The organism is Allobranchiibius sp. CTAmp26, assembly GCF_017565405.1.
Classification (GTDB): domain Bacteria; phylum Actinomycetota; class Actinomycetes; order Actinomycetales; family Dermatophilaceae; genus Allobranchiibius.
Window position 1 is genome coordinate 1 of sequence record NZ_JAGEKR010000006.1, and the last position, 57,671, is coordinate 57,671.

At 70.2% G+C, this 57,671-nt stretch carries 51 protein-coding genes and 1 rRNA gene (1 of these 52 running past the window's edge); 47 read left to right on the forward strand and 5 right to left on the reverse strand.

What is annotated here, in order from left to right; translation table 11 throughout:
* The first annotated feature begins 168 nt into the window (after positions 1–168).
* The 4 genes from rrf (at position 169) to J4030_RS03900 (ending at position 3,259) form a co-directional block, all read left to right on the forward strand.
* A 5S ribosomal RNA gene (rrf, locus tag J4030_RS03885) occupies positions 169–286 on the forward strand.
* A 178-nt stretch (positions 287–464) separates the two neighbouring features.
* Positions 465–1,661, forward strand: coding sequence for a hypothetical protein (locus J4030_RS17820; protein ID WP_243762839.1), 1,197 nt, complete (start codon positions 465–467; stop codon positions 1,659–1,661).
* 170 nt (positions 1,662–1,831) lie between these two features.
* A complete protein-coding gene (locus tag J4030_RS03895) occupies positions 1,832–2,212 on the forward strand; it encodes a single-stranded DNA-binding protein (RefSeq protein ID WP_208047903.1) in 381 nt (126 codons plus the stop codon).
* 9 nt (positions 2,213–2,221) lie between these two features.
* Positions 2,222–3,259, forward strand: coding sequence for an HAD-IIA family hydrolase (locus J4030_RS03900; protein WP_208047904.1), 1,038 nt, complete (start codon positions 2,222–2,224; stop codon positions 3,257–3,259).
* Positions 3,260–3,735: 476 nt separating this feature from the next.
* On the opposite strand, the gene J4030_RS03905 is transcribed toward J4030_RS03900, so the two are convergent.
* On the reverse strand, positions 3,736–4,479 hold the full coding sequence (locus tag J4030_RS03905; RefSeq protein ID WP_208047905.1) for a hypothetical protein: 744 nt from the start codon (positions 4,477–4,479) through the stop codon (positions 3,736–3,738).
* A gap of 43 nt (positions 4,480–4,522) precedes the next feature.
* Between J4030_RS03905 and J4030_RS03910 the strand changes: the two genes are divergently transcribed.
* The 9 genes from J4030_RS03910 to J4030_RS03950 all read left to right on the forward strand — a co-directional run bounded on the left by J4030_RS03910 (position 4,523) and on the right by J4030_RS03950 (position 12,418).
* Complete coding sequence (locus J4030_RS03910; RefSeq protein ID WP_208047906.1) at positions 4,523–4,738, forward strand: hypothetical protein; 216 nt, start codon at positions 4,523–4,525, stop codon at positions 4,736–4,738.
* Positions 4,735–4,974, forward strand: coding sequence for a hypothetical protein (locus J4030_RS03915; RefSeq protein WP_208047907.1), 240 nt, complete (start codon positions 4,735–4,737; stop codon positions 4,972–4,974). The genes J4030_RS03910 and J4030_RS03915 overlap by 4 nt, the downstream gene beginning before the upstream one ends.
* A 13-nt stretch (positions 4,975–4,987) precedes the next feature.
* The gene (locus J4030_RS03920) at positions 4,988–5,779 is read left to right on the forward strand and encodes a TlyA family RNA methyltransferase (protein WP_208047908.1); all 792 of its coding nucleotides are present in this window, start codon (positions 4,988–4,990) and stop codon (positions 5,777–5,779) included.
* Positions 5,776–6,693, forward strand: a complete 918-nt coding sequence (locus J4030_RS03925) for an NAD kinase (RefSeq protein ID WP_208047909.1) — start codon at positions 5,776–5,778, stop codon at positions 6,691–6,693. Before J4030_RS03920 ends, J4030_RS03925 begins: the two co-directional genes overlap by 4 nt.
* A complete protein-coding gene (gene recN / locus J4030_RS03930; protein ID WP_208047910.1) occupies positions 6,693–8,462 on the forward strand; it encodes a DNA repair protein RecN in 1,770 nt (589 codons plus the stop codon). Before J4030_RS03925 ends, recN begins: the two co-directional genes overlap by 1 nt.
* A 6-nt stretch (positions 8,463–8,468) precedes the next feature.
* The gene (locus J4030_RS03935) at positions 8,469–10,154 is read left to right on the forward strand and encodes a CTP synthase (RefSeq protein ID WP_307864546.1); all 1,686 of its coding nucleotides are present in this window, start codon (positions 8,469–8,471) and stop codon (positions 10,152–10,154) included.
* A complete protein-coding gene (locus J4030_RS03940) occupies positions 10,151–10,786 on the forward strand; it encodes an NUDIX hydrolase (protein ID WP_208047911.1) in 636 nt (211 codons plus the stop codon). The genes J4030_RS03935 and J4030_RS03940 overlap by 4 nt, the downstream gene beginning before the upstream one ends.
* Positions 10,787–10,802: 16 nt before the next feature.
* The gene (locus J4030_RS03945) at positions 10,803–11,954 is read left to right on the forward strand and encodes a pyridoxal phosphate-dependent aminotransferase (RefSeq protein ID WP_208047912.1); all 1,152 of its coding nucleotides are present in this window, start codon (positions 10,803–10,805) and stop codon (positions 11,952–11,954) included.
* 83 nt (positions 11,955–12,037) lie between these two features.
* Positions 12,038–12,418, forward strand: coding sequence for a DUF1304 domain-containing protein (locus tag J4030_RS03950; RefSeq protein ID WP_208047913.1), 381 nt, complete (start codon positions 12,038–12,040; stop codon positions 12,416–12,418).
* 74 nt (positions 12,419–12,492) lie between these two features.
* On the opposite strand, the gene J4030_RS03955 is transcribed toward J4030_RS03950, so the two are convergent.
* The 3 genes from J4030_RS03955 to J4030_RS03965 form a co-directional block, all read right to left on the reverse strand.
* Positions 12,493–12,948 carry a hypothetical protein gene (locus tag J4030_RS03955; RefSeq protein WP_208047914.1) on the reverse strand — a complete coding sequence of 152 codons (456 nt, stop codon included), beginning with the start codon at positions 12,946–12,948 and terminating at the stop codon, positions 12,493–12,495.
* A gap of 15 nt (positions 12,949–12,963) precedes the next feature.
* A complete protein-coding gene (argG, locus tag J4030_RS03960) occupies positions 12,964–14,376 on the reverse strand; it encodes an argininosuccinate synthase (protein ID WP_208047915.1) in 1,413 nt (470 codons plus the stop codon).
* A gap of 147 nt (positions 14,377–14,523) precedes the next feature.
* Complete coding sequence (locus J4030_RS03965; protein ID WP_208047916.1) at positions 14,524–15,333, reverse strand: GNAT family N-acetyltransferase; 810 nt, start codon at positions 15,331–15,333, stop codon at positions 14,524–14,526.
* A 57-nt stretch (positions 15,334–15,390) separates the two neighbouring features.
* Here J4030_RS03965 and J4030_RS03970 point away from each other — a divergent pair, with 57 nt between their 5' ends.
* Complete coding sequence (locus J4030_RS03970; protein WP_208047917.1) at positions 15,391–15,756, forward strand: YchJ family protein; 366 nt, start codon at positions 15,391–15,393, stop codon at positions 15,754–15,756.
* A 167-nt stretch (positions 15,757–15,923) separates the two neighbouring features.
* Positions 15,924–17,741: an aspartate--tRNA ligase gene (aspS, locus tag J4030_RS03975; protein WP_208047918.1), complete on the forward strand. Its 1,818-nt coding sequence runs from the start codon at positions 15,924–15,926 to the stop codon at positions 17,739–17,741.
* A 153-nt stretch (positions 17,742–17,894) separates the two neighbouring features.
* On the opposite strand, the gene J4030_RS03980 is transcribed toward aspS, so the two are convergent.
* Positions 17,895–18,725, reverse strand: coding sequence for a thioesterase family protein (locus J4030_RS03980; protein ID WP_208047919.1), 831 nt, complete (start codon positions 18,723–18,725; stop codon positions 17,895–17,897).
* Positions 18,726–18,812: 87 nt separating this feature from the next.
* Here J4030_RS03980 and J4030_RS03985 point away from each other — a divergent pair, with 87 nt between their 5' ends.
* The 32 genes from J4030_RS03985 to metK all read left to right on the forward strand — a co-directional run.
* On the forward strand, positions 18,813–20,180 hold the full coding sequence (locus J4030_RS03985) for a replication-associated recombination protein A (RefSeq protein ID WP_374221976.1): 1,368 nt from the start codon (positions 18,813–18,815) through the stop codon (positions 20,178–20,180).
* 218 nt (positions 20,181–20,398) lie between these two features.
* Positions 20,399–20,986 (forward strand): hypothetical protein, encoded by a 588-nt coding sequence (locus J4030_RS03990; RefSeq protein WP_208047920.1) that lies wholly within the window; start codon positions 20,399–20,401, stop codon positions 20,984–20,986.
* 166 nt (positions 20,987–21,152) lie between these two features.
* Positions 21,153–22,133, forward strand: coding sequence for an ABC transporter permease (locus tag J4030_RS03995; protein ID WP_208047921.1), 981 nt, complete (start codon positions 21,153–21,155; stop codon positions 22,131–22,133).
* Positions 22,133–23,068: an ABC transporter permease gene (locus J4030_RS04000; RefSeq protein ID WP_208047922.1), complete on the forward strand. Its 936-nt coding sequence runs from the start codon at positions 22,133–22,135 to the stop codon at positions 23,066–23,068. The genes J4030_RS03995 and J4030_RS04000 overlap by 1 nt, the downstream gene beginning before the upstream one ends.
* Positions 23,061–25,169, forward strand: a complete 2,109-nt coding sequence (locus tag J4030_RS04005) for an ABC transporter ATP-binding protein (RefSeq protein WP_208048103.1) — start codon at positions 23,061–23,063, stop codon at positions 25,167–25,169. The genes J4030_RS04000 and J4030_RS04005 overlap by 8 nt, the downstream gene beginning before the upstream one ends.
* Complete coding sequence (locus J4030_RS04010) at positions 25,166–26,884, forward strand: ABC transporter family substrate-binding protein (protein ID WP_208047923.1); 1,719 nt, start codon at positions 25,166–25,168, stop codon at positions 26,882–26,884. The genes J4030_RS04005 and J4030_RS04010 overlap by 4 nt, the downstream gene beginning before the upstream one ends.
* 251 nt (positions 26,885–27,135) lie before the next feature.
* Positions 27,136–28,128, forward strand: a complete 993-nt coding sequence (locus tag J4030_RS17825; protein WP_208047924.1) for an ABC transporter permease — start codon at positions 27,136–27,138, stop codon at positions 28,126–28,128.
* 94 nt (positions 28,129–28,222) lie between these two features.
* A complete protein-coding gene (locus tag J4030_RS04020; protein WP_208047925.1) occupies positions 28,223–29,947 on the forward strand; it encodes an ABC transporter substrate-binding protein in 1,725 nt (574 codons plus the stop codon).
* Positions 29,948–30,068: 121 nt separating this feature from the next.
* Positions 30,069–31,082, forward strand: coding sequence for an ABC transporter permease (locus tag J4030_RS04025; RefSeq protein WP_208047926.1), 1,014 nt, complete (start codon positions 30,069–30,071; stop codon positions 31,080–31,082).
* 13 nt (positions 31,083–31,095) lie between these two features.
* A complete protein-coding gene (locus tag J4030_RS04030; RefSeq protein ID WP_208047927.1) occupies positions 31,096–32,214 on the forward strand; it encodes an ABC transporter ATP-binding protein in 1,119 nt (372 codons plus the stop codon).
* The gene (locus tag J4030_RS04035) at positions 32,211–33,365 is read left to right on the forward strand and encodes an ABC transporter ATP-binding protein (protein ID WP_208047928.1); all 1,155 of its coding nucleotides are present in this window, start codon (positions 32,211–32,213) and stop codon (positions 33,363–33,365) included. Before J4030_RS04030 ends, J4030_RS04035 begins: the two co-directional genes overlap by 4 nt.
* Before the next feature lie 126 nt (positions 33,366–33,491).
* A complete protein-coding gene (gene alaS / locus J4030_RS04040; protein ID WP_208047929.1) occupies positions 33,492–36,188 on the forward strand; it encodes an alanine--tRNA ligase in 2,697 nt (898 codons plus the stop codon).
* A 76-nt stretch (positions 36,189–36,264) separates the two neighbouring features.
* Positions 36,265–36,780, forward strand: coding sequence for a Holliday junction resolvase RuvX (ruvX, locus tag J4030_RS04045; RefSeq protein WP_208047930.1), 516 nt, complete (start codon positions 36,265–36,267; stop codon positions 36,778–36,780).
* Entirely contained in the window at positions 36,777–38,093 is a 1,317-nt protein-coding gene (mltG, locus tag J4030_RS04050) for an endolytic transglycosylase MltG (protein ID WP_208047931.1), read from the forward strand. The genes ruvX and mltG overlap by 4 nt, the downstream gene beginning before the upstream one ends.
* The gene (locus J4030_RS04055) at positions 38,087–38,932 is read left to right on the forward strand and encodes a shikimate dehydrogenase (RefSeq protein WP_307864547.1); all 846 of its coding nucleotides are present in this window, start codon (positions 38,087–38,089) and stop codon (positions 38,930–38,932) included. The genes mltG and J4030_RS04055 overlap by 7 nt, the downstream gene beginning before the upstream one ends.
* 13 nt (positions 38,933–38,945) lie before the next feature.
* Positions 38,946–40,166, forward strand: a complete 1,221-nt coding sequence (gene aroC / locus J4030_RS04060; RefSeq protein WP_208047932.1) for a chorismate synthase — start codon at positions 38,946–38,948, stop codon at positions 40,164–40,166.
* On the forward strand, positions 40,163–40,681 hold the full coding sequence (locus tag J4030_RS04065; protein WP_208047933.1) for a shikimate kinase: 519 nt from the start codon (positions 40,163–40,165) through the stop codon (positions 40,679–40,681). Before aroC ends, J4030_RS04065 begins: the two co-directional genes overlap by 4 nt.
* Positions 40,678–41,754, forward strand: a complete 1,077-nt coding sequence (gene aroB, locus J4030_RS04070) for a 3-dehydroquinate synthase (protein ID WP_208047934.1) — start codon at positions 40,678–40,680, stop codon at positions 41,752–41,754. Before J4030_RS04065 ends, aroB begins: the two co-directional genes overlap by 4 nt.
* Positions 41,755–41,936: 182 nt before the next feature.
* The gene (efp, locus tag J4030_RS04075) at positions 41,937–42,497 is read left to right on the forward strand and encodes an elongation factor P (protein WP_208047935.1); all 561 of its coding nucleotides are present in this window, start codon (positions 41,937–41,939) and stop codon (positions 42,495–42,497) included.
* 7 nt (positions 42,498–42,504) lie between these two features.
* Complete coding sequence (nusB, locus tag J4030_RS04080) at positions 42,505–42,915, forward strand: transcription antitermination factor NusB (protein WP_208047936.1); 411 nt, start codon at positions 42,505–42,507, stop codon at positions 42,913–42,915.
* A 206-nt stretch (positions 42,916–43,121) separates the two neighbouring features.
* Positions 43,122–46,334: a glycoside hydrolase domain-containing protein gene (locus J4030_RS04085; protein WP_208047937.1), complete on the forward strand. Its 3,213-nt coding sequence runs from the start codon at positions 43,122–43,124 to the stop codon at positions 46,332–46,334.
* A 146-nt stretch (positions 46,335–46,480) separates the two neighbouring features.
* Positions 46,481–47,074, forward strand: a complete 594-nt coding sequence (pyrR, locus tag J4030_RS04090) for a bifunctional pyr operon transcriptional regulator/uracil phosphoribosyltransferase PyrR (protein WP_208047938.1) — start codon at positions 46,481–46,483, stop codon at positions 47,072–47,074.
* Entirely contained in the window at positions 47,071–47,994 is a 924-nt protein-coding gene (locus J4030_RS04095; protein WP_208047939.1) for an aspartate carbamoyltransferase catalytic subunit, read from the forward strand. The genes pyrR and J4030_RS04095 overlap by 4 nt, the downstream gene beginning before the upstream one ends.
* A gap of 61 nt (positions 47,995–48,055) precedes the next feature.
* Positions 48,056–49,354: a dihydroorotase gene (locus tag J4030_RS04100; RefSeq protein ID WP_307864548.1), complete on the forward strand. Its 1,299-nt coding sequence runs from the start codon at positions 48,056–48,058 to the stop codon at positions 49,352–49,354.
* On the forward strand, positions 49,351–50,517 hold the full coding sequence (gene carA / locus J4030_RS04105) for a glutamine-hydrolyzing carbamoyl-phosphate synthase small subunit (RefSeq protein WP_208047940.1): 1,167 nt from the start codon (positions 49,351–49,353) through the stop codon (positions 50,515–50,517). Before J4030_RS04100 ends, carA begins: the two co-directional genes overlap by 4 nt.
* A complete protein-coding gene (gene carB, locus J4030_RS04110) occupies positions 50,518–53,820 on the forward strand; it encodes a carbamoyl-phosphate synthase large subunit (protein WP_208047941.1) in 3,303 nt (1,100 codons plus the stop codon). It begins immediately after the preceding gene.
* Positions 53,817–54,680, forward strand: a complete 864-nt coding sequence (gene pyrF / locus J4030_RS04115; RefSeq protein WP_208047942.1) for an orotidine-5'-phosphate decarboxylase — start codon at positions 53,817–53,819, stop codon at positions 54,678–54,680. Before carB ends, pyrF begins: the two co-directional genes overlap by 4 nt.
* Positions 54,681–54,862: 182 nt before the next feature.
* Positions 54,863–55,177, forward strand: coding sequence for an integration host factor, actinobacterial type (gene mihF / locus J4030_RS04120; RefSeq protein WP_208047943.1), 315 nt, complete (start codon positions 54,863–54,865; stop codon positions 55,175–55,177).
* A 3-nt stretch (positions 55,178–55,180) separates the two neighbouring features.
* Positions 55,181–55,732 (forward strand): guanylate kinase, encoded by a 552-nt coding sequence (gene gmk / locus J4030_RS04125; protein ID WP_208047944.1) that lies wholly within the window; start codon positions 55,181–55,183, stop codon positions 55,730–55,732.
* 100 nt (positions 55,733–55,832) lie between these two features.
* Positions 55,833–56,096: a DNA-directed RNA polymerase subunit omega gene (gene rpoZ, locus J4030_RS04130; RefSeq protein WP_208047945.1), complete on the forward strand. Its 264-nt coding sequence runs from the start codon at positions 55,833–55,835 to the stop codon at positions 56,094–56,096.
* Between the two features lie 27 nt (positions 56,097–56,123).
* Positions 56,124–57,347 carry a bifunctional phosphopantothenoylcysteine decarboxylase/phosphopantothenate--cysteine ligase CoaBC gene (coaBC, locus tag J4030_RS04135; protein WP_208047946.1) on the forward strand — a complete coding sequence of 408 codons (1,224 nt, stop codon included), beginning with the start codon at positions 56,124–56,126 and terminating at the stop codon, positions 57,345–57,347.
* Positions 57,348–57,442: 95 nt separating this feature from the next.
* A protein-coding gene (gene metK / locus J4030_RS04140; protein ID WP_208047947.1) for a methionine adenosyltransferase crosses the window boundary here: on the forward strand, positions 57,443–57,671 show its start. The gene runs 992 nt beyond the window's last position; 229 of the gene's 1,221 nt are visible here — the first part of the coding sequence; the start codon lies at positions 57,443–57,445; the stop codon falls past the right edge of the window.

Sequence of the window (57,671 nt, forward strand, 5' to 3'; positions counted from 1 at the left end):
TAATCTGCCGACAACTTGACACCACAACCAAAACTTTAAGAGCTTGCTCGCGTCCACTGTGTGATTCTGGAACAACACACCCACCCCACCACCAACAACACCACCCGCAAAACGGGGGTGTGGTTGGTGATGGTGACCACCAAAAGGGTCAATACAGTTCCATAGTGTTACGGCGGTCATAGCGAAGTGGGAAACGCCCGGTCCCATACCGAACCCGGAAGCTAAGCCCTTCAGCGCCGATGGTACTGCACACGGGAGTGTGTGGGAGAGTAGGACACCGCCGAACTACCTTTGATGAATGCGGGGGTGCGAGATAACCGAATGGTTGTCTTGCACCTCCGCATTCTTTTTGTGCACCTTGTGCTCGATGTCCACGTGCTGTTGCCGCGCCGGCGTCCGGGCGGCTGACGCCGGCGTCGCACTAGGGTGCTGACCAGCGATCTACCAGGAGTGAGGTGTCGGCGATGCCCGATCAGGACGAGAACGCCGGACAGGAATCTGAGTCGACGGAGCGCTCCGCACGGTGGGGAGCGGCCCGTGGCCGTCAGGCCGACCCGGCTGACGGGGCCAGCAGCCGCGGCGACGAGTCGACTGCGCGCGGGCAGCGTCCCGAACAGCGTCGTACCGGTGGTGCGCAGCGCTCGGACCGGAGCCGGTCCGGGGGAGGCCGCTCGGGCGCGGCCCCGGACCGGTCGCGTGAGGCCAGAGGGGGATCGGGTGCTCGCGATTCACGCCAGGGTGGGCGTCCCACGGGGGCTGGCGGTGCCCGGGATGGGCGTGCATCCGGGCACGCCCCGCGGGCCGGTCGTGGCGAGGAGCGCCCTGAACGTCGGGACCGTGGCCCGCGCAGCTGGGAGCTCAACGCACCCGGGCGGGCGTCGGACCGTCCTCGGGTCCGCGAACCGGAGCTTCCCGACGAGATCACCGGCAAGGAACTGGATCGTCAGGTCTGGACCCAACTGCGCACGTTGAGCAAGGAGAACGCGCAGGGCGTTGCGCGTCACCTGGTGGCGGCTGCGCACTTCCTCGACGAGGACCCGGACCTGGCGCTCGAGCACGCCGAGCATGCCGCCAAGCGCGCCGGGCGGGTGCCTGCGGTGCGGGAGGCTCTCGGGCTGGTGCGCTACCGACGGCGCGAGTTCTCCGATGCGCTGCGTGAGTTCCGCACGGCGCGCCGGCTGTCCGGTTCGAACCACCTGATCGCGTACATGGTCGACTGCGAGCGTGGTCTGGGCCGCGCCGATCGCGCCCTGGAACTCGCGTCCTCCGCGGATGCGAAGAACCTCGCGGAGGCCGACAACATCGAGTTGGCGATCGTGGTGTCCGGGGTCCGCCGTGACCTGGGGCAGGCGGATGCGGCGGTGATGGGCCTGCGGATCCCCGCCCTGCAGCGGGCGACGAATCAGCCGTGGGCCGCGCGGCTGTTCTACGCGTACGCCGATGCGCTGCTCGCAACCGGTGACGAGGACGGTGCCCGGACCTGGTTCACCAAGGCCATGGAAGCCGATACCGACGACGAGACGGACGCCGCGGAACGGCTCGGGGTCGGCTCCGACATCGAGATGACCGATCTGCTCGATGGGTCCGACGGCGAGGACGAGGCCGGCAGCTCCGAAGACTCCGGCGGTCGCGACGAGGAGCCCGGGAAGCCGCACTCGTAGCTCCTGCGCGGTGTAGGCCCGCGTGAGGCACACTCTCGCGGGTCTATGTGCGGGCTCTGTGCACATCCCCTGGCGGCCCGGCCGGTTGTGCACAGGCCTACGACGTTGCCTGGCCCGCGGCGTGACCTCCGTCCACTCTGTGATGACACCAGAAGGACGAGGAGCAGGACATGGCACAGGCAGCGAACGAGGGACCGGTCCGAGGGCCCGGCCTCAACGATGTACAGCTCGTCGGCCGGATCAGCGCACCGGCGGAGCGTCGGGTGATGCCGAGCGACGACGAGTTGGTCAGCTTCCGGTTGGTCGTCGATCGAGAACCGGCGCGGAGGCCCGCCTCGGACCGCAAGCGGCCGACGGTCGACGTCATCGACGTCGCCTGCTGGACTTCGAGGACCCGCAGAGCGGCGCTGGGGTTGCAGGCCGGGGACGTCGTACGGGTGCAGGGGGCTCTTCGCCGGCGCTTCTGGAAAGCCGGTGGTGGTGCGGTCAGCCGCCACGAGGTGGAGGCCGCCTCGGTGGGCAAGGTGCGTGGTGTCCCCGGGCGGCGGTGACAATGAGGTATGCCGAGTGCTCTGCGTGACCTCTACCCCGGCCTTGTCTGCGACCTCGACGGGGTGGTCTACCGAGGTGCCGATGCGGTGCCGTACGCCGTCGAGGAGCTCTCCGCGGTGGCGTCGGCGTCTCCTGGCGGCGTGGTGTACGCCACCAACAACGCCTCCCGCCCACCTGAACAGGTCGCCGAGCAGCTTCGGTCGCTGGGCCTGTCGGTGAACGGCGAGCACGTGGTCAACAGTTCGGTGGCGGGGGCGCAGGTGCTGGCGGGGCGTCTCGCCGCCGGGGCCTCCGTCTTGGCAGTGGGAGGAATGGGCGTCGCCGACGCCCTGCGCGGTGCGGGGCTGAGCCCGGTGAGCCCGCCGGAGGCCGCGGCGTCCTCCCGGTCCGTGGATGCCGTACTGCAGGGGTACGGCCCCGACGTCCGGGCGAGCGATCTCGCGGAGGTCGCGTACGCCGTCCAGTCCGGTGCCGTCTGGGTGGTCACCAACGCCGACCGGACCCTGCCGACCGACCGGGGGATCGCGCCGGGCAACGGGTCGCTGGTCGGCGCCGTGCGCGTCGCAGTCGATGTCGACCCCGAGGTGGTCGGCAAGCCGGGTCCGTTGATGTACGAGCTCGCCGCGGAGCGGCTCGGCACCGACCCGGCACACACGCTCGGCATCGGCGACCGGTTGGAGACCGACATCGCTGGTGCGCATGCGGCCGGAATGGATGCCTTGCTGGTGTTCACCGGCGTGCACGGGGTCGCCGACGTGGTTGCTGCCGATCCGCATCTGCGCCCTCGCTACGTGGCCGGTGACCTGCGAGCGCTGGGTGAGCCGTACGACGAACCGGCGGCCGACGGCCCGGGCTGGCGGGTGGGCGATCTGCTCGGGGTGCTGGAGTCGTCCGCGCAACCGGCCGTGCGGTTCCGGGGTCGGGAGAGTGGTGCTGAACTCGGGCAGGACGGGTTGCGCATCGCGCTGCGTGTCCTGTGGTCGGCCGTGGACGACGGTCGGATCTCCACCCAGGCGGCAGTGTCGGCGACCTCGCGCTGGCAGTAGCGTGGTCGCCCATACGGGCGCGTGCCGCACGTGCCGGACCTACCTCGAAGGAACCCCGACATGGCACTAGACGGTCTGCGCTCTGCGCTGGCAATGATCACCGGGGTCAGCGAAGCCACCCGGGCCCGCGCGACGGAGGCCGCGGAGGGCCTGTTGGGATTGCCCGGGATCGGTCCGACGACCGCCAGGGCCGCCCAGGTCACCGGGCAGGTCAGCACCCTCGCCGACGAACTGGTGGCAGCCGCCGCGGCCAACCGCGCGATGATCTCCGACACCGTCCGTGCCGAGGTCGACCTGCAGCTGCAGCGAGTCGGCCTGACCACGTCCGGCGGGCTCACGTCCGCGCGGGACGAGATCGACCGGTTGAAGGCCCAGGTCGCCGACCTCCGGAGGGCGCTGGCCAACCGTGCTCCCGCGACACCGGCGGACGAGGTGGCGGTGCCGCGCACCAGCCGGCCGTCACGGGCGACGGTCGCTCATCGCGCGGGCACGACATCTGCCACGACGACCCGTCCGTCGACGGCTGCGACGAAATCGGCGGCGCGTTCGGCGAGCAAGAAGGCGACGCCGTCCGCGGTGAAGAAGTCTGCGGCGACGACCACGTCGACGGCCAGTAAGAAGACGGCGCCGTCCGCGGTGAAGAAGTCTGCGGCGACGACCACGTCGACGGCCAGTAAGAAGGCGACGGCGACCAGTAAGAAGTCAGCGCCGTCTGCGGCGAAGAAGACGACGAAGTCGGCGAATTCGAGAACGGCGTCGGCGCAGACGACGTCGGCCGCGCGTTCGGCGAGCAAGAAGGCGACGCCGTCTGTTGCAAAGAAGGCCACCGCTGCGAAGCGCACCACCGCCAAGAAGGCCACTGACGCCAGCAGCGTACCGAGTGCCGCCGTGTCCGCGGTTGCCTCGACCCCGGCATCGAAGACCCCGGCATCGAAGACCCCGGCATCGAAGACATCGGCGACGAAGGCCACGACGAAGAGGTCCTCCACCAAGAAGGCCACGACGAAGGCCACGACGAAGGCCACGACGAAGAAGTCGGCAACCAAGAAGAGTTCGCCGGCAGCCAAGACGTCGACGACGACGGGCACCACGACGGCACCGAGCCCGACGGCCGGTCGGCCGACGACCGCGAACACGCCCGCGACGCCCGGTAGCGAGATCCACACGCCGACCGACGCGGTCGTGGAGCAGGGCAATACCCGCCATCTCGACGCGGACACGACCGCGACCGCTCCTGGGTACGGCACCGGCGCGGAGGCTGCGATGAGCCATTCGACCGACGCGGTGGTCGAACAGGGCAACACCCGCCACCTCGACGGCGGTTCGGCTGCGGACGTCTCGGCGGGAGTGACCGGATCAGCGGCAGTTGCTGACGTCCAGGGGGTCGTCGCACGTGCCGCGTCCACCGAGCCGGGCGACGCCGCGGAGTCCGATGCCGCGCCGGCAGGCGCCACCGCCGGGTCGGGTGACGGCGCATGAGTGTCGGCCCGCCGAGCCCCGCCTCGATGGGTCGTCGCCCGGACGCCGTGCCCACTGGTCGTCCGACCTCGGGCTCCGAGAAAGATCGCTCCGAGGACGCGTCGGATCAGCTCGAGGCGGTCCGGGCGGCGCTCGGCCTGCGGATCGGTCCCGACACCGACCTCGCTGCGGCCACCGAATCGCTCACGGCCGCCCACGATGCGCTGCAACGCCGGTTGAGTGATCTGTCCAGCTGACGGCGGGTCTGCGATGCGCCTGGATCAGGCCCTCGTCGCCCGCGGCCTGGCGCGCTCCCGGGCGGTCGCTGCCGAGTTGGTGCAGGGCGGCCGGGTGCGGGTCGACGGTGCGGTCGCGCACAAGGCCTCGATCCGAGTGGGCGCGGACACCGGTGTGGAGGTCGAGGGCGCACCAGAGCGCTGGGTGGGGCGCGCGGCGTACAAGCTGGTGGCCGCGCTGGAGGCCTTCCCGATCGACCCCTCGGGTGCCGGCTGTATCGACGTCGGTGCGTCGACCGGGGGATTCACCCAGGTCCTGCTCACGGCGGGAGCCCGTCACGTCGTCGCTCTCGACGTCGGCCATGACCAGCTCGCTCCCGTCGTGGCGGAAGATCCGCGCGTGACCGAGATGTCCGGGCAGAACGTGCGCGACCTGGATCCTGAGCGAGTCGGCGGTCCTGCCGACATCGTCGTCGCGGATCTCAGCTTCATCTCGCTGCGGCTGGTGCTGGACACGCTGGCGCGTTTCACCGCACCGGGCGGCGACCTGGTGACCCTCGTGAAACCCCAGTTCGAGGTGGGCCGCGAACGCCTCGGGCGCACAGGGGTGGTCATCTCGGCGCAGCAGCACGCCGAGGTCGTGCGCACGGTGATCGAGCACGCGCGCGCTGCGACACTGCACGTGCACGGTCTGCTGCGCAGCCCGGTCGTGGGAGGGACGGGCAACACGGAGTACCTGATGTGGGCACGGCACGCGGCGGCAGGCAAGATGACCGACGTGTCCATCGACGAATTCGTGAGCGCCGTCGCAGGTGAGCAGCGGTGAGTCGCCGCATCGTCCTGATCGGTCATCCGCGCCGGGCCGAGGCGCTGGACATCGCCTGCAAACTGGTCCGCGACCTGGCGGCCGCCGACGTCGAGGTGACCGGACCGGCCGATGAACTCGAGGCGTTCGGGGTGCTCCACGAACCCAACGTGTCGGTGGCCGACTGCCGTGAGTCGATGGATGGGGCGGAACTCGCCGTCGTGCTCGGTGGGGACGGCACGATCCTGCGCGCCGCCGAACTCGTGCGGGACATCGGGGTGCCGCTCCTCGGGATCAACCTCGGTCACGTCGGATTCCTCGCCGAGGCGGACCGCGACGACATCCATCGGACGGTGCGCAAGATCGTCGAGCGGTCGTGGAGCGTCGAGGAGCGGATGACCCTCGAGGTCGAGGTGAGCGTCGAGGGCCGCGTCGTGTGGACGAGCTGGGCCCTCAACGAGGCATCGGTCGAGAAGCGGTCTCGCGAGCGGATGCTCGAGCTGGTGCTGGAGATCGACGACCGCCCGCTGTCGACCTGGGGCGCCGACGGCATCGTGATGGCCACACCGACCGGCTCCACGGCGTACGCGTTCTCCGCCGGCGGACCCGTTGTCTGGCCGGGTGTCGACGCGCTGCTGCTGGTGCCCATCTCCGCGCACGCGCTCTTCGCGCGGCCGCTGGTCCTGGACCACAACTCCCGCGTCGGGATCGAGATGCTGGACCGCACGGGAGCCCAAGCCGTCGTCTGGTGCGACGGGCGCCGTTCGTTCGACATCCCGTCGTCGGCCCGCATCGACGTACGCCGCAGCGGGCGTCCGGTGCGCCTCGCGCGGCTGTCCACGGCGCCGTTCACCGACCGGCTCGTTGCGAAGTTCGACCTGTCCGTGTCCGGGTGGCGCGGCATGGGCCCCGCGCCGGGCCCCTCCGAGGCCTGATGCTCCAGGAGATCCATCTGCGTGGCCTCGGGGTCATCGACGATGCGTTGTTGGAGCTGTCCGACGGCCTCAACGTCGTCACCGGAGAGACCGGTGCCGGCAAGACGATGGTGGTGCAGGGTCTCGGCCTCCTCCTCGGCGGTCGTGCCGACCCCGGGTTGGTGCGCGCCGGCAGCGGCCAGGCCGTGGTCGAGGGCGTGGTCCAGGTGTCCGACGGCGATCCCGCACTGCTCCGAGCGCTGGAGGCGGGTGCCGACGCCGAGGATGCCGTCCGCGACGGTCTGGTCCTGGTGCGCAGCGTGTCCGCGGCCGGCAGGTCCCGTGCCCACATCGGTGGGCGCAGTGCCCCGATCGGGGTGCTGGGCGAGATCGGCGAGCATCTGGTCGCCGTGCACGGCCAGGCCGACCAGTGGCGTTTGCAGCGACCCGATCAGCACCGCGTGGTGCTCGACGAATTCGGGGGCGTGACGCTCGCGGACACCCGGGCGGCGTACGTGACGCTCTTCGACGAATGGACCGTGACGCAGGCCGAGCTCACGGCCTTGCGCGAGGAGTCCCGCGAGCGTGTCCAACGCCTGGAACTGCTGACCGCGGGCTTGGAGGAGATCGCGGCCGTCGACCCCCAGCCGGGTGAGGACGACGAGCTCGCCGCGCAGAGCGAGCGGATGCTGCACGTCGACGCACTGCGGGAGGCCGCCGCGATCGCCCATGCCGCGCTGGTGGGCGACGACGACGAGCCCGAGCGGGCGCCGTACGTCGTGGACCTCGTCTCGCACGCCCGCCAGTCGCTGGCGGGAGAGGGCGATCACGACGTCGAGCTCGCCGGCCTGGCCGACCGGCTGAGGGAGATCGGCATCCTGGCCGGTGAACTCGGGACCGATCTGGGCAGCTATCTGGCGGGACTGGACATCGAGCCGGGCCGCCTCGAAGCGGTGCAGCAGAGGCGTGCGGCGCTGGGCCGGCTGACCCGCAAGTACGGCGCCGACGTGGCCGAGGTGCTCGCCTGGGCCAAGGACGCGGCCGCCTCGGTCGACGCCCTGGCGGGCAGCGACGACCGCATCGCCCACCTCGGCGCACGGCTCGAACAGCTGGCGACCCAGCTGGTGGACGCGGCCGACGCGTTGACCGCAGGGCGTCGTACGGCAGCGGTGACCCTGCAGGAGCTGGTCGCGCAGGAGCTGGCCCACCTGGCGATGGGGTCGGCGCGGATCGAGGTGATGGTCACCCCCACGCCTGGGGAGTACACCGCTCACGGCATCGACCGGGTCGAGATCATGCTGGCGGCGAACAAGGGTGCCGCGCTGCGCAACCTCGCCAAGGCGGCGTCCGGGGGTGAACTCTCCCGGGTGATGCTCGCACTGGAGGTGGTCACCGGCTCCGGAGCGGTGCCGACGTTCGTCTTCGACGAGGTCGACGCGGGCGTCGGGGGAGCCGCGGCGCTGGACGTCGGCGCCCGGTTGCAGCGCCTCGCCGAGCACGCGCAGGTCATCGTGGTCACCCACCTGGCTCAGGTCGCGGCGTACGCCGACCGGCACCTGGTCGTCCGCAAGGAGAGCGACGGACAAGTCACCCAGAGCGACGTGGCCGTGGTCGAGGGTGACGACCGGCTGGCCGAACTCGCGCGGATGCTGGGCGGCGTGAGCGAGAGCCAGGTCGCCCAGGAGCACGCCCGCGAGCTGCTCGAGGCGGCCCAGGGCCCGGCCCTGCGCGGAGCAGGCGTGTCGGCTACGTCCGGAGGCCGGCGACGGCCCGTGGATGACGTAGGCTGAGAGCCCGTGGTGGACATTACGAAACACATATTCGTCACCGGCGGCGTTGCCTCCTCGCTCGGCAAGGGCCTGACCGCCTCCAGCCTCGGACATCTGCTCCGGGCGCGCGGACTGCGGGTCACCATGCAGAAGCTGGATCCGTACCTCAACGTCGATCCCGGCACGATGAACCCGTTCCAGCACGGCGAGGTCTTCGTCACCGAGGACGGCGCCGAGACGGACCTGGACGTCGGGCACTACGAGCGCTTCCTGGATGTGAATCTCGCCGGTGACGCCAACGTCACCACCGGCAAGGTCTACAGCCGGGTGCTCGCCCGGGAGCGCCGCGGGGAGTACCTCGGCGACACCGTGCAGGTCATCCCGCACGTGACCAACGAGATCAAGACGCAGATGCGCGCGCAGGCCGCGGACGACGTCGACCTGATCATCACCGAGATCGGCGGGACCGTCGGCGACATCGAGTCGCTGCCCTTCCTGGAGGCCGCCCGTCAAGTGCGCCAGGACGTCGGGCGCGACAACGTCTTCTTCCTGCACGTCTCGCTCGTGCCCTATCTCGCGCCCAGCGGCGAGTTGAAGACCAAGCCGACCCAGCACTCCGTCGCCGCGCTGCGGCAGGTCGGCATCCAGCCCGACGGGCTCGTGCTGCGCGCCGACCGGGAGATCCCGGAGAGCATCAAGGCCAAGATCTCGCTGATGTGCGACGTGGACACCGAGGCCTGCGCGGCCGCGATCGACGCGCCGAGCATCTACGACATCCCCAAGGTGCTGCACACCCAGGGGCTCGACGCCTACGTCGTACGCCGCCTCGGGCTGTCCTTCCGCGACGTGGACTGGCACGACTGGGACGAGCTGCTGCAGCGGGTGCACCGCCCTCAGCACGAGGTCGAGATCGCCCTGGTCGGCAAGTACGTCGACCTGCCGGACGCCTACCTGTCGGTCACCGAGGCGCTGCGCGCCGGTGGATTCCACCACGACGCGAAGGCGCGGATCCGCTGGGTCGCGAGCGATGAGTGCAAGACCCCCGGCGGCGCGCAGAAGGCGCTCGGGGGAGTCGACGCGGTGCTGGTGCCCGGCGGCTTCGGCGTACGCGGCATCGAGGGCAAGCTCGGTGCGTTGCGGTGGGCGCGCGAGAACCGTGTGCCGACGCTCGGCATCTGCCTAGGCCTGCAGTGCATGGTCATCGAGTACGCGCGGGACGTCGCGAAGATCGAGGGCGCGTCGTCCTCGGAGTTCGACCCCGAGACGCCGGCGCCGGTGATCGCCACGATGGAGGAGCAGAAGGCCTTCGTCGAGGGCGCGGGCGACCTCGGTGGCACCATGCGCCTGGGCGCGTATCCCGCTCTGCTGGAAGAGGGCTCGGTGATCGCCGAGGCGTACGGCACGATCCGCGTCTCCGAGCGCCACCGGCACCGCTACGAGGTCAACAACGCCTACCGCGAGCAGCTCGCCGAGGCCGGGCTGGTCTTCAGCGGCACGTCGCCCGATGGCACCCTGGTGGAGTTCGTGGAGTTGCCGCGCGACGTGCACCCGTACTACGTCTCCACGCAAGCGCACCCGGAGTTCCTGTCCCGCCCGCACCGCGCGCACCCGCTCTTCGCCGGGCTGATCGGCGCCGCGATCGACGAGCAGCGCGCCAGCCGGCTGGTCGACGTACCCAGCGCCCGACCCGCCGAGACCGCCGTCGCCCCGTGACGTTCGGTGACCGGTACGACCCGCGGCCGGTCGTCTCCTCCGAGCATCCTTTCCACGGGCACGTCTGGGATGTGCGCACCGATGTGGTCGACCTCGGTCATGCCGGTGAGGTGACCCGCGACTACATCGAGCACACCGGTGCCGTCGCGGTCGTCGCGCTGCGTGGCGAGCCGGGGCTCGAGGAGGTGGCGATGATCCAGCAGTACCGCCACCCGGTGCGCACGTACGACTGGGAGATCCCCGCGGGTCTGCTCGACCAGCCCGGTGAGGACCCGCGCGACGCGGCTGCCCGGGAACTGCGCGAGGAGGCCGACCTCGACGCGCACCGGTGGGACGTCCTGATCGACCTGTTCACCTCGCCCGGTGCGCTGTCGGAGAACATCCGCGTCTTCCTCGCGCGTGACGTGTTCGACGCCACCGCAGAGGGTTTCGTGCGCGAGGGCGAAGAAGCCGGTATGACGACGACCTGGGTCCGTCTCGACGACGCGGTCGACGCCGTGCTCGACGGACGGATGCACAACGGCCCCGGGGCCGCGGCCGTCATGGCGGCCTACATCGCCCGGCAACGCGACTGGGCAGGGCTGCGTGCATCGGACGCGCCCTGGCCGTTCCACCCGGCGTACCGGCAATGACCCCACGCCGTCACCGATGAGCCGCACCCCGTCGTCCCGCAGTGCGGTCGCACCCTTCCAGGTGATGCAGCTGGTGCGCGCCGCGGCGGCCCGGCAGCGCAGTCACGGTGACGCGATCCTGCTCTGCGTCGGACAACCGTCGACACCGGCGCCGCGCGTAGTGGTGGACGCGGTGCACGATGCGATCGACACCCAGGTGCTCGGCTACACCGAGTCCGACGGGATCCCGGTGCTGCGCGCCGCCGTCGCCGAGCACTACCAGACGGCGTACGGCCTGGCGGTCACCCCGCAGGACGTCCTGGTGACCAATGGGTCGTCGGGCGGTTTCAGCACGCTGCTGCTGGCGGCGTTCGAGCCGGGTGCGCGGATCGCGATGACCCGGCCCGGCTACCCGGCGTACCGCAACACGGTGCAGGCGCTCGGATGCGTGCCGGTCGACCTGGTCTGCGGACCGGAGACCAGGTTCCAGCCGACCGTCGAGCTGCTCGAGGCGCTCCCGCAGCGCCCGGACGGAGTCATCCTCGCGAGCCCGGCGAACCCCACCGGCACGATCATCGATGCCCGCGAGCTGGAGCGGATCGCGCACTGGTGCGAAGCGAACGACGTGCTGCTGATCTCCGACGAGATCTACCACGGCATCTCCTACGGGCGCGAGTGCGCGAGCGCGTGGGAGTTCTCGGGGGCCGGCGCGGTGATGGGATCGGTCAGCAAGTACCACTCGATGACCGGCTGGCGACTGGGTTGGGCATTGCTGCCGCCGGAGTTGCGTACGTCGGTCGACCGGCTCCAGGGCAACCTCGCCATCTGTGCTCCCGCCGTGTCCCAGGTCGGGGCGGTGGCGGCGTTCTCCGCAGGCGCCCAGCACGAACTGCGGTCGCACGTCGAGCGATACGCGCGTAACCGCGATGTCCTGCTGGGCCGGCTGCCGGAACTCGGGATCACGTCGTTCGCGCCGCCGGACGGGGCGTTCTACGCGTACTGCGACATCGGTCACCTCACCACCGACTCCCTGACGTGGTGCCACGACGTCCTCGCGCGCACCGGGGTGGCGCTGGCGCCGGGCATCGACTTCGACCCGATCGACGGGCACCACTACATGCGGTTGTCCTTCTGTGGTGACACCGCCGATCTGAACGAGGCGCTGGACCGGCTGGCGGCGGTCTGCTGACCGCGCGCCCCGCTCGGTTGTCCGCAGTTTCGCGCAGACGGTGTCACGAATCTGCGGACACTCGGCACCGCTAGATTGCCGGTGTGGTCTCTCTCGCATACGTGCTGCTCGGCCTGGCCGCGGTCGTGCACGTGTGCATCTTCTGGCTCGAGTCCTTCGCCTGGACGGCGTCGCGCACCCGCGCCGCGTTCGGCACCAGCCCCGAGGAGGCGGAGGTCACGCGGGCCCTCGCGTACAACCAGGGGTTCTACAACCTGTTCCTCGCGGTGGTGGTCGCCGCGGCGATCGTGCTCCGGATCGCAGGCCACACCCAGGGATCGGTCGCACTGGCGATCGCCGGCGCCGGGTCGATGGTCGCCGCCGCCGTGGTCCTCGCCACCAGCGACCACTCCAAGCTGCGCGCCGCCGCCATCCAGGGTGCCGCGCCGGCGCTGGGCCTGATCGCGCTGGCGTTCACCGGCTAAGCGTCCCCGCCGGTCGTACGTCGGTTGTCCGCGCTTTCGTGTCGACGCCGTCACGAATCTGCGGACAACCACCGTCAGGAGTCGAGCAGCTGCCCCACCGGGGCGACCTGCTCCGAGGTCTCGGGGCAGCACCACACCATGTCGTCCTCGACCATGCGGGCATCGAGCGGGTGAGTGCGCGGATGCGCGGGGCAGGGTGGCCAGTTGCTCCGCCCGGACGAAGCACCGGCTTCCTGGATGTGCGCCTCCACCGCAGTGGTGGTGGCCCACAACCGCGAGGGCCAGTCGATGTCCTCAGGATGAATCCACAGCCCGATGCTGCTCCCGCTCGAGTCCCGTAGCCACCATCCGTTGATCTCCGGGAGGTCCTCGGTCGTCGTGGACCCGGGCAGGAGGCGCAGGCCGAGGTCGGTCCAGAGGGAAGACCCGATGTCGCGCAGGACAGCGAACTCGGGCGGCAGGTCCGCCGGCAGGTCAGGAGGTCGGTTGTCCGCACTTCCGTGTCGACGTCGTCGCGATCTTGCGGACAACCGATCGGCTTGCTGTCAGTCCGTGCCGGCGTCGAACGCCGCGCGGTCGAGCAGGTCGTCGTCGCCGTCCGCCGCGGGGTTCGCGGAGATCTGCGCAGCGCCGCCCGGCTCCATCTCGCCGATGAGCTGGGTCTGCGCGCCGAGCTGACCCTGCGCGGCGTACAGCTCGAGCTTGGCGCGGGTGTCGGCGATGTCCAGGTTGCGCATCGTCAGCTGGCCGATCCGGTCGACCGGGCCGAACGCCGCGTCCTGGGTGCGCTCCATCGACAGCTTGTCCGGGTGGTAGGAGAACGCGGGCCCGTCGGTCGCGAGGATCGAGTAGTCCTCGCCGCGACGCAGCCGGATGGTCACCTCGCCGGTGACCGCGGAGGCGACCCAGCGCAGCAGCCCCTCACGGATCATCAGCGCCTGCGGGTCGAACCAACGCCCTTCGTAGAGCAACCGACCGAGCCGGCGGCCCTCCTGGTGGTACGACGCGAGCGTGTCCTCGTTGTGGATCGCGGCGACCAGGCGCTCGTACGCGATGAAGAGCAGGGCCATCCCGGGCGCCTCGTAGATGCCGCGCGACTTGGCCTCGATGATGCGGTTCTCGATCTGGTCGGACATGCCGAGACCGTGGCGACCGCCGATGGCGTTGGCCTCCAGCATCAGGTCGACGGAGTCCTCGAATGCGTTGCCGTTGATAGCGATCGGGCGGCCACGCTCGAAGGAGATGGTGACGTCCTCGGTCGGGATCGACACCGACTCGTCCCAGAACGGCACACCCATGATGGGTTGGACGATCTCCAGGCTGGTGTCCAGGTGCTCGAGCGACTTCGCCTCGTGGGTGGCGCCGAGGATGTTCGCGTCGGTGGAGTAGGCCTTCTCCGTGCTGTCCCGATAGGGCAGATCGCGCGAGATCAGCCACTGCGACATCTCGTGCCGCCCGCCAAGCTCGTTGACGAAATCAGCGTCGAGCCATGGCTTGTAGATGCGCAGCGCGGGGTTGGCGAGCAGGCCGTAGCGGTAGAACCGCTCGATGTCGTTGCCCTTGTACGTCGAACCGTCGCCCCAGATGGACACGCCGTCGTCCTGCATGGCGCGCACGAGCAGGGTGCCCGTGACCGCGCGGCCGAGCGGCGTGGTGTTGAAGTACGTGCGGCCTCCGGAGCGGATGTGGAAGGCGCCGCACGCGATGGCGGCCAGGCCCTCCTCGACCAGCGGGCCGCGGCAGTCCACCAGGCGGGCGAGTTCGGCGCCGTACTGGCCTGCGCGCCCGGGCACCGAGGCGATGTCGGACTCGTCGTACTGGCCGAGGTCGGCCGTGTAGGTGCACGGGACGGCGCCGCCCTCGCGCATCCAGGCGACGGCGCACGACGTGTCGAGACCACCGGAGAAGGCAATGCCGACGCGCTCGCCGACGGGCAGGGAGTTCAGAACCTTGGACACGCGCACAGGCTAACGGCGCTGCGCCGACCGCCGCCGAGCGCGTCGCCTGCCGGGCGGGCGCGTCACAGGTCAACGGCCCGATTGACCCACGTGGAGACGATGCGCATGCCCAGATGCAGGTAGAGCGGGAGAGCGCCGGTGCGGCTGTCAGTGGCGAGGGTCGCGCGGTGCGCCCTGTTCCCGCAGCGTGGCGAAGGTGTCGGCGAGCAGTGCCCGGGCGAGCCCGCGCCGGCGATGGGTCGCGCGGACGGCGAGCCGCTCGACGTCGCCGGTGCCCTCCTCGAGGATCGCGTACGCGGCGCCCACCACCGTCCCGTCGGAGTCGACGACCACTCGCAGGTGCGACGGTGCGAACCCCGGCCGTTGCAGGGTGCGCGCCAGGAAGTCCTCGAGCGAGGCCCTGTCCCGGTCCGACCACTCGAGGAAGGCGTCCTCCATGACCTGCCAGACGACGTCGTAATCGGCCGTCGTCGCCTCTCGGATGCGGAATCCGGCGGGGACCCGCGCCGCATCCAGCTGGGCCGAGGGGGGCAACTCCAGATCCCACGCGGTCCAGCGCAGGCGGTAGCCGTGTCGCTCCAGGAACCGGTCGGCGGCACTGCCCTGCGGCACCTGCATCCCGACCCGCGGCGCGCCGTCCGCGCGCGCCCGCTCCTGGCACCACCGGGCGAGCGCCGTACCGATGCTCCGCCCGTGCCGTCCGGGATCCACCGCGGCGTCGCAGTTCCCGGAGCCGGAGTACGCGGCGTACCCGACGAGCCGCTGCTGCTCGAAGACCCCGATGGTTCCGGCGATCGGGTCGAAGCTGGGGCGCTGCCAGTCGGCGACGAGATCGGCGGCGGTGATCTCCGCGTAGCCCAGCGCGACGATCTCCTCCGCGCCGATGAGAGTCGCGGCCATGGGGGCGTCCGCCATGGTCAGGGGGCGGGTCGTGAGGTCGGCGGGCAGGTCGTCCACGCCGCACAGTTATGCCGCACCGGGGACGGGCTGTCCATCGGTTTCTATCCTTGCGCCATGTCCGACCCCTGCCCATGCGGCTCCGGCCTGCCGTACGACGACTGCTGCGGCCCCCTCCTCGCCACCACCCGGCTCGCCCGCACCGCGCTCGAACTGATGCGGTCGCGCTACACGGCGTACTACTACGGGAACGCCGAACACCTCTGGCGCACGTGGCATCCCGCAACCCGACCGGTCGAGGTCACCCTCGATCGCGAGGTCACGTGGACGGGTCTGCGGATCCTCGAGGTGGTCGACGGCGAGGCCGAGGACAGCACCGGTGTCGTGGGGTTCGTCGCGTCGTACGACGGGGGGTCGTTGCGCGAGCGCAGCAGCTTCGAGCGGCGCGGCGGCCGGTGGCTCTACCGGGGCGAGCACTCCTGATCGTCAGCGGATTCGTGGCGTCGGCGCCACCAGAACGCTGACAATCGGGGCCCGCGCGACGGATACCGGGATGCCGCACGTCCAGCGCTTCCGTACGATGGCGGACGGCCCGCTTCACAAGCGCGCGCCCGTCCGAACGATCCTCGAACCCCCGCAAAGGAACCCCTGTGCTTCGCACCCAGGAGGCCGGCACGCTGCGTGCCGACCACGCCGACCAGACCGTCACGCTCGCCGGGTGGGTCGCCCGTCGTCGGGATCACGGCGGGGTCGCGTTCCTGGATCTGCGCGACGCCAGCGGCGTGGCCCAGGTCGTCGTACGCGACGAGGTGCTCGAGGAGGGTGGCGCGCACGACCTGCGCAACGAGTACTGCGTGCAGGTCACCGGGCGCGTCCGCGTGCGGCCCGACGGCAACTTCAACACCGAGCTGCCGACCGGTGAGATCGAGGTCGTCGCCTCCGACATCGAGGTGCTCAGCGCCTCGGTCACGCTGCCGTTCCAGCTGGACGAGCGGGTGACCGTCGGCGAGGAGACCCGCCTGAAGTACCGCTACCTGGACCTGCGACGCCCGGAGGCGGGTGGCGCGATCCGGTTGCGCAGCAAGCTGACCCGCGCCGCACGCGGCGTCCTCGACGACCGCGACTTCGTCGAGATCGAGACCCCCACGCTGACCCGATCGACCCCGGAGGGCGCCCGCGACTTCCTGGTGCCGGCGCGGCTGTCACCGGGCAGCTGGTACGCGCTCCCGCAGAGCCCGCAGCTGTTCAAGCAGCTGCTGATGGTCGCCGGGATGGAGCGCTACTACCAGATCGCGCGCTGCTACCGCGACGAGGACTTCCGCGCCGACCGCCAGCCCGAGTTCACCCAGCTCGACATCGAGATGAGCTTCGTCGAGCAGGCCGACATCATCGAGCTGGGGGAGTCGATCGCGAAGGCCGTCTGGGCCGTCGCCGGCATCGACCTGCCCACGCCGTTCCCGCAGATGACCTATGCCGATGCCATGGACCGCTTCGGCTCCGACAAGCCCGACCTGCGGTTCGGCAACGAACTCGTCGAGTGCACGCAGCTGTTCGCCGACACCGGCTTCCGGGTCTTCCAGGCGCCGTACGTCGGTGCCGTCGTCATGCCGGGCGGCGCTTCCCAGCCGCGTCGGCAGCTGGACGCCTGGCAGGACTGGGCCAAGCAGCGGGGGGCCCGCGGCCTCGCGTACGTGCTGGTGCAGGAGGACGGGACGCTCGGCGGCCCGGTCGCCAAGAACCTCAGCGACGCCGAGACCTCCGCGCTGCCCGGGCACGTCGGCGCCAAGCCCGGCGACTGCATCTTCTTCGCCGCCGGGCCCGGCAAGAGCGAGCGTGCGCTGCTCGGTGCCGCCCGCCTGGAGATCGGCCGCCGTTGTGGCCTGATCGACGAGTCCGCGTGGTCGTTCCTCTGGGTGCTTGATGCTCCGCTCTTCGAGCCTGCCTCTGACGCAGTCGCGTCTGGCGACGTCGCCGTCGGCTCAGGCGCCTGGACCGCGGTGCACCACGCGTTCACCAGCCCCAAGAAGGAGTTCCTCGACACCTTCGACACCGACCCCGGCAGTGCGCTCGCGTACGCCTACGACATGGTCTGCAACGGCAACGAGATCGGCGGCGGGTCCATCCGTATCCACCGCCGGGACATCCAGGAGCGGGTCTTCAAGGTGATGGGCCTGTCCGACGAGGATGCCCAGGAGAAGTTCGGCTTCCTGCTCGACGCTTTCGCGTTCGGTGCGCCGCCGCACGGCGGCATCGCCTTCGGATGGGACCGGATCTGCGCGCTGCTCGCCGGGACCGACTCGATCCGTGAGGTCATCGCCTTCCCGAAGTCCGGCGGCGGCTTCGACCCGCTCACCGCGGCGCCGGCCCCGATCACGCCCGAGCAGCGCAAGGAGGCCGGGGTCGACGCGAAACCTGCGGCCGCCGTGCCCGCCCAGGGTGCCCCCGAGGTCAACCCCAAGCAGAGCTGACCCGCACACCGCGAGCACCGAACCGACCACCGGGCCACCCGGTGGTCGGTTTGCGTTCTCGGCCAGTGCTGCCGCCCTGGCCGAGAACGCAAACCGTCAGCACCGACGCAAACCGTCGCCGCCGTCGGACAGGTACGTCGTACGACGCGTCGCTCAGGTCGCGGGGAAGCGGGCCGCGCCGAGCTGCCGGGACTGGGCGACCAGCGCGCCGGTGCTGTCCCAGACCGTGCAGTCCTCGTTGAAGAGGCCGCCCGCGACGTGGTCGGTGTGGGTGCGCACCTGCAGCCAGCCGGGTGCCGGCCGGGCGCGCACGTACCCGGTGAACTCGATCGTCGGCGCCCAGCCCTGACTGCCCAGGTCGAAGACGACCGGCGGGAAGGCGTCCAGCGCCAGCAGCAGCGACAGCGCGTCGGGAGCGCGGTCGTCCTGCAGCCGCATCCAGCCCCGCAGCTCGCCCTTTCCGCTCGGAGCGCCGACCGCCCACCCGATCGTGGCCGGGTCCAGGCGCAGATCGAGCCGTTGCAGCAGCCCCGACTGCGACAAGCTGGGCGGCGCGTCCTTGGCGCTCATGCACTCCGCGAGGGGAGGAATCGTCGGTGGGGCGACGGTCTTGCGGGGCGCTTCGTCGTACCGGCCGAGATCGCCCAGGGTCAGGAGCGCGCGGAAGCGCTCGACGTCGACACCGTCGACGGGCTGGGTCACCACCACCTGCGCGGTGCTCATCGAGCGCCCCGTACGCAGGATCGTCGGACGGGCTCGCACCGGACCGGGCGAACTGGGCGAGAGAAAGATCCCACTGAAGCTCAGGGTGTCGGCGTGTCCGCCCGCGCGCTGTGACGCGTCACCGGTGGCGCGGGCGGACAACGCCATCAGCAGCCCGCCGTTGACCGCCTCGCCGATACCCCACTCGTGCGTGAGTACGCCGACGTACGCGCCGCTGTCGTCGGGCCCGGTGGTCGCGATGGCATCGTCGAACTCGCTCATGGTGGCCATCATGTCGGGCACGCCTCGTGGACCGGGCGCGGGCCCGCCCTGGCCCGCCCTGTCCTGGCCGGCGGATACGGTGACCGCGTGGCAGACCTGTTCTCCGACCCGGGACGCGCACGGGGCACGGACCCGTCCGACCGGGCGGGGTTGCCGCCGCTCGCGGTCCGGATGCGACCCCGCTCGCTGGAGGAGGTGCGCGGTCAGACCGACGTGCTGCGACCGGGCAGCCCGTTGCGCCGGTTGGTCGAGGGTGCGAGCGGCGCGGCCGGAGCGATGTCGGCCATCCTCTGGGGGCCGCCCGGCACCGGTAAGACCACCCTGGCGCACCTGGTGGCCGATGCGGCAGGGCGCACCTTCGTGGAGATGTCGGCGATCAACGCCGGCGTCAAGGACGTGCGAGCGGTGATGGACCAGGCCGCACGTGAGCGCGACCTCTACGGGCGCCAGACCGTGCTCTTCCTCGACGAGATCCACCGGTTCAGCAAGGCGCAGCAGGACGCGCTGCTCCCCGGGGTCGAGAACCGGCTGATCGTGCTGGTCGCCGCGACCACGGAGAATCCGTCGTTCAGCGTCATCGCACCCCTGCTCTCGCGGTCGGTGCTGGTGCGCCTCACGTCGCTGTCGGACGAGGACATCACCCTCCTGCTCGCGGACGCCGTCCGCGACGAGCGAGGTCTCGCAGCAGCGTTCGCCCTCGACGACGACGCTCGCGCGCACCTGGTGCGGATGGCCGGGGGTGACGCGCGCCGGTCGCTGACCGCTCTCGAGGCGGCGGCCGGCGTCGCGCAGGACCGTGCCTCGACGCGGATCGAGCTGACCGACGTCGAGCAGGCCATGGACCAGGCAGCGGTCCGCTACGACCGGGCGGGCGATCAGCACTACGACGTCGCGAGCGCGCTGATCAAGTCGATGCGCGGCAGCGACGTGGACGCCGCGCTGCACTACCTGGCGCGGATGCTGGAGGCGGGGGAGGACCCGCGCTTCATCGCCCGGCGGATCGTGATCGCCGCGAGCGAGGACGTCGGGATGGCCGACCCGACCGCGTTGCAGACCGCGGTGGCGGCGCTGCACGCTGTCGCGCAGATCGGCATGCCGGAGGCCCGGATCATCCTGGCGCAGGCGGTCGTGCACAACGCGATAGCGCCGAAGTCGAACGCGTCGTACAACGGCATCAACGCCGCCATCGCCGACGTACGCGGCGGATTCGGGGGAGCGGTGCCCGCTCACCTGCGCGGCAGCGGGTACGCCGGCGCTGCCGATCTGGGCCACGGCGACGGCTATCGCTACAGCCACGACGAGTCGAACGGCGTGGGGCCACAACAGTTCCTGCCCGACGATCTGCTCGCGAGGGCCGACTACTACCACCCCACCGGGCGTGGCTGGGAGGCGAGCCTGGGCGCTCGCTGGGCCTCGCTGCGCAGGGTGATCCGAGGCGAGGACTCGCCTCAGTAACGGTTTGGTCACCGTCAGGTATCAGCCGGAAGCGAACGGGCCACCGTGTGGCATCTTCATCCCAGGGCAGCCCACCACCCCGCAGCCGCCCGGTGTTCTGCTCGACGCATCCCTGTCGTGTCCGTTCAGGAGGATCTGACTTCGTGTTCGCGGTCCGTCAACGTTCCGACCCGTCGCTCCCGACGCGTCCGCCGGCGGATCCCGTGACCGGTTCGAACGTGGCCGACCAGACGTTCCGGAGCACGTCGGCGTGGGCGTACACGCTCGTCGTATGGGCGTTCTGCGGGCTGTGCGCGGTGCTGGCGATCCTTCAGGAGCCGGCGCTCACCGCGGTGCGGGTGGTCCTGACGTCCGCGACGGTCGCGCTGCTGGCGTGGGCCGTGCTGCTGCGCCCGCACTTGCGCGTGACCGATGCCGCCGTCGTGGTCTCGAATGTGTGGCGTACCCACGTGATCCCGTTCGGCGCCGTCGCCTATGTGCGCACCCGTGGCCTGGTCGAGGTCGTGGTGCGCGAGGGCGAGCGCGAGCGGGTCTACCGATCGTGGAACGCGCCCGGCAACACGGCCCGGAGGCCGCGCGTGAGCGACCCGCAGGCCCGCAACCACCTGCGCAGGATGGGTGTCTCCCCGCAGGGCCACTCGCACGCGCTGAGCGCGGGGAGCGGTGCGGCGGGGCGACTCATCGAGGAGCGGATGGATGCCGCGGCGCCCGGCGCGCCGACGTCGATCCGCTCCAACTGGAACCTCCCGATCATCGCGGCTGTGCTCGCCGCGCTCGTCGTCACCGTGGGGGCGTGGTCGCTGTGAGCATCGCGCACGACACGCCGACTCATCCGCGTCGTAGACGCACATCGGATGCCCGCCTCGTACATAGTCGCCCTGTGGAACGTCGTCTCGTGAGAAGGAGCGCTCCCCTCATGCACCCTGCTGTTCCTCCGTTCCGCCCCGTCGGTGACCACTCGGGGGGCCGGCCGTGAGCCTCTTCCTGCTGCGGCGGTTCGTCAACTACGTGATCCTGACGCTGGTCGCGACCACGTTCAGCTACATCCTCGCGAGCATCTTCGAGAACCCCGCGGCCCGCTACCTGGGCAAGAACCCACGCCCCAGCAACGAGACGATCGCCCGCACCCTGGACCGGTACGGCACCAACCCGAACACGCCGGTGCTCGAACGCACCTGGCACTGGTTCACCCAGTTGGTCTTCCACGGCAACCTGGGCCAGGAGTACGACGGCACGAGCGTCGTGCACGACATGATCGTGCGCTCCGGCGTGAGCCTGCAGCTGCTGTTGATCGGGTCCATCCTCGGAGCCCTGCTCGGAGTGGCGCTCGGCGTGTGGGGCGCGGTCCGCCAGTACAAGGCCAGCGACCAGACGGTGACCTACCTGTCGTACCTGATCCTCTCGATCCCGGTGTACGTGCTCGGTGTCCTGCTCATGATCGTCGCGACGAAGTTCAACGACGTGATCGGCACCAACGCGATCGTCTTCACGGGCCAGTACACCCCCGGGACGTCGGGCTTCTGGTCGATCCTGTTGGACCGGCTCAGTCACCTGCTGCTGCCGACGATCGCGCTCATGCTGACCAGCGCCGCGTCGTACTCGCGGTACCAGCGCAACGCGATGCTCGACGTGCTGAGCGCCGACTACATCCGCACGGCGCGCTCCAAGGGACGTCCCCGGAACGCCGCGATGATCCGGCACGGGGTGCGGGTCGCGCTGATCCCGATGTCGACGTTCTTCGCGTACAGCTTCGGGCTGCTGGTCGCGGGATCGATCTTCCTGGAGAAGATCTTCACCTGGCACGGGATGGGTGAGTTGGCGCTGAACTCGGTCAACCAGAACGACATCAACGCCACGACCGGCTCGATCCTCTACGTGGCGATCCTGATCCTGATCAGCTCGACGCTGTCGCAGATCCTGTACGCCGCGCTCGACCCGAGAGTGAGAATCTGATGGCCCTCACCAATCTGGAGATCCTGGAAGAGCCGGAGCCCTCGGCCGCGCCCCTCAGCAGCTCGGCCAAGAACGCCGGCAGCGCCAGCCGCGGGAAGCTCATCTGGCTGCGGTTGCGTTCGACGGCTCGTTTCTGGATCGGCAGCATCATCGTGCTGCTGCTCATCCTGTGGGCCATCTTCGGTCCGGCGTTCAGCAACTTCGGGGCCGGCGACACCGACCTGCTCAACACCGGGGTCGGGCCGAGCGGGGCGCACTGGTTCGGCACCGACGGCATCGGTCACGACCTCTACGTCGAGACCGCCCTCGGGTTGCGCATCTCGCTGGTCATCGGTCTGGTCGGCGGACCGCTCGGCACGGTCATCGCCGCGATCGTGGGGGCCTTCGCCGGCTACATCGGCGGGGTCTTCGACAAGGTCGTGTCCTGGTTCATCGACCTGATGCTCGTGCTCCCGTCGTTCTTCATCCTGCTGCTGATCAGCCCGGCGCTGAAGAAGCTGTCCTGGGTCGCGCTGGTCTTCTTCATCCCCGCGTTCGGTTGGATGATCATGGCCCAGGTGGTGCGGTCCTCGACCCGCTCGCTCACCGACCGCGACTTCGTGAAGGCCGCGCGGTTCATGGGAGTGAAGACCGGCACCATCATCTTCCGGCACATCATCCCGAACGTCGCGTCGCTGCTGATCATCGACGCCACCCTCGGTGTGGTCTACGCGATCAGTTCCGAGACGGCCCTGTCCTACTTCGGCTACGGCATCCAGGCGCCGCAGATCTCGTTGGGCACGCTCATCGCCGATGGGACGCCCGGCGCGACCACGCAGGCCTGGCTCTTCCTCTTCCCCACCATCGCCCTGGTCCTGCTCCTCTTCGCCGTCGGTCTCGTCGGCGACGCGCTGCGGGACGCCGTCGACCCGACCTCCGGAGTCACCCGTGACTGAATCGCCCCTGCTCGAGGTCGACAACCTGTCGGTCGAGTTCCTGCAACGCGGAGCAGCCACCGTCAACGCGGTCCGCGGCATCTCCTACCACGTCAACCGCGGCGAGTTCCTCGGCATCGTGGGGGAGTCCGGCTCGGGCAAGTCCGTGTCCTCGATGGCGGTCATGGGCCTGCTGCCCAGCACCGCCCGGGTCACCGGCGACATCCGCTACCGCGGGGAGTCGTTGCTGGAGCGCGACGACAAGACACTGTCGAAGCTGCGCGGCAAAGAGATCTCGATGGTCTTCCAGGACCCGCTGTCGGCGCTGACTCCCGTCTACACGGTGGGCAATCAGATCACCGAGGCGCTGAAGCTGCACGATTCCGGCCTGTCCGACAAGGCGGCCGACGCGCGGGTCATCGAGCTGCTCACCACGGTCGGCATCCCGGCGCCCGAACGACGGGCCAAGGCGTTCCCGCACGAGTTCTCCGGCGGTATGCGCCAGCGGGTGATGATCGCGATGGCCATCGCGAACGACCCCGACCTGATCATCGCCGACGAGCCGACCACGGCCCTGGACGTCACGATCCAGGCGCAGATCCTCGAGGTGTTGCAGAAGGCCAAGGAGGTCACCGGCGCCGCCGTCGTGCTCATCACCCACGACCTGGGTGTGGTTGCCGGCAACGTCGACCGGGTGGCCGTGATGTACGCCGGGCGGCTGGTCGAGACCGGCACCGTGGAGCAGGTGCTGACCGCGCCCCGGATGCCGTACACGATGGGACTGCTGCGCTCGGTGCCGAACATGCAGACCGCCGGCCGGTCCCGGCTCGTGCCGATGGAGGGACGTCCGCCGTCGCTCGCCGCGCTGCCGCCGGGGTGCCCGTTCGAGCCCCGCTGCCCGGCCTCGATCGACGCCTGCAGCACGGCCGAGCCGCCGCTCGTGCAGATCGGCGGCACCGGCCCCGGCAGCCGCGAGGTCGCGTGCATCCGGGCCGATGAGTTCGAGCGGGGGACGCTGGGCATCGCCGACGTGTTCCCTCACCCGGAGCCCGTTCCGCCGGAGGAGCAGGCGCAGGTCAAGGGCGCCACGGTGCTCCAAGTCACCGACCTGAAGCGGCACTTCCCGCTGACCAAGGGCGTGGTGTTCCGCAAGACCATCGGCTCGGTGAAGGCCGTCGACGGGATCACCTTCGACATCGAGGAGAAGCAGGTACTTGGGCTCGTCGGTGAGTCCGGGTGCGGGAAGTCCACCACCATCCTGGAGATCCTCGAGCTGGCCCGACCGCAGAGCGGCTCCATCGAGCTCAACGGCGTCGACGTCGCGAGCCTGAACTCCTCGGCTCGACTGAAGCTGCGCGGCGACGTGCAGGTGGTCTTCCAGGACCCGATGGCGGCCATCGACCCGCGGCTCAGCATCGAGGACATCGTCTCCGAGCCGCTCACCGTGCGCGGTGCATCGCGTTCGGAACGGTCGGCCAAGGTCCGGGAGCTGCTCGAGACGGTGGGCCTGGATCCTGCGATGTCGGGCCGGTACCCCCACCAGTTCTCCGGTGGTCAGCGCCAGCGCATCGGCATCGCCCGGGCCCTCGCGACGGACCCGAAGCTGCTCATCCTCGACGAGCCGGTGTCCGCCCTGGACGTGTCGATCCAGGCCGGTGTCATCAACCTGCTGCAGGACCTGAAGGACAGCCGGGGACTCTCCTACCTCTTCGTGGCACACGATCTGGCCGTGGTGCGTCAGATCGCCGACGTCGTCGCCGTCATGTACCTGGGTCGGATCGTCGAGCTGGGGGAGGCGGACAACGTGTTCAGCCACCCGCAGCACCCGTACACCCAGGCCCTGCTGTCGGCCGTGCCGATCCCCGACCCGCGGGTGGAGCGCACCCGCCAGCGGGTGCTGCTGGACGGCGACCTGCCCAGCCCGACGCAGGAGATCCCGGGCTGCAACTTCCACGGGCGCTGCCCGCTGTTCAAGATTTTGGATGCCGCCCATCAGGAGCGCTGCATCCAGACGGACCCGAGCCTGCGCTCGGTCCACAACTCTTCGGTTGCCTGCCACTTCGCGGAAGAGAATCCGCTGCGGGTCACCGGGGTCGATATCACCGAGAAGGAGAAATCATGAGGGCGAAGTTGACGGTAGCGACGGCGATGGGGGTGGGGCTCGCCCTCTCCCTGTCGGCGTGTGGTGGCAGTAGCGGTGGCGGCAAGTCGTCGTCGGCGACGTCGGGGGGCAAGAGCAGCAGCGCCTCGAACGGAGCGACCTCGAGTCTTCCGCCCTCGGCGTACACCAAGGCCGCGTACGCCTCGGTCAAGCAGGGCGGCACGCTGACCGGCGAGATCGCCCAGCTTCCCGCCAACTACAACAACTACCAGGCGAACGGTCTGCTGGGCGACACCCAGACGATCCAGAACCCGCTGACCCCGGCCGGCGGCGGCTTCACGTTCAACCCCGACGGTTCCTACAAGATCGACCCCGACTACGTGACGTCGGCGAAGATCGTGGCGAACAGCCCGACCAAGATCGAGGTGAAGCTGAACCCCAAGGGCGTGTGGTCCGACGGCAAGCCGATCACCTACCTGGACGAGGTCAACAACTGGAAGGCCCTGAACAACACCAACCCGAAGTTCGAGGCCGCCACGACCTCCGGGTGGGACCAGATCACCGCTGTCACCAAGGGGTCCAGCAACTACGACTACACGGTCACCTTCAAGACCGCGTACTCGGACTGGGTCGGCTACGTCTACCCGGTGCTGCCCTCGACCGTGACGGACACCCCCACGCACTTCAACACCACGTGGGCCTCCAAGCAGTACCCGACCAACGGCCCGTTCGTCATCAGCAAGATCGACGCCAGCGCCCAGGTCATCACCGAGACCCCGAACCCGAAGTGGTGGGGTCGTAAGCCCAAGCTGGCCAAGATCGTCTGGCGCGTCATCGACCAGAGCTCGATCGGTCAGTCGTTCGTCAACAAGGAACTGGACGTCGTCGACACCCAGGCGAACGCCGACGTCATCAAGCAGGCGTCCGGTCGCACCGACGCCACGCTGATGAAGTCCGGTGGCCTCAACTGGACCCAGCTGACGATGAACGACAGCAAGGCGCCGTTCAACGACGTCAACGTCCGCAAGGCCGTCGCGTACGGCATCGACCGGACGACGTTCGCCAAGGTCGTGCAGAAGGGCCTCACGGTCCCGCCGCAGACCCAGGGCAACGGCATCCTGATGCCCGGGCAGAAGGGGTACGAGGACAACTTCGGCAACGCCTACCCGTACTCGACCTCCAAGTCGGACGCGCTGCTGAAGCAGTCGGGCTACACCAAGGGCAGCGACGGCTACTACGCCAAGGGTGGCCAGACGCTCTCGTTCGCGATCCTGGTGCCGTCCGGTACGCCGACCAACGCCCAGCGCGCTCAGCTGATCCAGGCCTTCCTCAAGAAGGTCGGCATCAAGGTCACGCTGAACACCGTCCCGACGGCGAAGTACTTCAGCGACTACATCCAGACCGGCAACTACCAGGCGAGCAGCTTCACCTGGCAGGGCGGCCTGCTGCCGGTGTCCTCCAGCGAGCCGATCTACTACCCGGCCAACGGTGGATCGAACTACTCCAAGATCACCGGACCCAACCAGGGCAAGCTGTGGGCCAAGGCGCTGAGCAACCTCGACCCCACCTCGCGGTTGAAGGACATCGACGCCATCGACAAGGACCTGACGTCGTACGTCGCGATCATCCCGCTCGCGACGAGCCCGCTCATCTGGGGCGTCAAGAAGGGCATCGTGAACTACGGGCCCACCCAGTTCGAGACGATCGACTGGACGCAGGTCGGCTACACCAGCTGATGCACTGACGTCGCTTCGACGCAACGACGGGGTCGGGATCCGGTACGCGGATCCCGGCCTCGTCGCCGTCGGTGGCGGTCGGCACGGCACCACCCAGGTCACGATTTGGTTGCACGTCGCGCCGGGTCCTCGATCCGGCACCCTTCCCGTGGCAGCCTTTCCCTGCACCCCCTGGGACAGCACAGTGATTTCGCACGTCCCGGGGTCGCGAAACCGTAAAATCTCTCGTCTGGAGGCAGATTGCGTTGTCGGTGATCATCGAAAGTCCCGACGCAGCATCGGCACCGGGTCAGGGCGACAGTCCGAAGGAGATCCAGGGCAGGTCGCCCCGACAGCTCGCGTGGATGCACCTGAAGCGCGACCGGGTCACCCTGATCGCCGGGGTCATCGCCATCCTCGGGATCCTCATCGGCATCGCGGCGCCCATCCTCAGCAAGCTCGGGGTCATCGGCCCGACGGACAACCACCAGAACCTGCTCTCCTCAGCCGGTATGCCGATCGGTGCCTTCACCGGCGCGTCCGGCAGTCAGCTGCTCGGCGTGAGTCCCGCCAACGGATACCCGATGCTGGGCCGTCTGATGCTGGGGACGACGTACTCCCTCGCGATCGCGCTCGGCGCGACTGCGATCACGCTCATCCTGGGCGCGATCATCGGGATGGTCAGCGGCTTCGTCGGCGGCAAGGTCGACTTCGTCTTCGGCCGCATCATCGACCTCACCCTGTGCTTCCCGCAGACCCTGATGCTGCTCGCGCTGTCCGCGACGCTGGTGGAGGTCCTCACCTCGACCTTCCACGTGCCGACGGGCGCGACGGCCAACGGCCTCTACGCCATGCTGGTACTGGGACTGTTCGGCTGGCCCAACTTCGCCCGTGTGATCCGCGGCCAGGTGCTGACGTTGCGCAACCGGGAGTTCGTCGAGGCGGCCAACAGCCTCGGATCGTCCACCATGCGCATCTACATTCGCGAACTGCTGCCCAACCTGTGGGCGCCGTTCCTGGTCTACACCTCGCTCTACATGCCGCAGTACATCTCGGCGGAGGCAGCGCTGGCGTTCCTGAACGTCGGCATCCAGCCGCCGACGCCGACGCTCGGCAACATCCTCAACGACTCGGTCAGCTACATCCAGACCGACTCGACGTTCTTCTTCGAACCCGCCCTGGTGATCGTCATCCTGGTCCTGGCGTTCAACCTGCTGGGCGACGGCCTGCGTGACGCCTTCGACCCGAAGGCCGGAAGGCGTTGAGCACCCCCGGAGCGTAAGCGCTCCACCCCTGATCCCGTCGGCATTCGTCGGCGCCTCTCGCGCACACACCGCGCGTACGTCCAAGGAGAAACAAATGGCATTGAGGAAGAAGCCCATCGTGGCGGTCGTCGCCACCGCGATCACCGCCGGGACGGCGTTGTCGGCGTGTGGAGGCGGCGGCGGTGGCACAACCCCCGCGAGCTCCAACAGCACGTACAAGGGTGGGAATCTCACCTACCTGTACGAGGACACGGTCACCAGCTGGGACCCGCAGCGGTCCTACGTCGGTGTCGACCTCAGCAACGAGAGCCGGCTCTTCTCGCGCAGCCTGGTGCAGCTGCCCGTCACCACCGACGCGAAGACCGCCGCGACGCCGATCCCCGACCTCGCCACCAACACGGGCACCAAGTCCGACGGTGCGAAGACGTGGTCCTACACCCTCAAGAGCGGTGTGAAGTGGCAGGACGGCAAGGCCATCAGCTGCGCCGACGTCAAGTACGGCCTCGAGCGCAACTTCAACCCGAACCTCACCGGCGGCCCGACGTACGCCTGGGGCTACCTCAACATCCCCCACGGCTCGGACGGCCTCCCGTCGTACAAGGGCCCCGCCGACACCAAGAACCAGGCGGCCTTCGACAAGGCGGTCGTGTGCTCCGGCAACACGATCACCTACCACTTCAACAAGCCGTTCCCGGACTTCCCCCTGGCGCTGGCTTCGCTGCGTGAGTTCGACCCGTACCGCAAGGACAAGGACCAGGGCGTCAAGAACAACCTGACGATCTTCTCCGACGGTCCGTACATGATCCAGGGCAACTGGCAGACCGGCAGTGGCGGCACGTTCGTGCGCAACCCGAACTACGACCCGAAGACGGACGGCAACCGCAAGGCGCTTCCCGCGACGATCACGTTCAAGGAGAACATCCAGCCCGACACCGCGGCGTCGCGACTCATCGCGAACAACGGTGCGGACCAGTCCGCGGTCGAGATGATGAACATCCCGCCGTCGAACCTGTCCCAGCTGGTGGCCGGCAACGTCAAGAGCCGCGTGGAGAACCCGCAGTCCCCGTTCGTGGACTACATCCTCCCGAACATGAAGCGTCTGACGAACCCCAAGGTCCGTCAGGCCCTCGCGACCAGCCTCAACCAGGCCGCGTACATCAAGGGTTACGGTGGCTCGCAGACCGCGTCCGCCGCCAAGTCGCTGGTCAGCCCCGCGCTGCTCGGCTACAAGCCGAACCCGACCACCGGCGCGCTCGGTCAGGGTGACGTCTCTGCGGCGAAGAAGCTGCTGCAGGGCGCCGGCGTTCCGATGCCGTATCCGATCAAGTTCACCTTCCGCAACAACCCGGCCCGGTTGGCGGGTGCGGAGGCACTGGCCGCCACCTGGAACCAGGCCGGCTTCAAGGTGACCCTGAACCCGATCACCAACAAGTACTACCCGACCATCCAGACGCCGTCGGACAACTCCGACCTGTACTGGGCGGGCTGGGGTGCTGACTGGTCGGCACAGTCGACCGTGCTTCCCCCGCTGTTCGACTCGCGGGTGAACCTCACCTCGTCGACGAAGACGTCGGACTACGGCAACTACACGAGCAAGACCACCAACGCGCTGTTCGACAAGGCGTCGATGCAGACCAGCGTCGAGGCGGCCGCGTCGGTCTACAACGAGGCCGATGCGCAGCTCGGCAAGGACTACGCGTACTTCCCGCTCATCGTCGAGAAGTTCGTCTTCCTGCGTGGCTCGAAGGTCACGAACTACATCAACAACCCCGCCGTGAGCATGTACCCGGACCTCGGTTCGGTCGGCGTCAGCAAGTAACCGTCACATCTGTGGTGGCCGGGCCCTCCTCTGGAGGGCCCGGCCACCGCAGCCATGATCCACGTCCTACCCATTCGCGAGACCGCTTCCCGGTCACGCGCGCCCCGGGAGCGGAGTCAGCTTGTTCGCCTACGTCGTTCGTCGATTGATCGGTGGAGTGTTCCTGCTCCTCTTAGTCAGCCTGGTGACGTTCGTCCTCTTCTTCGCGGGGCCGATCAACCCGGCCAAGTTCACCTGCGGCAAGCAGTGCACGCCCGCGCTGATCGAGCAGAACACCAAGGCTCTGGGATACGACAAGCCCGTCCTGGAGCAGTGGGGGACCTACGTGGTCGGGATCGTCAAGGGACGCGACTTCCCCGACGACCCGGCTCTGAAGAAGACCGCCCCCGAGACCATCGCTCACTGCTCCGCGCCGTGCCTCGGGTACTCCCCACAGACCTCGCAGAACGTCACCACGGAGCTGCAGCCTCGAATACCGGTGTCGGTGTCCCTGGCCATCGCCGCGTTCATCATGTGGATGATCATCGGCGTCGGTGCCGGCATCATCGCCGCGCTCCTTCGAGGGAGCGTGATCGACAAGGCCCTGGTCGGCGTCTCGCTGATCTTCTACGCGATGCCCACCGTCGTCACCGGCCTGCTGCTCTACCAGTTCGTCGCCATCAAGTGGCAACTGGTGCCGGCGCCGCAGTACGTGCCGTTCTCGCAGAGTCCGGTGCAATGGCTCCAAGGACTCTTCCTGCCCGCTTTGACTCTGGCGTTGTACTACGCCGCCGGCTACGTGCGACTGACCCGTGCCTTCATCCTGGAGACCCTCGGTGAGGACTACCTGCGCACTGCCAAGGCCAAGGGCGTGCCGCGGGTACGGGTGCTGTTCCGGCACACGCTGCGCGCCGCGCTCACCCCGATCGTGACCCAGGCGGGGCTGGACCTCGGCGCGCTGCTGGGTGGCGCGATCATCACCGAGCAGATCTTCTCCTATCCCGGCCTGGGCGCCCTGGCGGTCTCGTCGGCGAACCAGTACGACCTGCCGACCACGATCGGCATCGTGCTCGTCGTCGCCACCTTCATCATCATCGCCAACCTGGTGGTCGACGTCCTGTACGGCTTGATCGACCCGCGTGTGAAACTGGCGTGAGGAAGGCGGACATATGAGTACCCCATTGACCAAGGAACAGGGACGACCTGCCGACGCGCAGTCCGGTCCCCTGCTGCAGGTGGACGACCTGAAGGTGCACTTCCCGACCGACGACGGGGTGGTGAAGTCGGTCGACGGTGTGTCCTTCACGCTCGAGAAGGGGCAGACGCTCGGGATCGTCGGCGAGTCCGGGTCCGGCAAGTCGGTCAGCAGCAGCGCCATCATGGGGCTGCAGCGCGGGACGTCGGCCCGGGTCTCCGGATCCATCCTCTTCGACGGCCGCGAGCTGATGGAGGTCAGCGACGAGGAGTACCGCGAGTTGCGCGGCCAGGACATCGCGATGATCTTCCAGGATCCGCTGTCGGCCCTGCACCCGTACTACACGGTCGGCGCCCAGATCGCCGAGGGCTACCGGGTCCACCACCCGGACGCGAGCAAGAAGGACGCCCGCAACCGGACACTGGAGATGCTCGGCAAGGTCGGGATCCCCAACCCTGCACGACGGATCGACCAGTACCCGCACGAGTTCTCCGGCGGTATGCGGCAGCGTGCGATGGTCGCGATGGCGTTGATCAACGACCCCAAGCTGCTGATCGCGGACGAGCCGACGACGGCGCTCGACGTGACGGTCCAGGCGCAGATCCTCGACCTGATGGTGAGCCTGCAGGACGAGTTCCGGTCCGCGATCATCATCATCACCCACGACCTCGGAGTCGTCGCCGACGTCGCCGACGACATCCTGGTGATGTACGCCGGTCGGCCGGTTGAGAAGGGTACCGTGATGGACACCTTCGCGCGGCCGAAGCACCCGTACACCTGGGGGCTGTTGGCGTCCATGCCGAGGCTGGACCAGGAGCGCACGGACAAGCTGGACCCGATTCCGGGCAACCCGCCGTCCCTGATCAATCTGCCCACCGGATGCGCCTTCAACCCCCGGTGTGCGCACCGGGACCGAGTGCCCGGCGACAAGTGCCGCACGGTGGAGCCCGAGCTGTTCCAGATCGGCACCCAGCAGGCGCGCTGCTTCCTGACCGACCAGGACCGCACCGAGATCGCGGCCGCCCACGACGTGAGCCCCGATGCCCACGACGTGAGCGCCGACGCCCACGACCGATCGCAGGAGAGTGCATGAGCGAGCAGCCGCAGAGCGCGCATCAGGCCGGTGGCACGGCTGTCGACGACCGCGAGGACCTGCTGGTCGTGAAGGGCCTGCAGAAGTACTTCCCGCAGACGAAGGCCGGGCTCATCCACCGTCCGGACGCTCCGGTCAGGGCGGTCGACGGTATCGACATCACCGTTCGGCGTGGCGAGACCGTGGGACTCGTGGGGGAGTCGGGCTGTGGCAAGTCCACCGCCGGCCGCACGATGCTGAAGCTGTTGCAGCCGACCGGCGGCAGCATCAGCTTCGCCGGTGAGGACATCACCGACGCCAAGGGCACGCGGTTGCGCAAGCTGCGCCGCGAGATGCAGATGGTCTTCCAGGATCCCTACGGTTCGCTCAACCCGCGGCACACGATCGGCAGCATCATCGCGGCGCCGTTCGAGATCCAGTCGGTCAAACCCGACGGCGGTGTCAAGAAGGCGGTGCAGGAGCTGATGGCCCGGGTGGGCCTCAACCCAGAGCACTACAACCGCTACCCGCACGAGTTCTCCGGTGGTCAGCGGCAGCGCATCGGCGTCGCCCGGGCGATCGCGCTGCGTCCGCAGCTGATCGTGTGTGACGAGCCCGTGTCGGCGCTGGACGTGTCGATCCAGGCGCAGGTGGTCAACCTGCTGGAGGAGATCCAGGACGAGCTGCAGCTGTCCTACATCTTCGTCGCGCACGACCTGTCGGTGGTGCGGCACATCTCCGACCGGGTCGTCGTGATGTACCTGGGCAAGGTCATGGAGGTCGCCGACCGCGACACGCTCTACGAGGCGCCGCAGCACCCGTACACACAGGCGCTGCTGTCCGCGGTGCCCGTGCCGGACCCGTCGCAGTCCCGCGACCGCGAGCGGATCCTGCTCACCGGTGACCTGCCCAGCCCGCAGCACCCGCCGTCGGGCTGCGTGTTCCGCACCCGGTGCTGGAAGGCGCAGGACGTCTGCGCCACCGAGGACCCGGTGCTGGAGCAGGCCGACGACGGACGCGACCACCAGCTGGCGTGCTTCTTCCCCTCCATCACCACCGACCGACCCACCGACAGCACGGCACCCTCGATGGGCCGGCGTGAGCGCGGCGGTAAGAACAGCGCGACCGGCACCGGCGGCGACACCGGTTCCGACGGAGCGACCCGCGTCTGACCCACTGATCGCCACCTGCCCGCACGAAACCCGTGCAGGCAGGTGGCGATCGCGGTTGTAGGGTCGGGCGCGCTGTAGTTCTCGGGCGGCAACGCGCGTCGTTGCCGCCCACGACCAGGAAGCGTCATGGAAACCGCCGAGATCCGTCGCCGTTGGCTCGCCTACTTCGAGGCGCGCGGGCACACCGTCGTCCCCAGCGCCTCGCTGATCTACGACGACCCGAACCTGCTGTTCGTCAACGCCGGCATGGTGCCGTTCAAGCCTTACTTCCTCGGCGAGCAGCAGCCCGGCTGGGATCGTGCGACGAGCGTGCAGAAGTGCGTGCGCACCGGTGACATTGAAGAGGTCGGCAAGACCTCACGGCACGGCACGTTCTTCCAGATGAACGGCAACTTCTCCTTCGGGGACTACTTCAAAGAGGGCGCGATCGACTTCGCCTGGGGGTTGCTCACCACCAGTCAGGCGGACGGCGGCTACGGCCTGGACCCCGAGCGGCTGTGGCCGACGGTGTTCCGCGACGACGACGAGGCGTACGCGCTGTGGCGCGACCGGATCGGCATCCCGCAGGCGCGCATCGTGCGCCGTGACGAGGACGACAACTACTGGAGCATGGGCGTGCCCGGCCCGGCCGGCCCCAGCTCGGAGATCTTCTACGACCGCGGTGCGCAGTACGGCGCCGACGGCGGACCGGCGGTCGACGAGGACCGCTTCATGGAGGTCTGGAACCTGGTCTTCATGCAGGACGAGTTGTCAGCGTTCCGCTCCAAGTCCGACTTCGACGTGCGGGGACCGCTGCCGCGGCGCAACATCGACACCGGGATGGGCCTGGAGCGGATGGCCTCGGTGCTGCAGGGCAAGGACAACCTCTACGAGATCGACGAGGTCTACCCGGTCCTGGCGAAGGCCGCGGAGATGACCGGACGCACGTACGGCGCGAAGTCCGGCCATGCCGCGACCAGCTCGCACCCGGACGACGTGCACCTGCGGGTGGTCGCGGACCACATCCGCTCCTCCCTGATGTTGATCGGCGACGGCGTCACGCCCGGCAACGAGGGGCGCGGCTACGTGCTGCGACGGATGCTGCGTCGCGCGGTGCGCGCGATGCGGCTGCTCGGCTACCGCGACCACGCGCTGCCGCAGCTGCTCCCGGTCAGCAAGGACCGGATGAAGGCGAGCTACCCGGAGCTGGAGACCGACTTCGCGCGGATCAGCCAGATCGCGTACGCCGAGGAGGACGCCTTCCGGCGCACCCTCGACGCGGGCACGACGATCCTGGACACGGCCGTCACGAAGGCGAAGAAGGAGCCCTCACCGCAGCTGTCGGGCGACGCGGCGTTCCAGCTGCACGACACCTACGGGTTCCCGATCGACCTGACCCTCGAGATGGCCGCCGAGCAGGGCGTCCAGGTCGACGAGGCGGGCTTCCGGTTCCTGATGCAGGAGCAGCGCGACCGTGCCAAGGCGGACGCGAAGGCCAAGAAGTCCGGGCACGCCGACGTCGGCGTGTGGACCGAGTTGCTGTCGCTGGGCCGCACGGACTGGCAAGCGTACGAGCACCTTTCGGTCGAGGCGTCGGTCATCGGCCTGGTCCGCGACGGCGAGCGGCAGCAGGAGCTCGAGCCCGGGGCGACCGGGCAGGTCGTGCTCGACCGCACCAGCTTCTACGCCGAGTCCGGTGGCCAGGTCGCCGACTCCGGCGAGATCGTGACCGACCAGGGCGTGCTGAAGATCCTCGACGTGCAGCGGCCCGTGAAGGGTCTGGTCGTGCACACCGTGCAGGTGCAGGACGCTCCGGTCCGGGTCGGCGAGCAGGTGCAGGCGAAGGTCGACCCCGACTGGCGGATCGCCGCGTGCCAGGCGCACTCGGGCACCCACGTCATCCACGCCGCCCTGCGGCAGGTGCTCGGCCCCTCGGCCCTGCAGTCCGGCTCCTACAACAAGCCAGGCTACCTGCGGCTGGACTTCGCGTGGGGTTCCGCGCTGTCGCCGGAGACGCGCTCGGAGATCGAGGAGGTCGCGAATCTCGCCGTGCGCAGAGACCTTCCGGTGTCCGCACAGTTCATGACGCTGCCCGAGGCCCGCGAGTGGGGCGCCCTGGCACTGTTCGGCGAGACCTACGACGAGCAGGTGCGCGTCGTGCAGATCGGCGGCCCGTGGTCACGAGAGCTGTGCGGTGGCACCCACGTCGCGCACTCCTCGCAGGTGGGTGCGCTGACCCTCACCGGTGAGTCGTCGGTCGGATCCGGCGTACGCCGGGTCGAGGCGTTCGTGGGGATGGACGCCCTGCACTACCTGGCCGGCGAGCGGGCGATGGTCGCCGAGTTGTCCGGCCTGGTGAAGGTGCAGCCGGCCGAGTTGCCCGCGCGCATCTCCGAGCTGCTCACCCGGGTCAAGGACGCCGAACGCGAGATCGCCAAACTGCGCCAGCAGCAGGTGCTCGCCGGGGCCGGTGACCTGGTGGCGGGCGCCAAGGACGTCTTCGGGGTGCGCTACGTCGGCCATGACGCCGGAGCGGCGAGCGCCGACGAGGTGCGCGCCCTGGTGCTGCAGCTGCGCGATCAGCTCGGGGACGCGACCCCGTCGGTCGTGGCGGTCACAGGCGTCAGCAAGGACCGGCCGGTGATCGTGGTGGCCACCAACGCGCAGGCTCGCGAGTGGGGCGTGCGCGCCGGTGACCTCGTGAAGGTCGCGGCCGGTGTCCTCGGCGGAGGCGGCGGCGGCAAGCCCGACCTCGCGCAGGGCGGTGGCAGCGATGCCAGCAGGACCGGTGAGGCCCTCGTCCGGGTCGAGCACACGGTGGGCGGGACGGTCACGTCTCGATGACGTCATCGCGCGTTTCGGACCTGCACATCGGGACGCGTACGCCCCGGTGTGCAGGTCCGAAACGGGGGTGGCGGCGATGAGGCCGGGCGCCCGGCTGGGGGTCGATGTCGGTTCGGTGCGCATCGGTGTCGCGGCCAGCGATCCGGACGCCATGGTGGCGACGCCGCTGCGTACCGTGCGCCGCGACCCCGCGGGGATCGCCGACACCGCCGACGTGGCGCAGGAGGCCGAGCAACGCGGTGTCATCGAGGTCGTCGTGGGGTTGCCTTTGTCGATGGACGGGGTGGAGCGGGCCGCGGCGCAGACCGCCCGGGCCTGGGCGGTGGCGCTCGCCCGACGGGTGCCCGGCGTGGTGGTGCGGTTGGTCGACGAGCGGTTGAGCACGGTGGACGCTCAGCGCGCGCTGCACGCGGCCGGGCGTACGGCGCGCTCCAGCAGGGAGATCATCGATCAACAGGCAGCTGTGCTGATCCTGCAAGCCGCGCTTGACTCCGAGCGCCTTTCCGGCCACGCTCCGGGAGAAATCGTCGGCGGCCGCAAGCCGCGCGCTCGTCAGAGTCGCCGTCGCGGCGCGAAAGGTTGGCCCGGATGAACGACTCCCACCTGGGGGATTCGATCTTTGGTGCTTCCGGGCGGAGGGCTCGGCAGGGCGACCACGACACGACCGGTCCGATCGTCGACCCGGACGCCACCGGTCCGGTGCCGCCCGCCGTCGCTCCCATGGCGGCCGGGCCGGCCTCGAGCCGCCGCGAAGTGCGCGAACGCGACGTCCACCAGCAGGTCGCTGCGCCCCCGCCACCCGCACGGCGGCCCCGCAGACGAGGGTCTCACCCCGACGAACGTCGTCCCGCGGTGCGCGGCTGCCTGGCGATGATCGTCGGTGCCCTCGTGATCGGTGCAGCGCTGATCTTCGCCGTCTCGACGCTCGGATCCTCGTTCCTGCCCAAGTTCGGTGGAGGGGGCGCCTTGGCCGGTGGCGGTGACTACGTGGGCGCGGGCACCGGCACCGTCTCCATCACCGTCGCGCCGGGGGACTCCGGCACGACGATCGGCGCGACCTTGCAGAAGGCCGGGGTCGTGAAGTCGGCGAGTTCCTTCACGGCGCTGGCCGCCAACAACTCCCAGTTCGCCACGCTGCAGCCGGGCACCTACCGGATGCGTCGGCACATGAGTTCCGCGGACGCCCTGGACGTGCTGCTGGACCCGAAGTCGAAGGTCGCCGGCGGGGTCACGATCCCCGAGGGTCTGTGGGCCACCGAGATCTACGCCCGCTTGTCCAAGGCGACCAAGGTGCCGCTCGCGAACTACACGAAGGTGCCTGTCGCGAGCCTCGGTCTGCCGAGCGCCGCCCAGGGCCGGGTCGAGGGCTACCTCTTCCCCTCGACGTACGACTTCCCGAAGGGCGCGAGTGCCGCGACCCAGCTGCAGGACATGGTGACCCGCTTCAAGCAGGAGGTGGCGAGCCTGGGGATTCCGGCCAGCCGCCTCGCGAGGGTGACCATCGTGGCCTCGTTGGTCGAGGCGGAGGCCAGCAGGCCGCAGGACGGGCCGAAGGTCGCGCGGGTGGTCGACAACCGGATCGCGCAGGGCATGCCGTTGCAGCTGGACTCCACCGTGAACTACGTGCTGCACCGGCGCGGCAAGATCACGACGAGCGATTCCGCACGCGCGTCCTCCAATCCGTACAACACCTACCGCGCCGCGGGCCTGCCACCCGGCCCGATCAGCAACCCCGGACTGGCGGCGCTGCGCGCGGCGTACCAGCCCACCCCGGGCCCCTGGCTCTACTTCGTGACCGTCGACCTCTCCACGGGTGAGACCGTCTTCGCGTCGAACCGCACCGAGCACGCGGCCGCGGTGCGCCGCTTCCAGGCCTGGTGCACCGCGCACCCGGGCAAGTGCTGAGCGGTCCCCGTGCGGCCGTCCTCGGTCAACCGGTGGCGCATTCGCTGTCGCCGACGCTGCACCAGGCGGCGTACGACGCGCTGGGGCTCACCGACTGGACGTTCGAGCGGCACGAGGTAGGCGCCGCGGACCTGCCGCGCTTCCTCGCCTCGCTCGACAAGCGATGGCGCGGTCTGGCGCTCACGATGCCGTTGAAGGAGGCGGCCCTGGCGCTGGCCGACGTCGCGACGGACACCGCCGTGCGCACCGGAGCGGCCAACACCCTCATCCGGCAGGGCGACTCCTGGCATGCGGACAACACCGACGTGTGGGGGATCCGCGCTGCCCTGCATGACGCGGGCGCCCGGCCGGAGGGCACCGGATGGGCGCTCGTGCTCGGATCGGGCGCCACCGCGCGGTCGGCCCTGGCCGCGTTCTCGGCACTGGGCGTCCGTGACGTCGTCTTCGGTGTCCGCGACCGGGTGCGCCCCGAGACCCTGCGGCAGGCCGAGGCGGCCGGGATGAGGACGTCGGTGCTCGCACTCGACGACGTCGCGCGGGCCGTGGCGGACGCCCCGGTCACGGTGAGCACGCTGCCGCCCGGCGGTGCCGACGGGGTCGCCGCGGCGCTGGAGGACCAGCGGCTCGCGGGCACGGGGGTGCTGCTCGACGTGGTGTACGCCGGGTGGCCGACCCCGCTGGCGGCCGAGGCGGGGCGCGCGGGGCTGAACGTCGTACCCGGCATCGAGATGCTGATCCACCAGGCCGCCGCACAGGTGCGGTCGATGACCGGTCGGGACGCGCCGCTGGCCGCGATGCAGGCCGCCGGACGGTCGACGCAGCGCACCAGGAGGGCGTGACAAACTTCAGCGCATGTTGCGTTGGTTGACCGCCGGTGAGTCGCACGGCCCCTCGCTCACCGCGGTGATCGAGGGTCTGCCCGCGGGGATCCCGATCAGCCGGGAGGACCTGGTGGCCGCGCTGGCGCGCCGCAGACTCGGGTACGGCCGCGGTGCCCGGATGAAGTTCGAGCAGGACGAGGTGCAGTTCACCGGCGGGGTGCGTCACGGTCGCACGATGGGCTCGCCGGTCGCGATCACGATCGCCAACACCGAGTGGCCCAAGTGGGAGACGGTGATGAGCCCGGAGCCGGTCGAGGCGGCCGCGCTGCACGACGCCGACGACGTCGGTGCCCCGAAGGAGCTGGCCCGCAACAAGCCGCTGACCCGCCCGAGGCCGGGTCACGCCGACCTGGTCGGGATGCAGAAGTACGGGTTCGACGAGGCGCGCCCGGTGCTGGAACGCGCCTCCGCACGCGAGACGGCGGCCCGCGTGGCGCTCGGTGAGGTGGCCGCACGGTTCCTCGAGGCGGCGTACGGCATCCGGTTGGTCTCGCACACCGTGGCCATCGGCAGCGCCGGGGTCGCCGACGACGCGCCCCTGCCCGACCCGGACGACGTCGACGCGCTGGACGCCGACCCGGTGCGCACCCTCGACCCGGCCGGGTCCGCCGCGATGGTCGCGGCGGTCGACGCGGCCCGGCAGGAGGGCGACACGCTCGGCGGGGTGGTGGAGGTCATCGCCTACGACGTGCCGCCGGGCCTGGGATCCCACGTGCACTGGGACCGACGGCTGGACTCCCGCCTGGCCGCTGCGCTGATGGGCATCCAGGCGATCAAGGGCGTCGAGGTCGGCGACGGTTTCCGGACCGCTGCGCGACCGGGATCGCAGGCCCACGACGAGATCGTCCGCGAGGACGGCGTCATACGCCGTACCTCCGGACGTGCCGGTGGCACCGAGGGCGGCATGTCCACCGGTGAGGTGCTGCGGGTGCGTGCCGCCATGAAACCCATCTCGACGGTGCCGCGCGCCCTGCGCACGATCGACACCGCGACCGGAGAGGCTGCCACCGCGATCCACCAGCGTTCGGACGTGTGCGCGGTGCCCGCGGCCGGGGTCGTCGCGGAGGCGATGGTGGCGCTCGTGCTGGCCCAGGCCTGCCTGGAGAAGTTCGGCGGCGACAGCGTCGCGGAGACCGCGCGCAACCACCTGGCCTACCTGCAGTCCATCCCGACCGAGATGCGGACCTGGTGAGCGTCGTCGCGGTCCTCATCGGACCACCCGGTGCGGGCAAGACCACCGTCGGTCGACGGCTCGCGGCGCGGTTGCAGGTGCCGTTCGTCGACACCGACCACCTCGTCGAGCAGGAGGCCGGAGCGAGCATCTCCGACATCTTCGTGGAGCAGGGCGAGCAGGCGTTCCGCGCGCTCGAGGCCGCTGCGGTCGCCCGTGGCCTGCAGGGCGACGGCGTGTTGGCGCTCGGCGGGGGTGCGGCCATGCATCCGGGCACCGGTGAGCTGCTGCGCGGTGCGCCGGTCGTCTTCCTCGACGTGACGATCAAGGATGCGGCGGGCCGGGTCGGCTTCGACGGTTCGCGGCCCCTGCTGGCCGTCAACCCGCGCGCCACCTGGACCCGGATGATGGACGCGCGGCGCCCGACGTACGAAGCGCTCGCCACCTGGCGGGTCGACACCGGCGGCCGCAAGATCGCCGAGGTCGTCGAGCAGGTGGCCGAGCTGATCGAACCCGGCGGGGCGGGCCCGGCATGACCGTCGCCCGGATCCCGGTCGGCAGCGCGTACGACGTGCTGGTCGGACACGGCGTGCTGGAGCAGCTGCCCGAGGCGATCCCCGCCGACGCCACCCGGATCCTGCTCCTCCACCCACCGGCGCTGGCCGACCGCGTGGACGCGCTCGCCGCGACACTGCGTATCCGGGAGCGGGCGGTCCTGATGCAGGAGCTGCCCGACGCCGAGGCCGCCAAGACGGCGGACGTCGCGGCACGCCTGTGGTCCCAGCTCGGCGAGGCCGGGTTCACCCGCACCGACGTCGTGGTGGGGTTCGGCGGGGGAGCCACGACCGACCTGGCCGGGTTCGTGGCGGCCACGTGGCTGCGCGGGATCCGGGTGGTGCAGGTGCCGACGACGCTGCTGGGAATGGTCGACGCCGCGGTCGGGGGCAAGACCGGCATCAACACCCCCGAGGGCAAGAACCTGGTGGGGGCCTTCCACGAACCGGTCTCGGTGCTGTGCGATCTGGACCTGCTGGCGACCCTGCCGCGGGCCGACCTGGTCGCCGGGCTCGCCGAGGTGGTCAAGTGCGGGTTCATCGCCGATCCGCGCATCCTGGAACTGGTGACGGCGAACCCCGCGGCCGCTGCAGATCCGGCTGGCGACGTGCTGCCCGAGCTGGTACGCCGCGCCGTCGCCGTGAAGGCCGAGGTGGTCGCCGCGGACCTCAAGGAGGCCTCGCTGCGCGAGATCCTCAACTACGGGCACACCTTCGCGCACGCGATCGAGCAGGTGGAGCACTACACCTGGCGGCACGGTGACGCCGTCTCCGTGGGGATGGTCTACGTCGCCGAACTGGCCGGGCGGGCCGGACTGCTGCATCCCGACCTCGTCGCGCAGCACCGTCGGGTGCTGAGCTCGCTCGGGCTGCCCACGGCGTACCGCGGCGGGCGCTGGGAGGATCTGCTGGCGGCGATGCGACGCGACAAGAAGACCCGCGGTGACCTGCTGCGGTTCGTGGCGCTCACGGACATCGCGGCGGTCACCCGGTTGGAGGGACCCGCGGAGTCGGACCTGCGTGCGGCGTACGACGCGGTGAGCGACACCGTCTGATTCGGGGCACGGAGCCGCGGACCGTAGACTGGACCCGAAGATCCGGCGGCCGAATCGGCATCCACCCCGACGCAGACGTGCACCACCCCAATGTTTCCCACGTCCGTCCGCGTCGAACCGTGAGCGCCTGTGCCCGGGTCGTCCCCGAACCTGCACCTGACCAACCGAAGGAAGACGAGCACGTGGCGAGCACGAACGAACTGAAGAACGGACTGGTCCTGTCCATCGACCGGCAGCTGTGGTCGGTGGTGGAGTTCCAGCACGTCAAGCCCGGCAAGGGACCCGCCTTCGTGCGCACCAAGCTGAAGAACGTGCTGTCCGGCAAGGTCGTCGACCGCACCTTCAACGCCGGTGTGAAGGTCGAGACGGCCACCGTGGACCGCAGCGACATGCAGTACCTCTACAAGGACGGGGCCGACTACGTCTTCATGGACGTGAAGACCTACGACCAGGTGACCATCCCCGCCGCCACCGTCGGGACCGCCGCGAACTTCCTGCTCGAGAACAACGAGGCGATCGTCGCGACGCATGACGGCGCCGTGCTCTACGTCGAGCTGCCGACCTCCGTCGTCCTGGAGATCACCCACACCGAGCCGGGCCTGCAGGGCGACCGCTCCACCGGTGGCACCAAGCCCGCGACCCTGGAGACCGGCGCGGAGATCTCCGTGCCGCTCTTCCTGGAGACCGGCGTCAAGGTCAAGGTCGACACCCGCGACGGGTCGTACCTCGGCCGCGTGAGCTGAGACGACGGTGGGCGCTCGCACCAAGGCTCGCAAGCGCGCGCTCGACCTGCTCTTCGAGGCCGAGCAGCGCGGCGTCAACGCCGTGATCCTGCTCGACGAGCGGGTCGCGGACCCGGTCACCCCCGCTCCGCTGCCCGAGTACACCGCCGACCTGGTCCGCGGCGTGGTGGCCCACTGGTCGGTCATCAACGAGACGATCCAGACCTACACGGATTGGCCGATGGACCGGATGCCGGCCGTCGACCGGGCCCTGCTGCGGCTCGCGGTGTGGGAGCTGGCGTTCAACGACGACGTACCGGAGAAGGTCGCGATCGCCGAGGCGACCCACCTGGCCGGTGAGCTGTCGACCGACGCCTCGCCCCAGTTCATGAGCGGACTGCTGACCCAGGTCGCGCAGGTCAAGCACACGCTGGCCTGACCCGGCCCGACCACCTCCGGCGCCCGCGCCGCTGGAGTCGCCGCGCGCTCTCTACGGCGCGCCGCGACTCCAGATCGTCGCCGGGGACGAATTCTGTGAGAGTCGGCGTGGCGCCTTGCTTTTCGCCAGGTCCGCAAACCCCCAACCGGACATCCGCTGTGGCACGGTAAGCAGGCCCACCAGCCTCATCCGTCACAGGAGTCCCAGTGAACATCCGCCGTGGATCCCGATCCCGCACCGCTTTCCGCGCGACCTTGATCGGCACCGTCACGGCCGGCGCCACTCTGGGTCTGGCTGCGGGGCCCGCCGGCGCCGACCCGATGCCGGCCCCGTCACCCGTCCCGCCCGTCACCAGCGCCGCCGCGCCGGTCTCCGCGACCGCCGGTGCCACCGGGACCCGGACCGTGTCGTACGGCGGGGTGTCGGTGCGGGTGCCCGCCGCCTGGCGGGTCGTCGACCTGGACACGACCCCCGGCGCATGTGTGCGGCTGGACGTGCCGACGATCTACACCGGCGCGGCGGCCGCACAGCAGGACTGCCCCGCCCACCTCGTCGGGCGGGCGGACACCATCTGGCTCGCACCGTCGGCGGCCCCCACAGGCACACCGAGCGCTCGCGTGGGCACGATGGCCGCCCGCGTCGCGACGGACGACGCCTCCCACGAGCAACTGGCCGCGGTGAGCGGGCGCAAGGTCGTCATCCAGACGACGTGGGGCACCTCCCGTACGGCGGTCGACGCAGCCCTCGCGACCGTCACCGGCACCACCGGCTCGGTGCCCGCCGCCGCTCTGGCACGCGCCGCGACGAGCCCGGGCGCGCCGGCCACCTCGGCGGCGGCCACCGCACGCCTGCAGGCGACCACGAGTGCGGTGACGCCCTCGACCTCGGCGTTCACCGGATTCGGTCTGGACACCTGCTCCGCGCCCTCGACGGGCACCCTCAGCGCGTGGAAGAGCTCGCCGTACCGGGCCGTCGGCATCTACATCGGCGGCGCGAACCGCGCATGCGGGGACGGCAACCTGTCGGCGTCGTGGGTGTCGTCGGTCAGCCGTGCCGGATGGGGCCTGATCCCCATCTACGTCGGTCTGCAGGCACCCTGCGTCCAGGCCGGTGGCCTCTCGACCATCTCCTACTCCAGCGCCTCCAGTCAGGGTGCCGCAGCAGCCGCCGACGCGATCGCCCAGGCCCGCAGGTTCGGGATCGGCACCGGTCGGCCCCTCTACTTCGACATGGAGAACTACGGCCTCGGCAGCTCCTGCCGGTCGGCCGCGCTGACCTTCCTGTCGGCATGGACCAGCGCGCTGCACCGCTCCGGCTATCTCTCGGGCGTCTACGGCGGCCCCCCGTCGGTGATGAGCGACATGTCCTCCGCCGGCAGCAGCTTCGTGGCACCGGACCACGTCTGGTTCGCCTATTGGAACGGCCTGGCCACCACGAGTGCCCAGTCGTCGTACTCGCGTTTCTCCGATGCCGAGTGGAGCAACCATCAGCGGCTGCACCAGTACGCCGGGAACGTCACCGAGTCCTGGGGCGGGGTCCGGCTGAACATCGACGCCAACTGGATCGACGCTCCGCTCGCCGGCAACGCGGTGCCGGTGTCGTACGGCGCGCAGACCACCGGTCCCGTGGGAACAGGGTTCGGACTCACCGGGCCGATGTCCTCCTGGCACACCATGACGGGTCAGGGGCTGGGCGGTCACGCGCTCTACACCGGCAGCAGCGGAGCCTCCACGGAGGTCAACGGTGCCACCTGGTCGATGTACCTGGCGCCCGGCTCCTACAGCGCGATGGCGTACGTGCCCTCCAGCAACAGCAGCGGGCGTGCGCGGTACTCGATCAGCGGTAGCGGGGTCGCGGTCAACTCGGTTCTCGACCAGTCCACCGCCAAGGGGTACCGCTCGGTCGGCACCTTCACGGTCCGCTCGGCCGGCACGGTGAGCGTGCACGTCGGCGACAACGGCGGCAGCGCCGCGCACACGCCGTTCGCGGTGGACGCCATGTGGTTCAAGGCGCTCTCGGCGACGCCGCCGCCACCGACCGCGCCGCCCACCCCGGCGGTCCCCGGCCGCACGTCCCAGCTGTACGCGTCGGTCGCCAGCGGAGGGTCGACCGTCCGCTGGGCGGCACCGACCACCGGCGGGGCGGTCACCAGCTACACCGTCACCGCGTCGCCGGGCGGCCGCTCGGCCACCGTGGGCGCGAGCCTGCGCAAGGCCACGGTGACCGGACTGAGCAACGGCACGACGTACCACTTCACCGTCGTCGCGAAGAACGCCGGCGGATCGGGGCCGGGCGTCACCACCGGCACGGTCGTGCCCACCGCACCGACCCGCCTCACGGCCGTGACGCCGGCGCGACTGGTCGACACCCGCTTCGGCACCCGGTTCAACGCGGTCCAGAAGCCGCTGGCCCCCGGGGCCTCGCTCAAGATCTGGGTCAGCGGGCTGGTCGGGTCGCCCGTGCCGTCCTCGGCGACCGGGGCTCAGCTGCACGTGAGCGTGTCGACGTCCGAGGCCGGGTGGCTCAGCACGCCCGGCGGGGCCGTGGTCTTCGGGGGCTCGCAGGTCAGCTCGTCCTCGCGGCTCTTCCCGCTGACCGGACGCGCGGTGACGGTCACCAACCATGGGCCCGCAGCGGTGCACCTCATGGTCGACGTAGAGGCGTACGCGTCGACGGCCGGCAGCCGGTGGACCCCGACGTCGCACACCCGCATCGTCGACACCCGCGTCGGCACCCGATCCAACACCCGCCGTGCGGCGATCCCGGCGAACGGCACCGTGACCTTCAAGGTCGCCGGTGCGGTCGGATCGCCGGTGCCCACGGGATCCGCGAGCGCGCTGCTGAACGTGACGACCACGTCGGCGGCCTCCGCGGGCTACCTCACGGTGAGCAGCAACACCACCTCCGTGCTCGCGTTCGGTGCGCAGCGCACCGTGGCCAGCACGGCGCTGGTACGGCTCGGCTCCGGCGGTACCGTCACCGTCACCAACAAGTCCGCTCACAGCCTGCAGGTGATCATCGACGTGCAGGGGTACGGCGGTGCGTCGGGCGGTCAGTGGACGCAGGTGCCGTCCACCCGGATCCTGTCCGGCAGCGCTGCCACGGTGGCCTACCCGCACGTGGTCCAGCTCGCCGCACGCGCGTCGATCACCGTGCAGGTGCGTGACACGTCCGGCACGCCGTTGCCGGGTACGGCGACCGCCGCCGAGGTCGTGCTGGACGTCGAGTCCGCGCAGACTGCCGGTTATCTGACGAACGGGACCGTCTCCGGCTCGACGTCGTTGCTGGGCTTCGCGGGCGGCTCGGGCACGAACACCGCGCTGCTGCCGATCGGCGGCAGGGGCACGATCACCATCACCAACGTGTCGGGCGGGTCGGTGCGGCTCACGCTCGACGTGACGGCGTACACCGGTCCCTGACGCGGGTGCACGCTGACAACCGCCGTCGTCATCCGTCCTCCCGCACCGTGCCGCCGTCGTCACGCGACTGCTGCTCCGCTACCATCGGTGCCGACAGACATCCTTTAACGATCCGTCCTGCGAGGCGGCGAAGGAGGTCATGACGCTTGTCCACGCGTCCAGACCGCACGACTCCCGGTGCTTCCGCCGGTCGAGTAGTCCTCTCCGAGAACGAGATCCGTCGAGCCCTACGCCGCATCGCGCATGAGCTGCTCGAACGCAACAAGGGCGCCGAGGACTTGGTGCTGCTCGGGATCCCGCGACGCGGCGCCACCCTGGCCGCGCGCCTGGCCGAGGCGATCGCCGAGGTGGAGGGCGTGCACGTGCCCACCGGGTCGCTCGACGTCACCATGTACCGCGACGACCTGCGCCTGCAGCCCATCCGCGCCGCCGCACCCACCCAGATCCCGCCGGCCGGCATCGACGACGCCGTCGTGGTGCTCGTGGACGACGTGCTCTTCCACGGCCGCACGGTGCGAGCGGCGCTCGACGCGATCGGCGACCTGGGGCGACCCCGCGCCGTACGTCTCGCCGTGCTGATCGACCGCGGCCACCGCGAGCTGCCCATCCGCGCCGACCACGTCGGCAAGAACCTCCCCACGGCGCTCAGCGAGCGCGTCCAGGTCTCACTGGTAGAGGACGACGGGGTGGACGAAGTGCGCATCGCCGATGCCGCCGACGCGTCGGAGGTGACGCCGTGAGACATCTGCTGTCCGCCGCCGACCTCGACCGCGACCAGGCGCTCACGATCCTGGAGACGGCCGCTCAGATGCACGAGGTGCAGCACCGCGAGGTCAAGAAGCTGCCCGCCCTGCGCGGTCGCACCGTCGTCAACCTCTTCTTCGAGGACTCCACCCGCACCCGCTCCTCCTTCGAGATCGCCGGGAAGTGGCTGTCCGCCGACGTCATCAACATCTCCGCCAAGGGGTCGTCGGTGAGCAAGGGGGAGTCGCTGCGCGACACCGTCACCACGGTGGCCGCGATGGGCATCGACGGGATGGTCATCCGCCACCACGCGAGCGGTGCGCCGGCGCAGGTGGCCGACTGGATCGACGCGGTCGTGGTGAACGCCGGTGACGGCACCCACGAGCACCCGACCCAGGCGCTGCTGGACGCGTACTCGATCAGCCGGCGGATCGGCGATCTGGCGGGCAAGCACGTGGTGATCGCCGGCGACCTCACCCACTCCCGCGTCGTCCGCAGCAACCTGCTGCTGCTGAAGACCCTCGGTGCGCAGGTGACGCTGGTGGCCCCGCCGACGCTGATGCCCAGCGGCGTCGCCGCGTGGAGCGAGGCTGCCGGGTTCGCGACGACCTACGACTTCGACGCGGTGCTGCCCGACGCCGACGCGGTGATGATGCTGCGGGTGCAGAAGGAGCGGATGTCCGGGGGGTACTTCCCGACGCCGCGTGAGTACACCGTCGGCTACGGCCTCACCCGGCAGCGCCTGAAGCTGCTCTCACCGAACGCCGTGATCGCCCACCCCGGGCCGATGAACCGGGGCCTGGAGATCACCGCCGACGCCGCCGACGAGGCCCGCTCGCTGATCCTCGACCAGGTCTCGGCCGGAGTCGCGGTGCGGATGAGCGTGCTCTACCACCTCCTAGGAGGCGCACAGTGATACCCCACGAAGTTCTGCGCTGCGCTCCGATACTTCGCGGGGACCCCGATCGGAGGAACCCGTGAGTGAGTCGTACTTGATCGTGGGCGCGGACGTCGTCGGCGAGGGCCGCGGTGACCTGCTGCTGCAGGACGGAGGCGTACGCCGGCTCAACTCGGCCGCGGATGCGCCGCGCGACGCACGCCGGATCGACGCCGACGGTCTCGTCGCGCTGCCCGGCCTCGTCGACCTGCACACCCACCTGCGCGAACCGGGCCGCGAGGACGCCGAGACGATCGCCACCGGGTCCGCGGCCGCCGCCGCGGGCGGTTTCACGGCCGTGCTCGCGATGGCCAACACCGATCCGGTCACCGACACGGCCGAGGCCGCGGAACGCGTGCACGAGCTGGGCCGCCAGGCGGGGCTGGTCGACGTACAGCCCGTCGGCGCCGTCACCAAAGCCCTGGCGGGAGAACAGCTCGCCGAGCTCGGGCTGATGGCGCGGTCCCGTGCGCAGGTGCGGGTCTTCTCCGACGACGGCAAGTGCGTGCACGACGCGCGACTGATGCGCCGGGCGCTGGAGTACGTGAAGGCGTTCGGTGGCGTGGTCTCCCAGCACGCCCAGGACCCGCGGCTCGCGGGCTCCGAGGCATGCGCCCACGAGGGCGAGCTGTCCGGGCGGCTCGGCCTCCCGGGCTGGCCCGGGGTCGCCGAGGAGGTCATCGTCGCCCGGGACGTGATGCTGGCGCGGCACACCGGCAGCCGGGTGCACATCGCGCACGTCTCGACCGCGGGGACCGTCGAGGTCCTGCGCTGGGCCAAGGCGCAGGGCATCGCCGTGACCGCCGAGGTCACCCCGCACCACCTGATGCTGCCCGTCGACAAGGTCGCGACCTTCGACCCGACGTTCAAGGTGAACCCGCCGCTGCGGCCGGCCGAGGACATCGCCGCCCTGCGCGCGGCGCTGGCCGACGGCACCATCGACGCGGTGGCCACCGACCACGCGCCGCACGCCCGGCACGACAAGGAGCACGCCTTCGCCGAGGCGGCGTTCGGGATGCTCGGCCTGGAGCAGGCGCTGCAGGTCGTGCACACCGTGATGGTGCGCGGCGGGGCGATGGGCTGGGCGGCCGTGGCGGCCGCGATGTCCACGAACCCGGCACGGATCGCGGGGCTCGACCATCAGGGCGGTGGCCTCGCCGACGGCGCGCCGGCCAACCTGGTGCTCTTCGACCCGAGCGCCCGCGTCACGGTCGACCGGGACGCCTCACGGTCCCTGTCGTCCAACAACCCCTGGCACGGCATCGCGCTCGACGGCGCGGTGCAGGCCACCTTCCTACGAGGTCGGGCGACCCTGCTCGACGGCGAGGTACACGCGTGAATCAGCAGACAGCACAGGATCTCTCGGCACTGGACAGGTCGCCCGCGACCCTGGTGCTGGAGGACGGCACGACCTTCACCGGTGAGGCGTACGGCGCGACCGGCAGCACCTTCGGCGAAGCGGTCTTCTCCACCGGCATGACCGGCTATCAGGAGACGCTGACCGACCCGAGCTACCACCGGCAGGTGGTCGTGATGACCGCGCCGCACGTCGGCAACACCGGCGTCAACGACGAGGACGGGGAGTCGCGGCGCATCTGGGTCTCCGGGTACGTCGTGCGCGACCCCGCGCTGCGGCCGTCCAACTGGCGCTCCGTGCGCACCCTGGAGGACGACCTGCGCGACCAGGGCGTCGTCGGCATCTGCGGGATCGACACCCGCGCGCTGACCCGCCACCTGCGCGAACGCGGCGCGATGCGCGTCGGCATCTTCTCCGGCGACACTCCGACCGCCGGCGATCTGGTCGCCCGGGTGCAGGACGCGCCCCGGATGGACGGCGCCGAGCTGGCGTCCGAGGTGACGACGCCGACGGCGTACGTCGTGCCCGCCGTGGGGGAGAAACGCTTCACCGTCGCGGCGATCGACCTCGGCATCAAGGCCGCCACGCCCGCGAGTCTCGCGGCGCGCGGCGTCGAGGTGCACGTGCTGCCGGCCACCACGACGTACGAGCAGATCGAGGCGCTCGCCCCCGACGGGGTGTTCTTCTCCAACGGCCCGGGCGACCCGGCGACCGCGCCGCAGGTCACCCTGCTCCGCGAGGTGCTGCTCGCCCGGATCCCGTTCTTCGGCATCTGCTTCGGCAACCAGCTGCTCGGCCGGGCGCTCGGCTTCGGCACCTACAAGCTGAAGTACGGCCACCGCGGCATCAACCAACCAGTGCTCGACCGGAGCACCCGCAAGGTCGAGATCACCGCGCACAACCACGGATTCGCGGTCGACGCGCCGCTGGACGGCGATGTCCTGGCACCCGAAGGGGCGCCGTACGGGCGGGTGCGGGTCTCGCACGTCTGCCTCAACGACGACGTCGTGGAGGGGCTGGAATGCCTCGACCTGCCGGCGTTCTCGGTGCAGTACCACCCGGAGTCGGCAGCGGGACCGCACGACGCGGCGTACCTCTTCGACCGGTTCATCGACCTGATGGCCAGCACCAAGGAGAACAAGTAGATGCCCCGTCGGGACGACATCAAGAGCGTGCTGGTCATCGGCTCCGGGCCGATCGTGATCGGCCAGGCGTGCGAGTTCGACTACTCCGGGACCCAGGCGTGCCGGGTGCTGCGCGAGGAGGGCCTGCGGGTCATCCTCGTCAACTCCAACCCGGCCACGATCATGACCGACCCGGAGTTCGCGGACGCGACGTACGTCGAGCCGATCAACCCCACCGTGGTCGAGTCGATCATCGCCAAGGAGCGTCCGGACGCCGTGCTGGCGACGCTGGGCGGCCAGACTGCGCTCAACACCGCGATCGCCCTGCACGAGGCGGGTGTGCTGGAGAAGTACAACTGCCCGCTGGTCGGCGCGAACGTCGAGGCCATCGAGCTGGGGGAGGACCGCGAGCGCTTCAAGGGCGTCGTTGCTCGCTGCGGCGCGGAGTCCGCGAAGTCGATCATCGCCCGCACGATGGACGAATGTCTTGCTGCTGCAGCCGAACTCGGCTACCCGATGGTGGTGCGTCCGTCGTTCACGATGGGCGGACTGGGCTCCGGGTTCGCGTACGACGAGAAGGGGTTGCGCCGGATCGCCGGCGCCGGCCTGCAGGCCAGCCCGACCACCGAGGTGCTCCTGGAGGAGTCGATCCTCGGCTGGAAGGAGTACGAGCTGGAGGTCATGCGCGACCACGCCGACAACGTGGTGGTCGTCTGCTCGATCGAGAACCTCGACCCGATGGGGGTACACACCGGCGACTCGATCACCGTCGCGCCCGCGCTGACGCTGACCGACCGGGAGTACCAGCGGCTGCGCGACATCGGCATCGCGGTGATCCGCGAGGTCGGCGTCGACACCGGCGGCTGCAACATCCAGTTCGCGGTCAACCCCGAGGACGGCCGGATCATCGTCATCGAGATGAACCCGCGGGTGTCGCGCTCGAGCGCGCTGGCGAGCAAGGCCACCGGGTTCCCGATCGCCAAGATCGCCGCCAAGATGGCGATCGGCTACACGCTCGACGAGGTCCCCAACGACATCACCGAGCAGACGCCCGCCAGCTTCGAGCCGTCGCTGGACTACGTGGTCGTCAAGGTGCCGCGGTTCGCGTTCGAGAAGTTCCCCGCGGCCGACCCCACGCTCACGACGACCATGAAGTCGGTCGGCGAGGCCATGTCGATCGGGCGCAACTTCACCGAGGCGCTGCAGAAGGCGCTGCGGTCGATGGAGCGCTCGGGCTCCTCCTTCCACTGGAACCCCGACGACGACCCGTCCAAGGAGATGGGGCGCGCACTGCTGGACCAGGCGCGTACGCCGACCGACGGGCGGATCGTGCTGGTGCAGCAGGCATTGCGCTCCGGACTGTCCGTCGAGGAGGTGCACGACGCCACCAAGATCGACCCGTGGTTCCTCGACCAGATCCAGCTGATCAACATCGTGGCCGAGCGGGTGCGCACCGCGCCGGAACTCACCCCGGTGCTGCTGCGCCTCGCCAAGCGGCACGGTTTCTCCGACGCTCAGTTGGCGCAGCTGAGCGGCACGCCCGAGGCCGTCGTACGCGGGGTGCGTCACGCCCTCGGTGTCCGGCCGGTCTACAAGACGGTCGACACCTGCGCCGCGGAGTTCGCGGCCAGCACGCCCTACTACTACTCCAGCTACGACCAGGAGAGCGAGGTCGCGCCGCGTGAGCGGCCGGCCGTGCTGATCCTGGGCTCGGGCCCCAACCGGATCGGGCAGGGCGTGGAGTTCGACTACTCCTGCGTCCACGCGTCGTTCGCACTGCGCGACGCCGGTTTCGACACTGTGATGGTCAACTGCAACCCTGAGACGGTCTCCACCGACTACGACACCTCCAGCCGCCTCTACTTCGAGCCGCTCACCCTCGAGGACGTGCTCGAGGTCGTGCACGCCGAACGCGCCGCCGGCCCCGTCGCCGGGGTCATCGTGCAGCTCGGCGGCCAGACCCCGCTGGGTCTCGCCAAGGCGCTCAAGGAGGCCGGCGTGCCCATCGTGGGCACCTCGCCCGAGGCCATCGACCTGGCCGAGGACCGCGGCGCCTTCGGCCGGGTGCTCGCCGAGGCCAAGCTGCCCGCGCCGAAGCACGGCATCGCCTACAGCGCCGAGGAGGCCCTCGCCGTCGCGCACGAGATCGGCTACCCCGTGCTGGTGCGGCCGTCGTACGTGCTCGGCGGGCGCGGCATGGAGATCGTCTACGACGACGACACACTTGCGCAGTACGTCACCCGCGCCACGGTCGCCTCACCGGAGCACCCGGTGCTCGTCGACCGCTTCCTGGACGACGCCATCGAGATCGACGTCGACGCGCTCTACGACGGTCACGAGATGTACCTCGGCGGGATCATGGAGCACATCGAGGAGGCCGGCATCCACTCCGGCGACTCGGCGTGCACGCTGCCCCCGGTGACGCTGGGTGCGCAGGAGATCGCCCGGGTGCGCGAGTACACCCTGAAGCTGGCCCAGGGGATCGGGGTGCGCGGCCTGATGAACGTGCAGTTCGCGCTCGCCCAGGACATCCTCTACGTGCTCGAGGCCAACCCCCGCGCCAGCCGCACCGTGCCCTTCGTGGCCAAGGCGACCGGCGTACCGATGGCCAAGGCCGCGGCGCGGGTGATGCTCGGGGCGACCATCCAGCAGCTGCGCGACGAGGGGATCCTGCCTCCGCGCGGCGACGGCAGCACGCTGCCCGCGTCCGCGCCCACGGCGGTGAAGGAGGCGGTGCTGCCGTTCAAGCGTTTCCTGACCACCGAGGGCGAGGTCGTCGACAGCCTGCTGGGGCCGGAGATGCGCTCCACCGGCGAGGTCATGGGCATCGACGACGACTTCGGCTCGGCGTTCGCCAAGAGCCAGCTGGGCTCGGTCACCGGGCTGCCGCGGACGGGGCTGATCTTCGTCTCGATCGCCAACCGTGACAAGCGCGCGATGATCTTCCCGCTCAAGCGGCTCGCCGATCTGGGCTTCGACCTGCTCGCGACCGCGGGCACGGCGGACGTGCTGCGCCGCAACGGCGTCCACGCCGAGGTGGTGCGCAAGCACAGCGACGGTCGCGGCCCGCAGGGCGAGCCGACCGTGGTGGACCGGATCCTCGACGGTGACGTGGCGATGGTCGTCAACACCCCGTCCGGGCAGGGCGCCCGCGTCGACGGCTACGCCATCCGCGCGGCCACCACCAGCATGGACCGGCCGATCATCACCACGGTGCAGCAGCTGGCGGCCGCGGTGCAGGGCATCGAGGCGCAGCTGGCCGGTCCGATGAAGGTCAAGCCGTTGCAGGCGCACGCGCGCGATCTGAACCTGTACGCACGATGACCTCGGCGCGTGCGGTCGCCGGGCGGGCGCCGTTCGGCGTCCGGTTGCGCTCCGCGATGGACGCGCAGGGCCCGCTGTGCGCCGGGATCGACCCGCACCGGGCGCTGGTCGAGGCGTGGGGGCTGCCCTACACGTTGGCGGGCGTCGAGCGGTTCGCGATGACCTGCGTCGAGGCGTTCGGCGGGCAGGTGGCGGCGGTCAAGCCGCAGTCGGCGTTCTTCGAGGTCTTCGGTTCCGGGGGAGTGGCCCTGCTCGAGCGCGTGGTCTCGGGCCTGCGGGCGGCAGGCACGCTGACCGTGCTCGACGTCAAGCGCGGCGACATCGGCAGCACGATGGCGGCGTACGCCGACGCGTTCCTGCGCGAGACCCCGCACGCGCCGGACGCGATCACCCTCAGCCCCTACCTGGGGTACGAGTCCCTGCGCCCCGCGATCGATCTGGCGCACGCGCAGGGGCGCGGGGTGTTCGTGCTGGCGCTCACGTCCAACCCCGAGGGCGCGAGCGTGCAGCACGCCGCCCTCGACGGGGTCAGCGTGGCGCGCAGCGTGGTGGCCGGAGCGGCCGCGGACAACGCACCGGCGCGCGGGCGGGGGGCGCTCGGCAGCGTCGGGCTCGTCGTCGGGGCGACGGTGGGTGACGCCGTACGCCGCCTGGATCTGGATCTCGTGGGAGCAGCGACGCCGGTCCTCGCGCCCGGGGTGGGCGCCCAGGGCGCCGGCCCTGCGCAGCTGCGGGAGGTGTTCGGCGCCGCGCTGCCGCAGGTGCTGGCAGCCAGCAGCAGGGAGGTGCTCGGCGCCGGACCGGACGTGGGCCTCCTGCGGGACGCCGCCCGGCGTACGGCGGACGCGCTGCGGCTGTGAGATGTTCACCACGTCCGAACGGTGTGCAGCTACGGCTGAGTAGGATCCGAAAGCCCCGCGAACACAACGGCATTGGCGCTCGGATTGCCGAACGTCCTCCGGCTCGCTAGGTTCGCTCGGAACGGCTGTCGCAGATTCCGCGGGTGGCCATCGACGACGCAGACTGATGCAGGAGTAACCCGGTGGCCCTCCCCGAACTGACGCCCGAGCAACGAGCCCAGGCGTTGGAGAAGGCGGCCGCGGCCCGCCGGGAGCGGGCGGAGGTCAAGAACCGCCTCAAGTACGCGCAGGGGTCGCTGCGCGACGTCATCGAGAGCGGCAAGCAGTCCGAGGTCATCGGCAAGATGAAGGTGTCGGCGCTGCTGGAGTCGATGCCGGGCGTGGGCCGGGTGCGCGCCGCGCAGATCATGCAGGAGATCGGCATCTCCGAGAGTCGGCGGGTGCGCGGACTCGGGGCCAACCAGATCACCGCACTGCTGGAGCGGTTCGAGGCCTGAGGGATGCCTGCACTCTTCGTGCTGGCCGGACCCACCGCGGTCGGGAAGGGCACGGTCTCGTCGTACATCCGCGAGCACTACCCCCAGGTGTGGCTGTCGGTCTCGATGACGACCCGCCGCCCCCGTCCCGGTGAGATCGAGGGCCGCCACTACCACTTCGTCACCCAGGAGCGCTTCGACGAGCTCGCCGCACAGGGTGAGTTCCTCGAGTACGCCGTCGTGCACGGCCGGGCCAGCTACGGCACCCCGCGCGCACCCATGCAGGCCGCCATCGAGGCGGGCCTGCTGCCGCTGCTGGAGATCGACCTGCAGGGCGCGCGACAGGTGCGCGAGCAGCTGCCCGATGCGCACTTCGTCTTCCTGGCGCCACCGTCCTGGGACGAGCTGGTCCGCCGGCTCGTCGGACGCGGCACCGAGACGCCGGAGGAGCGCGAACGCCGACTGGCCACGGCCCGCTTGGAACTGGCCGCCGCCGACGAGTTCGACACGGTGATCGTCAACGACGACGTACAGCGCGCCTCCGGCGAACTCGTACACTTGATGCAGCAGCACTAGACTGCTGCAGTTGCGCGACCGTCGCGCCCTCCGCTCGACGAGGGCACGTCACCGGCCGCCACCATGCTCGCACTTGCACCGCAACGGAAAGAGATACTTCGTGTCCGGCACCCATGCCCACCCCGAGGGCATCACCGACCCGCCCATCGACGACCTGCTGCGCGTCGCCGACTCCAAGTACGCCCTGGTGATCTACGGCGCCAAGCGCGCCCGCCAGATCAACGCCTACTACTCCCAGCTGTCCGAGGGCCTGCTGGAGTACGCCGGCCCGCTCGTCGACAGCCAGGTCAACGACAAGCCCCTCTCGATCGCGCTGCGCGAGATCAACCAGGGTCTGCTCGACATCGAGAAGGTCGAGGCGTAGGTCCCACGGCCCCCATCCGGTCCCGTCATGCGCATCGTCCTCGGCGTCAGCGGTGGCATCGCCGCCTACAAGGCGTGCTCGTTGCTGCGGTCGTTCTCCGAGGACGGCCATGACGTGACCGTCGTGCCCACGGCCGCAGCTCTGCGGTTCGTGGGCGCTCCCACGTGGGCGGCCCTCTCGGGCAAGCCGGTGAGCGACGACGTCTGGTCGCAGGTCCACGAGGTGCCCCACGTGCGGCTCGGCCAGCAGGCCGACCTCGTGGTCGTCGCTCCGGCGACCGCCGACCTCCTCGCGAAGGCGGCGCACGGCATCGCCGACGACCTGCTCACCAACACGCTGCTCACCGCCCACTGTCCGGTCGTGCTGGCCCCGGCCATGCACACCGAGATGTGGCAGCACCCGGCCACCGTCGCCAACGTCGCGACGCTGCGCGAGCGTGGCGTGCACGTCATGGATCCCGCGAGCGGACGGCTCACCGGTGCCGACAGCGGACCGGGTCGACTGCCCGAACCGGCCGACATCGCTGCGTACTGTGCCCCGTTCCTCACGGGCGATCCGAGTGACCTCCGCGATCTGGCGGGGCTGCACGTGCTGGTCACCGCAGGTGGCACCCGCGAACCCCTGGACCCGGTGCGCTACCTCGGCAACCGGTCCTCCGGCAAGCAGGGCTACGCCCTCGCGGCCGTGGCGGCGCGGCGCGGCGCGCAGGTCACCCTCGTGTCCACCGTGAGCACCCCCGCGCCTCCGGGGTGCGCCCTGGTGCGCGTCGAGACCGCGCTGCAGCTGCGCGACGCCGTCCTGGCCGCGGATGCCGACGTCGTCGTGATGGCCGCCGCCGTGGCCGACTTCCGGCCGGACCACGCCGCCACCGCCAAGATCAAGAAGACCTTCGACCCGGCCACGCCGGACGCTGCTCCTATCGTGCAACTGGTGCGCAACCCGGACATCCTGGCCGAACTGCTGACTCGGCGCGGCGAGGGCACGGCACCGGTGCTGGTCGGATTCGCGGCCGAGACGGGCGACGAGCACGGCAGCGTGCTGGACCATGCCCGGGCCAAACTGGCCCGCAAGCCGGTCGACCTGCTGGTGGCCAACGAGGTCGGCGACGGAGTCACGTTCGGTCAGGACGACACCACCGTGCACCTGCTGAGCGGGGACGGTGCGACTCCGCGCGACATCGGCCCGGCGGACAAGACGGCGGTCGCGCACGCAGTGTGGGACGCCGTACGCGACATCCGCGGCACCGTCTAGACTCGGCCGTCGGCCGCGCGGTCCCCATGACGGGGTGTCGCGCGAGCATGCGGCAGACGCCGCACGAGCGGCGCGACCCATAGGAGAAGCCTGCAGTGGTACGACTCTTCACGTCCGAATCGGTCACCGAGGGACACCCGGACAAGATCTGCGACCAGATCAGCGACGCGATCCTGGACGCCATGCTGAAAGAGGACCCCCGATCCCGGGTCGCGGTGGAGACCATGGTCACCACCGGTCTGGTCCACGTGGCCGGCGAGGTCACCACCAACAGTTACGTCCCGATCGCGCAGATCGTCCGCGACACCATCGTGAACGTCGGAT

What these genes read in the sequence shown, in the direction of transcription:
- J4030_RS04020 (WP_208047925.1), top strand. Translation starts at nt 28,223, where the DNA reads ATGGCATTGAGGAAGAAGCCCATCGTGGCGGTCGTCGCCACCGCGATC.
- J4030_RS04010 (WP_208047923.1), top strand. Translation starts at nt 25,166, where the DNA reads ATGAGGGCGAAGTTGACGGTAGCGACGGCGATGGGGGTGGGGCTCGCC.
- J4030_RS03945 (WP_208047912.1), top strand. Translation starts at nt 10,803, where the DNA reads ATGAGCCGCACCCCGTCGTCCCGCAGTGCGGTCGCACCCTTCCAGGTG.
- aroB (WP_208047934.1), top strand. Translation starts at nt 40,678, where the DNA reads ATGACCGTCGCCCGGATCCCGGTCGGCAGCGCGTACGACGTGCTGGTC.
- J4030_RS03915 (WP_208047907.1), top strand. Translation starts at nt 4,735, where the DNA reads ATGAGTGTCGGCCCGCCGAGCCCCGCCTCGATGGGTCGTCGCCCGGAC.
- J4030_RS04000 (WP_208047922.1), top strand. Translation starts at nt 22,133, where the DNA reads ATGGCCCTCACCAATCTGGAGATCCTGGAAGAGCCGGAGCCCTCGGCC.
- gmk (WP_208047944.1), top strand. Translation starts at nt 55,181, where the DNA reads ATGCCTGCACTCTTCGTGCTGGCCGGACCCACCGCGGTCGGGAAGGGC.
- pyrF (WP_208047942.1), top strand. Translation starts at nt 53,817, where the DNA reads ATGACCTCGGCGCGTGCGGTCGCCGGGCGGGCGCCGTTCGGCGTCCGG.
- recN (WP_208047910.1), top strand. Translation starts at nt 6,693, where the DNA reads ATGCTCCAGGAGATCCATCTGCGTGGCCTCGGGGTCATCGACGATGCG.
- J4030_RS03920 (WP_208047908.1), top strand. Translation starts at nt 4,988, where the DNA reads ATGCGCCTGGATCAGGCCCTCGTCGCCCGCGGCCTGGCGCGCTCCCGG.
- coaBC (WP_208047946.1), top strand. Translation starts at nt 56,124, where the DNA reads ATGCGCATCGTCCTCGGCGTCAGCGGTGGCATCGCCGCCTACAAGGCG.
- J4030_RS17820 (WP_243762839.1), top strand. Translation starts at nt 465, where the DNA reads ATGCCCGATCAGGACGAGAACGCCGGACAGGAATCTGAGTCGACGGAG.
- ruvX (WP_208047930.1), top strand. Translation starts at nt 36,265, where the DNA reads ATGAGGCCGGGCGCCCGGCTGGGGGTCGATGTCGGTTCGGTGCGCATC.
- J4030_RS03895 (WP_208047903.1), top strand. Translation starts at nt 1,832, where the DNA reads ATGGCACAGGCAGCGAACGAGGGACCGGTCCGAGGGCCCGGCCTCAAC.
- J4030_RS03900 (WP_208047904.1), top strand. Translation starts at nt 2,222, where the DNA reads ATGCCGAGTGCTCTGCGTGACCTCTACCCCGGCCTTGTCTGCGACCTC.
- J4030_RS04030 (WP_208047927.1), top strand. Translation starts at nt 31,096, where the DNA reads ATGAGTACCCCATTGACCAAGGAACAGGGACGACCTGCCGACGCGCAG.
- J4030_RS04035 (WP_208047928.1), top strand. Translation starts at nt 32,211, where the DNA reads ATGAGCGAGCAGCCGCAGAGCGCGCATCAGGCCGGTGGCACGGCTGTC.
- alaS (WP_208047929.1), top strand. Translation starts at nt 33,492, where the DNA reads ATGGAAACCGCCGAGATCCGTCGCCGTTGGCTCGCCTACTTCGAGGCG.
- mltG (WP_208047931.1), top strand. Translation starts at nt 36,777, where the DNA reads ATGAACGACTCCCACCTGGGGGATTCGATCTTTGGTGCTTCCGGGCGG.
- aroC (WP_208047932.1), top strand. Translation starts at nt 38,946, where the DNA reads ATGTTGCGTTGGTTGACCGCCGGTGAGTCGCACGGCCCCTCGCTCACC.
- J4030_RS03970 (WP_208047917.1), top strand. Translation starts at nt 15,391, where the DNA reads ATGTCCGACCCCTGCCCATGCGGCTCCGGCCTGCCGTACGACGACTGC.
- J4030_RS03910 (WP_208047906.1), top strand. Translation starts at nt 4,523, where the DNA reads ATGAGCCATTCGACCGACGCGGTGGTCGAACAGGGCAACACCCGCCAC.
- J4030_RS03980 (WP_208047919.1), bottom strand. Translation starts at nt 18,725, where the DNA reads ATGAGCGAGTTCGACGATGCCATCGCGACCACCGGGCCCGACGACAGC.
- carB (WP_208047941.1), top strand. Translation starts at nt 50,518, where the DNA reads ATGCCCCGTCGGGACGACATCAAGAGCGTGCTGGTCATCGGCTCCGGG.